Below are 57,671 nucleotides of genomic sequence, written 5' to 3'. Positions count from 1 at the left end.
CGTTAACCTATCCTTGAAAAGAAGGGGAGGTGCTTTAAAATTTTTTTTTAAAGCAAAATTTTCGTGAATTTGTGGCGGGAAAAAACTATACCGCTTTTAAAGCTTTTTTGCTTCGGCCTGCCGCTACATAAGAAGCTATTAAACCTAATATCCCGATGGTCAGGATCACAATCAGGATATTTTCCGCAGTAATCGCTACTGGATAAGGTAAACTCGGCGTGATCATTACCAGGTCGTACTGTAATTGCAAATAGATGAGCAAAAGGGAACTTCCCAGGCCAATTGCGCCGCCTACTACGCACATAAGCATGCCCTGCAGGAAGAAGATATTTTTTATCTGGTTTGGCGTTGCACCAAGGCTAAAGAGGGTTTTTATGTTGTCCCTTTTGTCGAGGATGACCATAATAATGGAACCTACCACGTTAAAAAGGGCAATTATGAGCACTAATGTAAAGATGAGGTATACCGCGAGATTTTCGGTATTAAGCATTTTATAAAGCACTTCGTTTAGCTGCGCCCGGTCTTTTATAATAACATCTTGTGGGAAGATAGCTTTAATTTTTTCTGAAACTACTTCAGGATCTGCACCCGGAGCTAGTTTTAATTCTAAAGCAGAATATTGGTTGTCGTCCAAATTCAGTAAATTCTGAGCAAAATTAATGTTGGAAAAGACAAATTTGGAATCCAGCTCTTCGTTAATCGAATAAATTCCGCTAACAATCACCTGCTTTTTATTAAAAGCATTCATGGGATTGGTGATTTGACCTTTTCCGGGTTTGGGGACAAGGATATTAAGCAGTTCGTTATAATTAAAGGTGCTTAAACCCAATAGTCTGCTAATCCCAATGCCCACAACGACCTGCGGTTCGCTTGAAACGAGCCAGGTACCATCAAAAATAGCCTCTTCAACATTACTTACCTGCTGGTAATTTTCGTCCACACCTTTAATAAAAGCGGTGTGGTTTTTTGAACGGTAGTCCAGGAAGACCCGCTCTTCAATAACTTTACTGAAGTTAGCGACCCCCTGAATTTGCCCAATATCGGCAGAGAGTTCTTCGGAAAATGAAATCGTTTTTCCCGTTGCCGGAAGCACTTTAAGATCGGGATCGAATTTATTGGTATAGGAAAGGCTGAAATTGCGCAGTCCCGAAAATCCCGAAAGGACAATAAAAAGGGAAAAAGCACCTGCAAAAACACCAATACCGGCGATAATGGTAATAATGTTGATCGCATTATTACTGCTTTTGCTAAAAAGATATCGCCTGGCGATGTAGAGTGAAAATTTCAAGTCACGACTTTTTCCTTCTGTCCAGTAGATCAGGATTAGAAATTGGGTCTTCTGTTCCCTTTATAGATTTTTCGATACCCTCTATATATTCCAAAGAATCATCGATATAATAATTGATTTCCGGCATTTTACGCAACTGATTTTTAGTGCGCTGCGCCATTTCGTGCTTAATTTTTGGCTTTACGGCATTAATCTCTTCCAAGATTTCGTTACCATGTTTAGGAGGAAAAACACTAAGATATGCCTTCGCTATAGAAAGATCTGTAGTGACTTTAACCTTGGAAACCGAAATCAAAATCCCGGTTTTTCCTGCATCCCTTAAATTATTCTGAAGGATATCGGCCAGATCTTTCTGCAGTACGCCTCCTATTTTCTTCTGTCTGTTAGTTTCTTCCATATTGCAAAAATAGCATATTTATATTTTAATATTCTTAATTTAGTAGATTCCGGTAAAGTCGGTAGAACCAATTTTTTCAGAATAAAGAAAAAAGACCGCGTTGCTGTAAGAATAGAGAAAAAGAATTTGATCGTACTAAGTGGTGAATAGTATAAAATTTTTAGTCTGTTTTCTATTCTGAAGATGATTTAAATAAAAAGGAATGATTTTGAAGATACTGAAATGAAGAAAATAGAACATATAGGCATAGCTGTGAGGAACCTGGAAGAGGCAAATAAAACCTATGAAGCCCTCCTGGGCGCAGAACATTATAAGACTGAAAATGTGGCAAGCGAAGGCGTTACTACTTCTTTTTTTAAGATTGGAGACAGTAAAATTGAACTGCTGGCGGCAACTAATGCTAAAAGTCCTATAGCAAAATTTATCGCTAAGCGAGGCGAGGGTATTCATCATATGGCTTTTGCGGTAGATGATATTGAAGCAGAAATTGAGCGGCTTAAATCTGAAGGATTTGTGCTTTTAAATGACGCTCCAAAAAAGGGTGCCGACAATAAGATGATCGCTTTTTTGCATCCCAAAAGTTCTAACGGGGTGTTGGTGGAATTGTGTCAGGAGATCATCCCGTCTCAGAACTTCGCAGAAAAGAAAGGATTGTAACAAGTTGTTTTCTACGGTAATGGAACAATGGAATCCGGAAGTTATATTGTGATATAAATTTCTTATATAAAATTAAAAAGAAATGTTTGCTGCGTAAAATAGAATTATCTAAATTTGCGCCCTCATAATACCACATGAGCCGGTCCTATAGCTCAGCTGGTTAGAGCACCTGACTCATAATCAGGTGGTCCCTGGTTCGAGTCCAGGTGGGACCACGCTAGTAAAGACAAGGCTTCCGAGGAATTGGAAGCCTTTCTTTTTTGGTTGGGTACAACATAGGTACAACAAAATAAATTCCTCTCAATTCTCTCCTAATTAGATAAATTGCTGATCTAAAACAGTTTCTTCCAGTATTCTATATAAAAAGAAAGATCCGTAATTATTTGAAGGCATTGAAAAACTTTCTTTTTTGTCTTAGTTGCTTTATTTGGATTGCAGGAGTGTTAATACTATGGTCAACTTATCCTTCAAAATTGTCAGTTTGACTTTTTGTGATTATTTCTTTCGGTTTCATAGTATTCTTAAAACGCAACTAGTGGAAAATTTGTCAATAAATTAAATTGACAAATCTGTCTTCGGACGTCATTTTAAAGAAAAAACTGAAGCACACATTTGCGACTTCAACAACATCAGGTTTTGAAATAGGATAAAAAGTTATCAATAGCAATTACTTTACCACGGAGAGGGTTTTCTGTATATTTCCATTATTAAAATATAGTTGTATATCAGTTTATAATAGATTAAGGAAAAAGGAACCTCTTTTGTTAGTTAGCTTTAGGAGATTTTTTTATTACCTTTTTAATCACCTTAAAAGATATAGTTTTCCTAATATTTTATTCTGGGTGATCATTATTTTTAAATCTGGATTATGAAAAAAATCCTATACCCACTTAAAAGTGAGACGAAGAAAACAGAATTAGTTTTATACTCTCCTAATATGATTGTGAGTAAATTGTAAATCTGCTTATTCTTAAAAATTATCATCATGAAGTTTATAATTAAACTTTTATTAATCCTTATTTTCTGCGGCCTTACTTCTTGTAGCACAAATGATAAGCGCGAAAGTTACCTAATTGGCTTTTCTCAGGCCATGACTACAGATAACTGGAGAAAGGAGATGAATAAATCTATGCTGGTGGAGACAAGCATGCATCCCGATTTAAAATTAGAAGTTAAGGATGCAAAGAATGACGTACAAAGGCAAATTGAACAAATTGATGAATTCATCAGTAAAGGGGTAGACGTTCTTATTGTTTCCCCCATACAGTCCGTGCCTATTACTCCCGTCATAGAAAAAGCTATGGACTCTGGTATTCCCACCATAATCATTGATCGCAAAATCGAAGGGCGTAATTTTACTGCTTATATCGGAGCAAATAGTACTGAAATTGGAAGAAATGCAGCTAAATACATCATTTCTCATGCCCAAGACTCCACAAAAGTTATTGAAATTACAGGTTTGCAAGGTTCTTCCCCTGCCTATGACAGGAGTGCAGGTTTTCGACAGACTCTTGATTCTATAGCCTCCATTAAAATCTCACATACGATTAATGGAGATTGGGAGAAAGCTTCTATTAAGAAGACTCTCAACAAGCTGTTGCTTTCCGGTCTAACCCCTGATTATATTTTTGCTCATAACGATCGTATGGCTCTGGGTGCGTGGGAAGTGGCAAAGTCAAAAAACCTTCAGGATAGAATTAAAATTATTGGAGTGGATGGCTTATTTGGTCCCAGTGGAGGTATTCAATTGGTAAAAGATAAAGTTCTAGATGCCACAGTTTTGTATCCATCTGGGGGAGCTGAAGCTATTAAATTGGCCAGCCTATTACTGCAGGGTAAAAATGTGAATAAGAATAATATCTTAAACACAGTTATTATAGATTCTGTAAATGTGGATATTATGCAGAATCAGTTCAATAAAATGAATGAACAGCAAAATGATATTGAACAGCAACAAAGGGTGATTGAGGAGCAGGTTGCGACTTACAAATCACAGAGGAACCTGGTGAAGATGATGATTGGATTGCTGATTCTACTTCTGATCCTAATCGTTTGGGCGGTATATCTTGTTATAAAACTCAAGAAAAGTAAAAAAGGATTGGAATCAAAAAATCAGAAGATTCTTGATCAACGAAATAAAATTGAAGAATTTGCAGAAAAACTTAAAATTTCGAACGAGGGTAAAATAAATTTTTTCACAGCACTTTCCCATGAGTTTAAAACTCCGCTAACGTTGATTACAACCTCAATCGAATCTATTTCAGAAAGTACGAATCAAAATCTAAAGGGTTTTAATTATGAAACCAAACTTATTATCAACAATTCACGGCGTTTGCTTCGGCTAATAAATGAGCTTCTTGATTTTAGAAAGCTGGAGAGCGGCTCCTTCCGCATTAAACCAGTAAAGACAAATATTTACAATTTCCTTCAGAATATTTATACCGATTTTAATCCGGAAGCCATAAAAAAATCTATTACGCTGCAACTTCATTCTCACGACAAGGATGTGGAGCTATTTATAGATCAAGACATGATGGACAAGGTATTTTTCAACATACTTTCGAATTCCTTTAAATTTACACCTAGAAATGGTCAGATATTATTGACTATGGAAGATGTGGCAGAAGATTTTGTTCTTATCAAAGTAAAAGATTCGGGTACGGGTATACCTAAAAATGAGCTAAAAAAGATTTTTGATCCATTTATACAGGCGAGTAATAACAACAAATCCAGTTCAGGTCTAGGACTTTATATCACCCGCCAGTTTGTTGAGCTTCACAAAGGAAAAATTTCGGTCTCATCTCATCAGGGCGCTGAATTTAGTGTTTTACTGCCAAAGGGGAAGGAGCACCTAAAGGAGTACAATCCTGGAGGAGTTTCTTCTGAAATGCTGTCGCAGAATTCAAATGTTCATTTCCAGGAAACGGTTTTGGAAAACGAAAGCCTTTCTCAGCTTAAACATGGTAATGCGGAGAAAATGCTGATTATAGAGGATAATCCTGATCTTTCTCATCTTTTAAAAAAGAAGTTTAGAGCAGATTATCTTGTTTATCTATCAGATGGCACTGATGGTATTGAAAAAGCCTTAGAAATTATTCCCGATGTAATAATTTGTGATATCAATCTTCCAGAAAAAAACGGCTTTGAAATTTGTGCTGCTTTAAAAAACGATTTACGCACTTCTCATATTCCCACTATTATTCTTACGGCTCTGAGCACAGGAGAATCAGAGATTAAAGCGATGAAAGCAGGGGCAGATTCCTTTGTAACCAAACCATTTAATTTGTCTATCTTGAAAGAGTCTCTGCGAGCCGTTTTGTACAATAGGGAGAAACTTCGGTACTACTATACCAACAGAATAGATAAAGTAGAAGATGAGAAATTCGATAATTCAGAGCAACAATTTTTAAGAGATTTAAATAGAATAATTGACAAAAACATTGAAAATGCGGAATTCAATGTTGAATATCTGGCTGCACAATTAAATATCTCACGCGTACAGCTTTACCGGAAAGTAAAAGGAATTTTAGGAATTACTATAAGTGAATACATTAATTCTCAACGCTTGAGTAAGGCAAAGCAATTACTTCAGGATTCTGATCTTAATATTTCCGAAATAGCATATATGGTAGGTTATTCTTCTCCCGGTTATTTTTCAACTTCTTTTAAGAATAAATACGGTTTTTCGCCAAAACAGTTTAAAAGCTGATCCTTCCATTTTTTTAAAAAATCTTGAAGATTGCTTAATCCTGTAACATTTTTATAATATCTGTAACATTTTTATAACTATTTCGATATAGTGTAGTTCTTATAATCCAGCCAAAACCCGGAGCTACTACGACTTTCACAAAGATTTTGTACTTTCTTAACAATATTATAATTTTTTGAATATTTTCTAAGATAGTATCTCTTAAATTAGATATACTTTAGTTTCCATACATATAACGTGAAGTATGAATAAAATTTTTGCCTGGTCGATAAGTGCCGCCTTAGCAGGTTTCTTATTTGGATTTGACACAGTGGTAATTTCTGGAGCCGATAAACAGCTACAGGAATTATGGGGAACTTCTGATGCCTTCCATGGATCTATAGTTATGGCGATGGCATTATGGGGGACTGTAGTAGGTGCTATTTTTGGGGGAATTCCCACCAATAAATTTGGAAGAAAAAATACCCTTATAATGATAGGTATACTTTATCTTCTTTCAGCCTTGGGGTCAGCTTTCGCTAATGATCCAATTACATTTGCAATTTTTAGGTTTATTGGAGGTTTAGGAGTTGGAGCCTCCACTATTGCCGCGCCAACCTATGTTTCTGAAATCGCTCCTCCAAAACAAAGAGGACGGTTGGTGTCCTTGTACCAATTTAATATCGTCCTCGGAATATTAATCGCATTTTTATCTAATTATCTACTGCGCAATACAGGGGAACAACCTTGGCGATGGATGGTGGGAATAGAAGCGGTGCCAGGTTTAATTTATCTTCTCTTTGTAGTATTTATTCCCAGGAGTCCACGTTGGTTAATTTCAAAATCAAAAACTGCAGAGGCTGAAAAGGTATTGCGGATAATAAATCCTGAAAGTGATATTAAAACGAAAATGGCCGAGATTCAGAATCAATCGGACAGTGAAGACACCAGCGAAAATATTTTCATGAAAAAATACCGCTTCCCGCTCATCCTGGCATTTTTAGTGGCGTTTTTTAATCAGTTGTCAGGAATTAACGCTTTTCTTTATTATGCACCAAGAATTTTTGAAGCGGCTGGCCTTGGAGAAAGCACCGCGCTTTTAAGCAGTATTGGAGTGGGAGTGGTGAACCTTCTGTTTACACTATTGGGTGTGTTTCTCATTGATCGTTTGGGCAGAAAACAGCTTATGCTTATTGGTTCTATTGGCTACATTGTCTCACTTTCTCTTGTTGCGGCTGCTTTTTTCCTAAGCTGGGGTGGATTATGGGTGCCTATTTTCCTCTTCCTTTTTATAGCAGCCCATGCGATTGGTCAGGGAGCGGTAATATGGGTGTTCATTTCTGAAATTTTTCCAAATCATTTACGGGCTTCAGGCCAGGCTTTCGGTTCTTCCACACATTGGGTGCTGGCAGCCATGGTACCGTCTGTAATTCCCGTGCTCTTTTCCACTATTGGTCCCGGCTATGTTTTTGCTTTTTTCGCTTTTATGATGCTGCTTCAGCTCTTCTTCGTCATTTTTATGATGCCGGAGACGAAAGGCAAATCTTTGGAAGAATTAAGCGTAGAACTTTCGGTAGGAAAACAAAATATAAATTTACAAAACAACTAAATAAAATTATATGAAAAAACTAATTCTAGTTTCTGCTTTTTCTTTATTCTTGGCAGCTTCAACTATATCCTGCCAGGACAGAAGAGAAAAGTCTGAAGAAAATGTTACGGTACAAAGCGATTCCGACTTTCGGCCTAATTTCCATTTTACACCTGATTCCGGTTGGATGAATGATCCCAACGGAATGTTTTATTTAGATGGAACTTATCATTTATTCTTCCAGCATAATCCCGATGATAATGTATGGGGGCCTATGCATTGGGGACATGCAACTAGTACAGATCTCATTATTTGGGAAGAACAACCCATTGCCATTGAACCCGATGAATATGGAACAATTTTTTCAGGAAGTGCAGTTGTTGACCATAAAAATACTTCCGGGCTGGGTGACGGGACTACGCCGCCGGTAATTGCCATTTTTACCTATCACGATGCTGAAGCAGCCGATGCCGGTGACGATGATTATCAGACGCAGGGGATTGCTTATAGCTTGGATAAAGGAAAAACCTGGATTAAATATAAACAAAACCCTGTCCTTCAAAATCCCGGAATAAGAGATTTTAGAGATCCAAAAGTAGGTTGGCATGAAGAAGAGCAGAAATGGATAATGGCTCTTGCCGTTCAGGACCGCATTAGCTTTTATTCCTCACCTAATTTACTTGAATGGGAGCATCAGAGCGATTTCGGAGAAAATATGGGCGGCCATGGAGGTGTTTGGGAATGCCCTGATCTTTTTAAAATGACAGTAGAAGAAACAGGTGAAGAGAAATGGGTTCTATTAGTAAGTATAAATCCCGGAGGGCCTAATGGAGGTTCGGCAACACAGTATTTTGTAGGAGATTTTGATGGAGGTACATTTACTCCGGACAAATCAATTGCCGGAATGAAAGAGGAGCACGACTATTGGATAGATTTCGGGAAAGATAATTATGCCGGCGTAACCTGGTCAAACATTCCGGAATCCGACGGGCGAGACATATTTATCGGCTGGATGTCCAACTGGCAATACGCAAACGAAGTTCCTACGGAACAGTGGCGTAGTTCGATGACAGTGCCTAGGAATCTAAGACTGAAAAAGGATGGTGATACCTATAGAATACTTTCTTCCCCTGTGAAAGAACTGGAAAAATATTTCTCAGGCAGTAAAGAGGTTGAGACAATAAAAGTTGGGGGAGAACCAGAGGTACTTGCTTCTAGTGGAGATTTCACCAGTACCGTCATTAATTTCAAAATCCCGAACCTTCAGGACCAGATCTATTTATTTACTTTTTCAAATGAAGTCGGTGACAACCTAAAGTTTGGTTATTCCCATATAGACAAAGAATTCTTTTTAGATCGGGGGGATTCTGGACTAACGGACTTTAATGATGTCTTTGGAAGGGAAACTTCCACAGCACCACGTTTAGCCGATTCTCATACATTGGACGTGGAAATTGTTATGGATAAAACTTCCATAGAAATATTCTACGATAATGGTAAAACTGTAATGACAGAAATTTTCTTCCCAAGAGAACCCTATGAAATTCTTACCGCTGATTCAAAAGAGGATTTTGAATTGCGCGATTTGCAGATTAATCAACTAAATTTTAACTAAAATAAATTTGAAGCTTCTAACCTAAATTTCTTGGCTCTCCTACTTTTAGGACTCAGGAGAGAGAGTCTAAGCGAAAATATATCAGAAGTAAACTTAAAAAGGGAAAATGAAACATTTTAAAGATTGGCTGGTGGTTTTCTCCACGATGCTCTGCAAGATAAGGATGAGGAAGAGGAAATAGGGAGATGAGGATCTCCGAGACACCATTTGACTTACAAATTATATTTGCAGCGTCAAGAGAAAAATTTACAGCTAAAAGAGAGGGAACTTTATACGGAGACCTCAATAATTCAACCATTTATTAAAAAATAAATTATGAAAACTTTCATCCGATGTAGTACGTCAATATACTTGATGCTATGTGTATTTTTTTCTGCACATGAAACCCATGCTCAAGGAAAGAGTACCGAAAACATGTCGAAAGTTCCCAAATACACTTTTGCTAAAACCCTGAAAGAGCAGGAAGAACAATTAAAGACCAATCCTTTAATGCAGCGGCTCAAGGAGTCAAGGGAGAAATTGGCCAGTGATCGATACCGACCCATCTACCATTATGTTAATCCCGAAGGAACATTGAACGATCCAAATGGACTGAGTTACTGGAATGGGAATTGGCACCTCTTTTACCAGGCATATCCGCCCGAAGATCCCCGGCAGCATTGGGGTCATGCGATCAGCAAGGATCTGGTGCACTGGAGAGATCTTCCTTACGCCATTTATCCTGGACCCGAGCGCCACGTGTTTTCGGGAGCCACCTTGGTCGAGGAAGATCGGGTGATTGCCATGTATCACGGTACCGGGGTGGGGAACATGGTCGCTGTGTCCAGCGACCCGCTACTCCTAAATTGGGAAAAGGTTACGGGAGAAGCTGTAATACCTTTGAAGAGTCCCACCGCTGCCCCTCTTCCCTATAGCGTGTTTGACCCTTCAATTTGGAAAAAAGGTAACTATTATTATTCCTTGTCGGCCGGACGCAGTGAAACAGGTCCTGGCGGCAAACCGGTGAGGGCAAATCATTTGTTCAGATCAAAAGACCTTACCAATTGGGAGTATCTGCATGAATTTGTCGAAGATGATCGCTTCACCTTAGTTGGAGATGATGGCGCCTGTCCTTATTTCTGGCCTATCGGAGAGGATAAATATATTATGAACTTCTTCAGCCATATGAGTGGCGGACAATACCTCTTGGGGGATTATGACAAAAAAAACGACAAGTTCCTGGTAACCTCCGGTGGGAAATTTAATCAGGGAGCGGTTAGTCCTTCAGGGGTACATGCCCCTTCTGCCACCCCGGACGGCGAGGGTGGAGTGATCGTTATATTTAATATGAATCCAGGAAAACCTACCGAAGGTTGGAATCAGATCATGACTCTGCCGCGCAGAATGACTTTAATTGAAGATGATGTTTTAGGCCAAGAACCTGCCGGGGATTTCAGCTCCTTACACTTTGATGGTCAGAATGTGGGGAAAATTATTCTTCCGGCAAATAAGGAGATAGTCCTGGAGAGCATCAAAGGAAATGCCATGGAAATTTCTGCGGAAATCGATCCAAAAGACTCAAAAATAATTGAACTTAATGTGCTCAGATCCCCTAACAAGGAAGAATATACCCGAATAGTCATCTATAAGGAAAAGGGGTTTTCAGACGGTTTGAATTATGCCTCCGAACCTGGGACAGCTAGAATGCCGGAAGACCTGCTCCCATTGGTCACAGGAGAAAAGAATGAACATGAAGGAGGTGACATTAGAGAAAGTTTAGTTTCTATAGAGTCTTCCTATTCTTCCATACTGCCCGATGTAGAAGTACGAGCTCCCGAAACCGCACCGTTTCTGCTAAATCCGGGGGAGAATGTGAAGTTACGGGTCTTCATCGACAAAAGTGTGGTTGAAGTTTTCGTCAATGGAGAACAGGTGGTGGCAGTACGCGTTTATCCGGGAAGAGAAGACAGTTTGGGAGTTTCTCTTAGCTCTAGAGGGAAAGATGCAGAACTTGTGTCTTTAGATGCATGGCAGATGAAAAGTATTTATGAGTCAAATGAAGATAAAGCTGCCAATTCTGATCTTAAAAAAGATAATAGTAGCAGATAAAGTTTTACAATAAATTCATAAAGGAGGCTAGAATTAAAAGTTACCGATCTTTAATTAATAGCTATTATTTAAGGACTTGAAGTATAAAGTATGAAGAATTTAAAAGCAGTCTGTTTTGGTGAAGTACTCCATGATATTTTTCCTGATGAAGAAAGGATAGGCGGAGCGCCCTTAAATGTCGCTTCTCGTCTTAGCAGCCTTGGAGTGCAAACGAGTATGATAAGTAGGATAGGAGATGATAGCAAAGGCCAGGAGATAATTTCTTACCTGCATGCAAACAATATTAATACATCCAATGTAAGTAGAGACAGCAGATATCCCACCGGCGTGGTAAATGTTTTTCTCGCCTTAAATGGTTCTGCCAGTTACGAAATTGCCTATCCTGCTGCCTGGGATAAAATTCAGTTAAAGGAGGAACAAATAGAGGCTGTTGAAAATGCTGACATTTTTATTTTTGGAACCCTTGTTTGTCGAGACAGAGTTAGCCGGAGCACCTTACTGGAACTTTTGCAGAGGGCAAACTACAGGGTCATGGATTTCAATCTAAGGGCTCCCCATTATACAGAAGGATTACTGATTGACTTGCTTCAAAAGGTAGATTTCATAAAATTTAATGATGATGAATTATTTGAAATAGCAGAAATTTTAGGTTCTCCGTACAATTCTCTCGAACAGAACCTCTATTTTATTAAAGAACGTAGTTCTGCAAAGACTGTCTGTATTACTAAAGGAAGACACGGAGCTGTTTTATGGAGAGACAATAAATTATATTATAACAGTGGTTTTAAGGTCAATGTTAAAGACACTGTAGGGGCTGGAGATTCTTTTATGGCTGCCCTTTTAGCCAATCTTTTACGGGAAGAAAAGCCGCAAGCAGCTTTAGATTATGCCTGTGCAGTAGGGGCTTTAGTAGCTGGTCAAAAAGGGGCCAATCCAATTTTGAATCCTCTCAAAGTACGTGAGTTTCTGTATCCGCCATGATTGGGCATAACGTAAAATAAATCAACAGATATATGCTACAATTTAAAACATATGTGCAACATCAGTGAAAATTGAAAATTGTCTAGCAGATTATTTAGCGACCAGAAGCCTTTATATCAGACGTTTAGCAATATTTAAGAGTCTTCTCCCCAAAAAGAAAATATGTTGCTTCATCATTAAAACACGATAGAGTTTAATGCAAATATATTAGCTGAGGATCTATAATTGAAATAAAACAACAAAAGACAAGGTGCTAATTTCTAATCAGAAAAAGCGAAATAAAAGTGACAGAAATAAAAATCAACCTTCTCAACGGAATATTTTTCTTTATCAACTACAACGTTTGCATGAACGTACGACGGAGAAAAATATCACCACAGAAATCGAAAATAAATTCTAATTTAATATCAAGTGCTAACCAAAATCAACTAATATGAAAAAAATACTATTTCTTTTTTTTAGTTCCGTTTTAATTTGTTCTGCTCAGGAATCCACGCATTCCGTAAGCGGAACAATTACAGACGGTCAAATGCCTTTACCGGGAGTAAATATTTTCGTGCAGGGTACTTCCAATGGAACAACCACAGATTTTGATGGCAATTACGTCCTCAACGAGGTTTCGGATGATGACATCCTGGTCTATAGTTTTCTTGGTTATCGTCAACAGGAGATTGTTGCAGGGAACAGGGAAATTATAGATGTGGTCATGGAGGAAGATGCTTCTGCGCTGAGTGAGGTTATCGTAACGGGATATTCTAGGGAGCGCAAAGTAGATCTAACTGGTGCTGTAAGTATAGTGGAGATGGGCCCCATACAGGAAACTGCTATGAGTTCAGGAAGTGCTCTACAGGCAATGCAAGGAAGAGTCCCTGGTCTTTTTGTTGAGAAATCCGGGGATCCCACGGGAAGTAGCAACAGGATTCTTATTCGGGGGGTAAATACATTAGGTAATAATGAGCCTTTGTTTGTGATAGATGGTGTACCTACCGTGCGACAAGAAGTTTTTTCCAGTATTAATCCCAGCACTATAGAGTCTGTACAGGTTTTAAAAGATGCATCGGCATCTTCTATTTATGGATCAAGAGCATCAAATGGTGTTATTATCGTAACCACAAAGACTTCCTTAAGCGGTGATGAGGAAATAAGTATTTCATTTAATTCCAATTTTTCTGTTTTGTCTGAAAAAAACCAGAGATACGACATGCTCAATGCCAATGAAAGAGGAAGGGTCCTATGGGAGGCCTCAGTAAATGATAATTCTGACCCAAATGAGGGCTATGGTGAGATTTATAACTTCGATTGGAATGAAGATTATGAAAATCCTGTCTTAAATAATGTAGAAGCAGAACCTTTTGTCGGAGGTGACCCTAATGTACCGGTTGGTGATACAGACTGGCAAAATGAAACATATGAGACAGGTTATGTAATAAACAATGATCTTACTATTTCCGGTGGCTCAGAGAAAGCCTTTGCTCTTATTAATCTCGGGTACCTGGACAACAGTGGAATTCTGCAACACACGGGATATGAGAGATATTCTGGAAAGCTAAATTCAAGAATTAATTTATTTAAGGATAAGGTCCGTGTTGGAGTTAATGCCCAGTTTTATACGTCTAAAGAAACGCTAGCTTCTACAGATATTGGTAATGCTCCTACTCCTGGCCTGGCGGTAAATTTAGCGCCTACCATCCCTGTCTACACGTCCACAGGTGAATTTGCGGGCCCCTTGGGATCAGGGTATTCTGACAGGAATAATCCTGTGTATATGCAGTATATAAACAGATGGGATAATACGGATAGAACTACGTTGTTTGGAAATATTTATGCCGAAATTGATTTGCTTGAAAATCTTACCTTCCGCACAAGTGTTGGTCTGGATCACTATCGCTCAAATTTTAAGGATATTGAACCTACTGTTCAAAATGGTTTTATTACGAGGTCTACAAATAGTTTATCTCACACTATTCAGGACTTTTCTAGTCTTATTTTTAGTAACACTTTGACTTATAATTTGGCAATTGATGATCATAGGTTAGAATTTTTATTAGGTACAGAATCGATAGAAAATACTTTAGAGAGTACAGTAGCTTCAGCTCAGGATTTTGCCGTGGAAAATGAATCTTATTTTGTTCTTTCTGCTGCAACGGGGCAAAGAACTAATACCGGAACTATTTCTGGAGATGCTCTTTTCTCCCAATTTGGGAAAATAAATTATGGATTTTCAGACAAATATCTGGCTTCTTTAACTTTGCGAAGAGATGGTTCTTCCAAATTTGGATCCGAAAATCGCTATGCCATTTTTCCTGCCGCTACTGTAGGGTGGAGAATTAGTAACGAAGAATTTTTGAGAAATAATAGAACTGTCAACAATCTAAAAATACGTGCTGGGTATGGGGTTGTCGGAAATCAGTTCATAGGAGACTTTGCGCGGTTCGGACTTTACGAAGCCCGATATGGGCCTGTTCAACAGCGTTATGATCAGGGAGCTCCATTTGCTCAATGGTACAATGTTGGAACCGCTTATGATCTAATAGGTAACAATAGCGGTAATCTTCCTGCCGGATTTGTGTCCATTCAAGCTGCCAATGCAGGACTAAGATGGGAGGAAACAAAAGAAGTTAACATAGGTGTAGATTTCGGCTTTATTGATAATGCGGTGACGGGATCTTTTGACTACTTCACAAGGAATACCGATGGTATTCTTATTCAACCTCCTATTGCTTCCGCAGTTGGAGAAGGAAGGGCGAAATGGTTAAATGGAGCTTCTACACGTACAAATGGATGGGAACTAAACTTGTCCTACTCAAACACGACAGACAATGCCGTCTCCTTTGCAGTTTCTACAAATTTTGGAGCTTTTAAGGATGAGATAACGGATTTGCCAGATGAAGCAATGACTGCTTATCCCGGGACTGTTGAGAATTCTATTATAGGACATTCGCAATTTTCCATTTTTGGATATAGAACCGATGGATTATTCCAGAGCCAGGAAGAAGTGCAATCTCACCCTACAGGAGGAGTTCAGATAGGGAACGCTCGTCCAGGAGGAATAAGAATCGTAGACGTAAATAATGATGGAGAGATTTCTTCTGATGATAGAGAGTGGCTGGGGACAACTTTACCGAGTTTGGAATATGGTATAAGAGTGGACTTGGGTTACCGAGATTTTGATTTCAGTGTATTTGGTTCTGGCGTGGCAGGAAGAATAGGTGTGGATCCTTATATCCTATACAATAACTTTGTTCCGGGAAGAGAAAATGCAGGTCCCGGCACTTTGGATGCTTGGAGTCCTTCCAACACAGACACTAATGTTCCTTCTTTAAGCTTAGTGAATAACTTGACGGAAAATTCTGACTACATCTTCAGGAACAATTCCTATTTTAAACTGAGAAATATGCAGTTAGGTTATTCTTTACCCAATAATTTGGTTAACAGATGGGCAGGAATGTCTGGCTTGAGGGTATATGTTCAGGGGGAAAATCTTCTTTGGGTAACACCTGATGGATACATTGGTTCCGATCCAGAACGGACAGAGATAAACTCAATTCCTGTACCCACCACCTATTCTGTTGGGTTTAATATTAATTTCTAAAGAAAGAGTAATGAAAAAGTTGAAAAAATTTGTATTTGTAATTTTCCTCGCAGCAAGTGTTGCTGGCTGTAGTGAAGACTTTTTAGAAGTGGAGCCATCTGGAGTTCTGTCCTCCAATAATGTGGCTACAGCGGAAAATGCTGAAGGATTAGTAGTGGCAGCTTATGCTGCAATTGGGAATGATAATATTGCCGGACCAATCACAAATCCATGGGTTTATGGAAGTGTACGAGCAGATGATGCATATAAAGGTGGTGGTGGTCGTACCGACATAGTTGAAGTTGATAGGTACGAATTATATAATCTTACAATTCCGGATGCTGGGGATTGGATGGCCCCTACTACTTGGGAGAACTATTACAAGGCTATCTCTCGGGCCAATTTTGCTCTAAGAGTGATAGCGGAAATTCCAGACGGAGAATACGATGAAAAAACAAAGAGAATTGCAGAGCTTCGATTCTTGAGAGGTCACTCTCATTTTATGCTGAAATTGATGTTCAAACATATTCCTTATATAGCTGAGGATATAAGTGATGAAGAGATATTAGAAGTATCAAACGATATGCCGAATGAAGACTTGTGGAATGTCATAGCTGAAGATTTTCTGTTTGCATATAACAATTTGCCTCCTTCACAGGACGAACAAGGGAGAGCAGACAGTAATGCTGCGGCCGCATATTTGGCTAAACTAAGGCTGTACCAGGCCTATGAGCAAAATGAAGAAAACCAAGTGGTTAATATAAATGAGAACCGACTACAGGAGGTAATAGATTATGCCAATGAAGTTATGGGAAGTTTAGAACCTGATTTTGCTAATAATTTCCTTCCAGGTTATGAAAGCGGACCGGAGTCAATATGGGCAGTGGAATTTTCTCTTGATGATGGTACTGATGTAGGGAGGGGTAGTTATGCTACTGCCTTAAATTCTCCCACAGGTTCACCGCTCTATGGCTGCTGCGGGTTCCATCAAGCAAGTCAAAACATGGTGAACGCATTTAAGACCGATGATGAAGGTCTTCCACTATTGGATACTTTCAATAACATGGACTTAATTGACCCGGATAGTTATGGAAGTGTTGATCCAAGGTTTGATCATACTGTTGGATTTCCAGGAAGACCTTTCAAGTATAGAAATACGGTTGTAGAACCGGGAGATATGATTTATAGCCCAAGCTGGGCAAGAGATCCTGGTGTATATGGTTTTTATGGTAACATGAAAGAACAACAAGCACCAGACTGCTCTTGTTGGATAAAACAAGGACCTTTTATTGCCACTTCAGTGAATTATAGATTTATTCGATATTCTGATGTTTTACTGTTCAAGGCTGAAGCTTTGATTCAACTAGGACGATTAGATGAAGCGTTGCCTTTAATTAACCAAGTACGGCAAAGAGCAGCAGATAGTAAAGAACGGCCATTGGCAGCGGGTGCCAGTGATATTTACAATATTTCGCTTTACGAGTCTTTTCCGTCTAAAGAATATGCTTTTAAAGCATTAATGTTTGAAAGGAGACTTGAGTTTGCCATGGAGGGATGGAGGTTTTTTGATCTTGTTCGATGGGGTTTAGCAGAGGAAGTTTTAAATGCGTATTTACTAGAAGAACAAACCAAAAGGGAATATTTGGCCAATGGGCATTTTACCGCTGGAAGAGATGAATACTTTCCTATACCCCAGAGAGAAATAGATTTTACCGGAGGTCTTTATGAACAAAATCCAGGTTATTAAAGGAAATCTGCTCCTGAAAGAAAAATTTTTAAAAGGTATAGTAACTGCCCTTTCAAGAAGATAATAAGTGGAATAATTAAAAACATTAAACATAATTAAAAAATGAAAATAAAAATATTAATTCTATGCTTCTGTATATCGCAAATAACCTTTGCCCAACAAAATACAGTTGGAATTTTTGAAAACAACGTGGATATAGGGAATCCCAAAAAAGCCGGATCTGCTTCCTATGATGAGGAGACACAAACCTATACTATTAATGGTGCTGGTTATAACATCTGGGGACAACGGGATGAACATCGATATTTATATAATAAATTGGAAGGTGATTTCATTGTGACAGCTAATTTCGAATTTGAGGGTGATAATGAAATACACCGAAAGATAGGCTGGATGGCACGAGCTTCCGAAGAAGATAATGCGGTAATGGTTGGTGGTTTCCTTCATGGGGATGGACTTACCGCCGGCCAGTGGCGTGAAAGAAAAGGTGCAGATATGCAGAACCCCCAGGATGACGTGTGGGCCGAAAAAAGATTTTATGAGATTATCCAGTTAGAACGGCGGGGGGATACTTTTATAGTACGGGCTGCTCAGCGAGGAGAACCGCTGGAAGAAATCAGCTCTAAGAAATTGGAGTACATGCCTGATGAAGTACTTGCAGGTATTGTGATTGGGTCTCATGATGAGGATGTGGTCGAGACAGCGAAAGTCTGGAATGTCCGAATAGACCAACCTGTTGCTGAGGATTACGATCCTAGTACTGAGGGATGGATCGGAGCCAGAATGGAGACTATGAATGTTTTTAATGGGAAACGAAAAGTAGTTTTTGAAAAAGATAGCCGTTTTGAAGCACCAAATTGGATGCCAGATGGTGATGAATTACTGTTCAATATGGATGGATTGCTCTATACCATTCCAGTGGAAGGAGGCCAGATTGAGCAGTTGGACACTGGTTTTGCAGATGATTTAAATAATGACCACGTTATTTCATTTAACGGTAAGAAAATAGGTATTAGCCATAACGACGGAAATGGCTCCAACGTTTTTGTCTTACCTATAGAGGGAGGAACACCAACAGCAGTGACGAGAGAAGCTCCTTCCTATCTCCATGGTTGGGCAGCAAATAACAAGGAGGTTGTTTACGTGGCGACAAGAGAAGGTAACGAAACTTATGATATATATAGGAAGTCTATAAAGGGGGGAGCCGAGGTAAAATTAACTGATACTCAAAAAAGGGAGCATGTTGATGGTCCCGAATATTCACCGGACGGAAAGTATATATACTATAATGGATCAAAGAATGGAGGTACCATGCAGCTTTGGAGAATGAAGCCGGATGGAAGTCAGAAAGAACAATTGACTTTTGATGAATATAATGATTGGTTCCCGCACATTTCGCCAGATGGAAAATGGATTGCGTTTATCTCGTTCAAACCAGATATTGAACTGAATTCACATCCTTCTTACAAGCAGGTGATGTTAAGGTTGATGCCTACTTCTGGTGGCGCTTCAAGAGTTATTGCTCATCTGTATGGGGGACAAGGAACAATTAATGTAAATTCCTGGTCCCCCGATAGTAAGAACATTGCTTTTGTAAGTAATTCCGCAAAGAAGGAATAGCATATACGTGATAGAAATCTTTTTGGTTGCTTGTTAGTTAGTTTGTTGAGTTAGTAAGAAGGAGGGGGGAGTCCTTCCTTCTTACTTTTCAATTTTCTGATTTAACAAAAAAGGTTTCTGAGCATTAACGGATAATAAATAATTAAAATCATGACTACAAGAATTTTTTTTTTTAAATCAATGTTTATTGCTGTCAGTATTTATTTCTTGGCGGTGAATTCTTTGAACGCCCAAAAGCAGTTTAAGGTTTTATTATTAACGGAGACAGCGGGGTATCATCATGAATCTATTATGAATGGCATAACTGCGATAAATACCTTGGCTGATACTCACAATTTTGAAGTAACACGACAACAGAATTCAAATAAAATTACAGAAAACACTTTACAGGAATTTGATGCTGTAATCTTTCTAAACACAACTGCTAATATCTTTGACGATGAGGAACAAGCTGCTTTTGAGAAATTTATAAGGTCGGGAAAAGGATATGTTGGGGTACATGCAGCATCAGATACTGAATATGACTGGGAATGGTATACAAAATTAGTAGGTAGAATGTTTCACATACATCCTGTTCAACAAACCGCTAAATTAAGGATTATGGATCATAACTTTCCAGGACTAGAACACTTTTCTGATTCCCTTCTTTGGACGGACGAGTGGTACGAGTTCGGCGAAGAGAAGGTTAAAGATTTGAAATATTTGGTTGAGGTAGATGAGGGTTCTTATGATCCCGATGTAATATGGGGAGATAGAGACCCAGATGAATATGGCAACCTCGTTGACCGTGTAGGAAAGGGAATGGGTGAACTTCATCCTATATCATGGTATCATGAATATGACGGGGGACGTGCCTTTTATACTGCTTTGGGTCACATTGGAAAAGTTTATGAAAATCAATGGTTTTTGGATCATTTATACGGAGGTTTATATTACGCCGCTACAGGTAAAGGAATAGAGAGAAATTAACTATTCGTACATTAGTAAAATTTTCAATGTTGGAGCGTTAGAAAAATTGTGCAATGATTTTTTAACTCCGTATAGGGACCGTGACGACAGAAATATTCTTTCCTAATTTTCCACATAAGTTCAATTTCGGAGTATCCCCGTAAATTTCTGGATAAGAAATTGGGAAAATTAGCAATTGTGGTCGGACTAGCTATCTATGTCGGCTAAATGAGATTAGATAGAAAAGAATTTTTTTCTGGTCTTGAACTAAATATACTCTAATGATAACAAGAAAAAAATTTTTGCTTTATTCAGGAGCTTTTGCAGTTGGAACAATGTTCCTTCCTTCTTTTGCACTAGAGAACAACTTTGGAATAAAGAATCTTGGTGTTCAACTATATACCTTCCGGGAAGCGATGTACACTGATCCTATAGGGACTCTAAATATAATTGCAGATCTCGGATTTAAGAAAATCGAATCAGCAAAGAGCAATAAAGGATTCTATTATGGATTGAAACCAAAGGAAATGCAGGAGGTATGTCAAAATTTGGGTATGAACCTTCTAAGTGGGCATGTTCCCTTGGATAAAGATTGGGAGAAGACGATGAATGTGGCGTCGGCAGCTGGTCAGGAGTATTTAATCTGTTCGTCGATGCCTTTCGGAGGACAAACCGTAGATAATTACAAGAAGGTTGCGGAAAAATTTAATGAAGTAGGAGAAGCATGTAAGAAAATGGGATTAAAATTCGGTTATCATAATCAGACGATGGAATTTGAAGCACAAAACGGCAAAGTTCTTTATGATGTTCTGCTGGAACATACCGATCCTGAGTTAGTACATATGGAAATTGATCTTGCTATGCTTGTGTTGGCGGGAAAAGACCCTGTAACTTATTTTGCAAAATATCCTGGACGGTTTCCTCTTTGGCATTTGAAGGATATGATCATAGATAAAGGCAGAAGTACTGAATTCGGCAAAGGAGGTGTAGACATAGCCGGAATATTAAAACATAAAAAAGAAGCGGGGCTAAAGCATATTTTTCTTGAGCAGGAGGAATATACGAGTTCTCCTTACGAGAGCATGAGGCACAATGTCACTTACCTGCAAAAATTACTTTAAAAAACAATAGCAAAAAAGAAAAATAATAATTTATAGATATGATAAAAATAAAGAATATAAACACTTTTATCAAACTCCTTTTTATTTTCCTGATAGGAGTACTTGCGGTAGAGTGCAAATCTGACACTAAGAATTCACAAGAAGTCACTGAACATAATGAACAGGCACAAGTGCTGGATACTTTTGCATTTTCTTCTAATCCTGTAAAAGTACCGGAACAGGAGGTGCATACACTGGAAATAGGAAACAAAGCACCAGATTTTAATCTCCCGGGGACTGACGGAAAATATCATTCCCTTTCCGATTATGATTCAGCTAAAGTGTTAGCGGTAATTTTTACCTGTAACCACTGTCCTACCGCCCAGGCTTACGAAGAAAGGATAAAATCTATAACCAGTGATTATAAAGATAAAAGTGTTCAGGTTATAGCAATTTCTCCTAATAGTCCGTTGGGATTATTGCCGGAAGAATTAGGATATTCAGATTTAGGAGACACTTATGAGGATATGGTTATAAGGGATAAAGATATGGACTTCAACTTCCCTTATTTATACGATGGTGACAACCAAAAGGTTTCTCTTGCCTATGGACCAGCGGCGACTCCGCATACTTTTGTATTTGATGAGGAGCGAACCTTGCAGTATGTGGGAAGGATAGACGACACAGAAAAACCAGGCACTACAAATGGAGAAGATTTGCGAAATGCTCTTGATAAAGTTCTTGCTGATGAAGAAATTGAAGAACCTGTGACGAAAACCTTTGGTTGTTCCACAAAATGGGGCTGGAAAACAAAGAATCGTGAAAAAATAGATGCAGAATGGGCAGAGAGAGAGGTGACCTTAAAGGAAAGTTCCACTGATGAAATTAAAGAATTAATTGCGAATGACAGTGAGAAGCTCCGATTAATCAACGTCTGGGCAACCTGGTGTGCCCCATGTAGAATAGAGTATCCGGAATTTGTTACTATCCAGCGGATGTTTGGAGCAAGAGATTTTGAGTTCGTATCAATTTCTGCAGATAAACTCTCAAAGAAAGAAAGTGCCCTCGATTTCCTGGAAAGTACTAATTCGGCTGTAGAAAATCATATTGCAGTTAATGATGATAAGTACGCATTAATCGAAGCAATTGATTCGGAATGGAACGGAGCACTTCCTTACACCATGCTTATAGAACCCGGAGGCAGCGTGGTATGGAGGTACCAAGGAGAAGTTGATTTTCTTGAGCTTAAGAAGACGATCGTAGAACATCCTATGATGGGGAGAGTATATTAATATTAGTAAAGTTCGCTACTGTCTAAGTTATATTTTTGATTATTGAGGTTTATTGTGGTTATTAAAGGTTACAAGCATTAGATTTTTGTGGTCGTAGAATATCAATTTGTAATTAAAGAAACATTACACAATTTTTTAAGATCATGTTTTCACCTACTATCATGAAGAACTTCATCCTCATTATACTTCTTCTTTTTTCCCTGCAGGGATTTTCCCAGATTTATGATCCTGTAGAATGGTCGGCGAGTGTAGAAAAGGCTTCAGAAGCCGAAAATGAATATCTGCTGATTTTTTCTGCGGAAATTGAAGATGGATGGCATCTTTATGCTCAGGATGTACCTGAAGATGGTCCAATTCCTACCACTTTTACGTTTGAAAATAATGAAAGCTATGAAGTTTTAGGTGAAACTGAAGAAGAAGAAGGAATAACAGTAGACGATCCTGTTTTTGGAATGCGCATCAAGTATTTCGAAAATGAAGCGACTTTTCAGCAACGGATTAGATTACTCGGGGAAGCCGCTACAATATCGGCTTCGGTTGAATTCATGGTTTGCGACGACGAACGTTGTTTACCTCCTGCCCTCGAGGAATTTACTTTAAATGTACCCGAAAATGCTGCTATAAAGACTTCCGCAGATCCTTCAATTTTTAATGATAATGTAGATACAGAGGAATCTGCTGAAATTTCCAATGAAGTTGAAACTGGAATAACCTCAGCAAAAGAGGATCAAAAAGGGTTATGGAGTATCTTCTTTATCGCTTTCCTTTCAGGTTTTGCGGCCCTTCTAACGCCCTGCGTTTTCCCAATGATCCCAATGACGGTAAGTTACTTTACCAAACAAAGCAAAAGCAGGAGTAAGGGAATTAGTAACGCCATAATTTATGGAATTTCCATTGTGGTTATATACGTGCTTCTGGGAACCGCCGTAACAGCAATTTTTGGCGCAGATTCGCTCAACGCTTTGGCCACTAACGTCTGGTTTAACCTTATTTTCTTTTCGATTCTGGTAATTTTCGCTATTTCATTTTTTGGTGCTTTTGATATTATGCTGCCCAATTCCTGGGCAAATAAAGTAGACTCCCAGGCAGATCGTGGGGGGATAATTGGTATTTTCTTTATGGCACTTGCGCTGGCAATAGTTTCTTTTTCTTGTACAGGTCCCATTGTAGGCACACTTTTGGTTCAGGCAGCTTCAAAAGGAGGAATCGCACCCATTGTGGGGATGTTAGGTTTCTCTCTGGCGATTGCGCTGCCATTTTCTCTTTTTGCAGCTTTTCCGGGTTGGATGAATACGCTACCAAAGAGCGGGGGCTGGTTGAATACAGTTAAAGTTTTTCTTGGTTTTCTGGAATTGGCACTGGCTTTTAAATTTCTTTCGCAGGCAGACCTTGTATTTCAGTTGCACCTTTTAGAGCGTGAAGTATTTATAGCGATCTGGATTGCCATTTTTGGAACGCTCGCCTTCTATTTATTCGGAAAAATACGCTTGCCACACGATTCTCCTTTGGAATCCATTTCCGTGAGCAGGTTAATGTTGGGATTGTTAGTGCTAACATTCACCATTTACCTTATTCCCGGCCTTTGGGGAGCGCCGCTTAATCTCATCAGTGCATTTCCACCGCCAATGGAATATAGTGAATCACCATACGGAGTAGGGTACACAAAAAATATCTCCTCAGGAGCGGCTGCCAATACAAAATTACCCGAGGGTGCTCACCTGATGCCTCCGCACGATATCCTGGTCTTTAACGATTATGAAAAAGGACTTTCTTATGCTGAAGAAGTCGGAAAACCGGTAATGCTGGACTTCACCGGCTGGGCTTGTGTTAACTGCAGAAAAATGGAACAGAACGTATGGCCTAAAGAGCACATTCTCGATATCCTGAAAAACGACATTGTGCTGATCTCACTTTATGTAGATGATAAGCGGGATTTACCCGAAGAAGACGTTTATACTTCAGAAGTTACAGGAAGGAAAATCACTACTGTAGGCCAAAAGTGGAGCGACTTCCAGATTAGAAGATTCGAGGCAAATGCACAGCCTTTTTATGTGCTGTTGGATCCTAACGGTGAAAAACTGAACGAACCGGCGGCCTATACTCCAGATCCCGACAAGTACTATGAATGGTTACAGGAAGGAATTTCTGCTTATAAGGAATAATCCTTCATCTGTGTTCCGTAAAAACTAAAGCCAAAATAGGACAGAAGGTCGAGTATTCGTATTTAAGGCCTACTCTTTTCTGAAATTTTCTGGTGTAAAAAAACTTCTGCTGATTCTATTTTACTACGTGCAGACTTTTCTGAAAAAGAAATACCACGTCCCTGCAATCTCCTTCTCACTCCTAGTCATTCTTTCCGCCTATAGTCATAATAGGTAAATTTTAGAAATGGGAAAAAACGTGGAAAACTTTTATGATATTCCTAAAATAAAGGAGACAGATTGTATGTAAATGCCAAATTTTATATTTAATTTGGAAAAAATTAACATTTATGCGCTATCTGTTTTATATCAGTTTTGTAATGCTCTTCGTCTTTAGTAGTTGTAAAAACGATCAGTCTGGAAAGATCCAAATTGGCTTCTCCCAATGCACAAGCAATTCCCACTGGCGCAAAAACATGAATTATTCAATGCAAGTGCAGGCCTCGGTTTTTTCTAATGTAGAACTTTCCATCTATGATAGCCAAAACAGTCCTCAAAATCAAATTAAGGATATTAAGAGTATGATCAGAAATGAGGTAGATATAATAATTGTATCTCCCTTGGAACCACATCTAATTGTGGATGTAGTGAAGGAAGCGGAAAATAGAGGAATTCCTGTCATTTTGTTAGACAGGAAAATAAATTCAAATGCTTATACAGCCTTCTTGGGAGCTGATAATTTAGAAGTGGGGAGAAAAGCAGGTGACTATATTGTATCCTCGGCTAAGGAAAAACTTAATATTATAGAAGTCAAAGGAGGAGATAAGTCCACTCCAGCAGTGGAAAGAAGTCTTGGATTTCATCAGGTTATAGATAATAATTCGAAGATCAATTTGTTGCGTAGCATCGACGGTAGTGGAGATCTGGCAGAGAGTTTTGGGCCTTTATTGGATTCTTTAGGGAACCAGGCCATAGACTTCGCATATTTCTTTAACGATGAAATGGCTATGGAAGGCTGGAAAATAGCGAAAGCTAAAGGATTAGAAAATAACATAAAATTTATTGGTGTTGATGGCTTAAATGGTCCAGACGGTGGAATTCAAATGGTACAGGACGGAGTATTAGAAGCATCTTTATTATATCCGACAGGTGGTGCTGAAGTGGTTAAGCTTGCCCTTAAGGTTTTGAATGGAGAAGAAGTGGCAAAAAATAACTTACTTAGTACTACGATCATTGATCAATTTAACGCCAGCATTTTAAAAGATCAATTAAATAGAATACATCAACAACAAATAGAGATAGAAGATCAGGTAGAGATAATAACAAAAAAAGAAGAACTTTTTGCTTCTCAAAATATGCTTGTAAAAGCTTTGGTGGTTTTTCTCCTTATCATTCTTAGTCTCACCGTTTATAGTGTCTATTCCATTCGGGCTATACGAAAAAAAAACAGACAACTGGAAATTACGAATAAAAAGATTACCGTCCAGAGAAACCAAATCGAAAAAATTGCAGAGGAGATCAAAATAACCAATGAAGCCAAAATCAATTTTTTTACAGGTTTATCGCATGAATTGAAGACTCCCCTTACCTTAATCTTAAGTTCCATAGAGTCCATAGATGAAATGGTCAGAGAACGGGGGGTAAGAATAGGGAACGAAGTGGAGCTAATTCAAACAAACTCCAATCGTCTTCTAAGACTCATCAATCAGCTACTAGACTTCAGGAAAAATGAAGAACAAAAATTTCAACTTAAAGCTTCGAGGACTAATCTTTTTGAATTTTCTTTGAATATTTTTAAAGATTTTAAAAGAGAAGCTAAAAAACGAAATATAGATTTTAAACTTGAAAGTAATAAACAAGATCTCATGCTTTTCTTAGATAGGAATCTTATGGACAAGGTTTATTTTAACCTCCTTTCCAACGCGTTTAAATTTACTCCAGACAATGGCACTATTACAATAACTATTCTTGACGACGAAGAAAAAGGATGTGTTTCTGTTCATATTAAAGATTCAGGAATTGGTATTCCTGAAAAAGAATTAAAAAATGTTTTTGAAGCTTTTTTTAAGGGATCTAATAATAGAAAAAATAGTTCAGGAGTTGGCTTGCACTTAAGCAAACAATTTATTGAACTTCATAAAGGATATATAAATGTTAATTGCTTGAAGGGAACAGAATTTATTATCACTTTGAGGAAAGGGAAAACCCATTTAAATGACGACGAAATCACTGAAGAACAGGATATAATAGCCTCCAATTTCTTAGATCTTTCACCGGAATATACTAATGATGATTTTTTTTCAGTGCAGGGAGATACTGAGAAAGAAAAACCATCCCTTCTTATTGTAGAAGATAATAAAGATCTTTTAATGTTTCTTCAGAAAAAGCTAACTGCTGAATACAAAATATATTTTTCAGATGGTACGAATGCGATAGAAAAAGCTTTTGATCTGATTCCAGATGTCATTATTTGTGATGTAAATCTTCCTGAAATGAATGGCTTTGAGATTTGTAAAATTATAAAGGAGGATTTGAGAACCTCTCATATTCCAACGGTAATTCTGACAGCATTAAGTGACAAGGACTCTTATCTGGAAGGCTTACAAGCTGGTGCTGACTTGTACTTGACAAAACCCTTCAGTTATGCTGTACTAAGCCAGTCCATCAAATCTTTATTGTATAATAGGGAAAATTTGCGTTATTACTACACGAACAACATTTACAAGGTAAGGCAGACAAATTCATCTGGCAATTTGGAGCAAATTTTTATTGGTAAGTTAAATGAGATTATCCAAAATAATATTGATAATGAAGACTTTTCCGTGGAGAACCTTGCGGATAGACTGGGCATGTCGAGATCGCAATTATACAGAAAGGTCAAAGCTATTTTGGGTATGAGTATAAGCGAGTATATAATTCAGTTTAGACTTGAAATAGCAAAAAATATGCTGTCAACTAGTACACTTTCTATTTCAGAGATAGGTTATAAGAGCGGTTTCTCTTCTCCCAATTATTTCTCGACAGCTTTTAAGAAGCAGTATGGTTCTTCTCCTTTGTCTTTTCGAAAAGTTATTTAATTTCGGAAGGTTTGGATATATTTGTTAAATGATGTCATAAAGAAAGGTATGGTCTTTTTTTAGGAAGATTATAAACCTGAGTTCGATTAAAAAATAGCCAGCTGTTGTGTCTGGCGAGTTTGATATTTGATGGATGGTTTTTTGGGCAGGAAACTGTAGGCTATCAACCCACAGATAAGGTTGGTCATAAAGTTGCCGAAGCTCCTGTGCCTTGAATGCTCGATCTGGCATATATTTTTGAGTTCATCGTTTACAGTCTCTATAATAGAACGCTTTCTCAGCAGTATTTTGTCCGAGAGTGTCATCAGTGAATTCTTCATATTGTTCCTTATTTGGGTTATCAGGTGCACCCCATCAACAAAAAGTGCCTGCATCAGTTCTTTGCCGATATAACCCTTGTCTGCAAACAGCTTACCGTATATGTGCTTGAGAAAACTTTTGTCCTTCAGTGGCTCCCGGTCGTCCACATTTGCCTGGGTTATGCTGAAGTTGATGATTTCCCCCTTGTCGTTGATAATGATATGTAGCTTGAAACCATGGAACCACCCCACGGTCGATTTTCCGGTGGCGGCGATTCCGTCGAATACCTTGTTACGCTTTATGCGCTTGTTCTTACAAACCCTTATCGGAGTGGAGTCAACAAAGGATATACCCGTGCACTGGCCAGGGCAGCAGGTTTTTAAAAAGAGGGCCATTGGCATCAGGTTGGCCTGCATGAGTTCGGTAAACCTGTTATAGGATACCGTTTGAGGAAAATCATCCTTCATATGCACCTTCACATAATACTGATAGAAATGCTTGAACGTCCTGAAACCGCTCAACTGGAAGATGATGGAAATGGTAATGACCTCGCTCCTGGACATTATCGGTGGACGTTTAGAGGGGTTACCCAAAAGGTGGTTCTCGACGATCTGGTCATATTCTTTACAAAACTCGTCCACAAGACAAAAAATTTCGGTAATTTTAGAATAGATTATCATAGGTAGTTTATTAGTTAAAATATTGATTTTAAGCACTTTAATATACTAATAATCTGCCTATTTTTATTCCTTTTTTACTCCATATTATTAATCGAACTCAGGTTATTAGTTGAGACAGATGACAAAATTATGTCTTCGACTTAACAGGTGGGCCTCTTTTCAATTTCAACACATTTGCTACTAACTAAACATCTTCGTTTGAGGTAATGGTCCGAACCTTCAACAAATAAGATGCCGTAGCAATAAAGAACATGATTACCCGTGATTGCTCACCGACTTTGGAAGTGGCACTATTAGATCGAAACAGGTGTCACCATCACGAAAATAAGGTATCATAATCTACTCTTGTAAGACCTCTCTTCTTTTGATAAGTTTTTCTTCCTTTATTTTTCTTTTGGTTATATTTAATAGGTTATAGTAGTTGTTACCATGGAAAAATTCATTCTACATGCCGGAAAGGCACTGGCCAGGTTGCGATCAGGAATAGATTATTTCCTGCAGGAAAAAGTACAGGGCAATGCTACCCATCTTATTCTTTTCATCCTTTCTGTTTTTGTTGTTTTTATTTTAAGCTTCAGCCTTGTTTTCGGTTTAGGATCTATCATTGATAGTTTCCCAGTTTTTCTGATCCTTTTCGCAGTAATGGTTCTGGTTCTGGTTTGGCTGGCCATTTTCTACGAATCAAATAAATATTTAGAAACCGAGCGTCATGATTTTCGGATAATTCCTCTTAAGAAATTGGAGGTAAGGTTCGAACTACTAAATCTTGATAAAGAATCACAAGAGCAATTCATCAGGCTGATGAAAGGATTGCGGGTCAGGAAAAAGATCAATTTTACTATGGGCAACAAAAGCGGTGACTCGGCCAACCATCGAATCCTTTTCGTTCTTTTCGATGAACTGGTCGTTGGCGGTATTCAGGATCTTTCCGGGGAGCGAAAACGCAGCTTCTTCAACTTACTTATGGATTCTTTCTTAATGAACAACGAACCGCTAAAAGAAAACACCTTAAAAACCAGTTTTTCCGCCTGGAAAAACGATCAGGAAAAAATTAATTCCCGCAATCAGCGAAAGCTCGTCCGGCAGATGCTGGGAATAGAATAATTATAGCCTAATCTTCTTTTTTCTTGAATTATCCTATTGATTTATAGGTATTTGCTTTCCTAAGTTTGTCTTGCGCAAAATGTAAAAGGCCTTTTACTCATTTCTAATTTTAATACTATAGTTATGAATGAGCAAGATCAAGTGGTGGGTTTATTAGAAGATATTAAAGTCTTACTGTCCCACACCAAAAAAGTAATGAACGTGGATGATCTGGCACAATATACCGGACTCTCCAAAAGCAAGATTTATAAGCTTACCCATTTAAAGCTTATCCCTACCGGTAATAATTCTAATATCCGTCAGAAGTTTTTTGATAAAGATAAGATTGATGCCTGGCTTTTAGGGGAACCGAACCTTTCTGATGAATTCCTGGAGCAGCAGTTTAATCAAAAGCTGCTTAAGAACCGGAAGTAGGTTTTTCCATTCACTAATCTCAAATTTTCGAAGATGAAAAATATATCCTATATCAGGGTGGGTACCTGCTACTATAAAATCGTACAGATACCAACCATTTCAGGAAGCTTTAATGAGAGCCTGGTTCCATGGAACATGGAAACCCTCCGCAATGATCACGGCAAAGCTTTTATTGGCGCCATTAAAAAATATGATGGCTTCACCTGCCTTCCCGGTCATAAAGATTTTAAAAAGGAATGTCATGGGTTTTACAATACCTATTCTCCTTTGCCTCATATCCCTCAGGAAGGGAAGGTGGATATTTCACTACGCTTTGTTAAGCATGTTTTTGGGGACCAGTTCGAGCTGGGACTTGATTATATACAGCTATTGTATTCCAGGCCGCTCCAGATCTTACCCATCCTGTGCCTGGTATCCAAAGAGAGGGTTACAGGTAAAACAACCTTTCTCAAATGGTTAAAAGCCATTTTCGACAATAACCTGACTTACCTCACCAATGACAATTTCAGCAGCCAGTTTAATGCTGATTGGGCCAACAAACTTCTTATATGTATCGATGAAGTACTGTTCAATAAAGAAGAGCTTACAGAACGGATCAAGTACTTAAGTACCACCGATTTTAATAAACTGGAGGCTAAAGGCAAAGACAAGCGTGAGGTGGAATTCTTTAGCAAGTTTATCCTTTGCAGCAACAATGAAGATAACTTCATTAAAATCGATAGTGAGGAAACGCGCTTCTGGGTATTAAAAGTTCCTTCCCTAAAAAAAGAAGAAACCCATTTTCTAGAAGACCTGAAAGCAGAAATTCCGGCATTTCTATATTACCTCGATCAGCGCCAGTTAACTACCAGGCACAGCACGAGGATGTGGTTTGCGCCAGAAGAGGTACGTACCGATGCTTTGACCAGTTTAATGCAAAATAACCGAAACCGTGTGGAAAAGGAACTGGCCAATATGATCCTAAGCATCATGGAAACTTATGAAGTGGATGAAGTAAATATTTGCCCCGTGGATGCTTTGCATGTTTTAAACCGCACCCGGATTAAAACAGACTTAACACAATTACGGCAGATATTAAAAAAGGATTGGAAACTAAGCAACCAGGACAACTCCCTTAGCTATCAGAAGATGATCATGTGGGTGGATGGCGGACTGGGGTTCATTCCTGCAAAAGGAAGATACTATACTGTTACAGCATCTTTTTTACTGCAGCGCTTTGGCCAAGAACAGCAAAGTGATGAGATGATGCGTCATTGATACGCGAGCGAAAGCCACTGTTTAAAAGGTTTTCCATTAAATAATCATCATTCCAGGTCATCCTGAGAATATACTACTAGTAAACAGCATTAGGTTATTTCTTTTTTTTTTGATGAATGATGAGAAAATATAAATAAGACTAGTGATAATATGGGTTTTCAGCCGCATCATTTCCTCATCGTTTTTTAATCAAAGAAAAATGATGAAGTAGGAATAGCAAGAATTAGTAGTACTTATTAATCAGAAGTAAAAATGAGAAGAGAAGATAATATATCCAAGAGCTGTGAAAGCCCCCGTAATATTTGCATCGTAAAAACGCTTGCAAAATTAGGGCACTTCCCCAGCAAAACATCGGAGAAAGAAGCTTGGTTTCTGAGCCCCCTTCGGTCAGAAACCCAAGCCTCTTTCAACGTTTCCTTAGTTAAGAACCTATGGTACGATTTCGGAATAGGAAAAGGAGGTTCAATTATAGACCTGATCATGGCTATAAAATCCTGTTCTATAAAGGAAGCTTTAGAATATTTACAGAGAGATACTATTTCTTTTCATTTTAATCCGCCTGTTAAAAAGATAGACCTTAGAAAAAAGATTCAGATTATTACTTTAGGGTCTCTGGAGCATTCAGCTTTACTAGGGTATTTGAAGTCCAGGAACATTCCAATTGAAATTGCCGAAAAATATTGCAAGGAAGTCTGGTATAGATGTAAGAGCAAGAAATATTTTGCCATCGGATTAGAGAACAATTTTGGCGGGTGGGAACTTCGGAACAAGTACTACAAGAATTCTTCCTCTCCAAAATCATATAGTTTTATTGATCATTCTTCAGAGCGACTGTTGGTAACAGAAGGCATCTTTGATTTTCTTTCTCTGATAGTACTGGAAGAAGATTTAGTAAACTCTTCAGATCTCATTGTACTGAATTCCCTTGCTTTCATTATAGACATCAAGAACATTGTTTCTAAATATCCTGAAGTATTGCTCTTCCTGGATAATGATACTGCAGGAGAAAAAGCTACTGCAGCATTATTGAATTTTTCAGATAATATTACTGATAGCAGTAGTTGTTACAAAGGCTATAAAGACCTGAATGAAAAATTAATGCTAGGATAAAAATGAAAGAAAGTTTTAGCCGTATTCTTCATCTGAATTTATGTTGGCTACTGAATATAGTAAAAGAATAAAATTTATGAGCAGGGTAAATCACAGTGGTTTATTCACATCTGTGAAAGCAAAGCAAGATGTGTCATTGTCATGACATTCTTGCTTTGCGCCCGGAGGTTGCATAGTTTTTAAAAGGAAAAAAATGAAAAGGGAATATATCCAGATCCGCTGCTCGATTTACGAGAAGAAGCTGCTTAAAAAAAGAGCGGTCAGGGCAGGAATTTCCCTTTCAGAATATATCCGTGCTACCGCCTTCGAAAGAAATATTGTGGAACGGATAACGCCGGAACAACTGGAAGCTTACCAGATGCTGGTCCAGTACAAGAACAACTTTACCCGCATTGGAAATATGTTTAAAAAGCGGGATCCAAAGCTGGTTCAAGCAGTAGAAGAACTTGCTAAGGAAATCAGGACACATTTAAAACATTTTCAAAAATGATTGGGAAAGGACATGCCATCTCCAGAACAAAGGCATCTATATCCTATGGCTGGAATAAGGAGAAAGAAGGAGAAATTGTTCTTAAGGAACATCTGGCCGGAGATACTCCCCAGGAGATTACAGAGGAGTTTAAAATTATTCAGTCGCAAAATGAGCGCTGCCACAAAAACACTCTGAGCTTTATAGTAAGCCCAACGGTTGAGGATGGAAAGGATCTAACTAAAAAAGACCTGGAAGAAATCGCAAAGAAGTTTTTAAAGGAAATGAACCTGCAAAACAATCAATCCATTGGCTTTGTTCACAGGGATAAGGCGCATACCCACATCCACATCTATACCAATAGGATTGGTTTTGATGGCAAGGCCTACAATGACAGCTTTATTGGTAAACTTAGCCAGGTAGCAGCAGATAATGTCGCAAAAGAATTAGGAATAACCAGGGTTCGGGAAGTACAAAAGGAAAAACTTAACGAATTAAAAGCCTTAAGACAGGAAATCAAAAATATTAACGACCGGGTGCTTCAAACCAGACCTAAGTCACTGGATGAGTATATCAGCAAGATGAAAGCCTATAAAGTAGAAGTGATTCCTACCATCAATAAATTCAATCAACTGCAGGGATTCCGTGTAGCATATAAAGGAGTAAACCTCAAAGCCAGTGAAGTGGACCGGTCGATGAGCGGGAATAGGTTAATTCCCCAGATCTCACAAAACAGGAGTTTTACCAGGCTAAAAGAAGCACCAAAAAACATCCTGGTCTTAAATAGATCGGTGCAGCTAAGCACTGACCTGGCCAGTAAAATAACCAAAGAGCTGGTAAAAGGAGCAATAAAAATAATAAGGGATACCGGGATAGGATATGGATATTAAACACTTGAGTTATGAAAAAACTAGACGAATTATGGAACTGATGGCCGATGAAATGGCTGATTTTAAAACTGCAGTGCTGGTGCTACAAAAGCTTTCGAAACAACTGATTAAGATGAGCATTCCCATTAGCACGGAGGCTTTGGATACCAACCTAAACAGATTTCTGCAAAAGCAGGAAGCGGAAAAAGAAAGAACAGATGAAATCCTAAGGGAAATTGATCGAAAATTAAAACAGGCCAGGATTATACCCAATTACCTCCTAATCCTTTTTGGAATCTCCGGAATTATTGCCATGGGATCAGTGGGTTATTTTGGGTATACCTCGAAAGAAAAAGTGGAAGAAAATTTTGAAGTCTATCGGACGATCATGGAATCTCACAATAAATCGTACGAAAATTATTTTGCAGCATACCCAAAAATCCAGGAGGTATACTGCGAGTGGCTAGAGGCTGGATACCAGGGTTTGTAATGACAAATGCCCTGGTGCGAAAACCAGTAAATTTGCGTCAAATGGCCTGAAACACCCAGTAAAACCGTTGAAATTTGCGTCAAAGTTTTGAAGAAAATTGAACTATTTTTTATAAACTGGATTGGCAATGTGGTGGTATTTCCAGTAAATGCCCTGGAACTTCCTTAAAACAGGTTGAAATTTACTGGTAATATAAATAAAGTAGGACGCGCCCTATGCTGTTTTTACTTTACGCTTAACTTCCCGTACGCTATAAAAACAGCATAGGATCCGGCGCTGATTAGTTATGGTAGATATTGGGGCATCAAAAAAATAAGGATACCCAAGAAATTAAGTTGTTTTTTCGCTCAATAATAAGAGTCCACACTATTCGAAGAATTTTGTAACAGTTCAAACGAGAGAAATAGAAAAGAACTGTAATCCGGAAATAGAAATTGACGGAACGAAATCTGGCAATTTCTAATAAAGTTCAAAGCATTTTAGATAAACGAGGTATTAAGCAAAAGGAGTTTGCCCAAATATTGGGTAAAAAAACCTTCGAGGTTTCTAAGTGGTTAACTGGTTTGCACAATCTTACATTAAAAAGCATAACTAAAATGGAAGTTGCTTTAGGTGTAGATTTAATAAACTTTAAACCAATTACGGAATTCAAATATCCTAACCTAGGATCAATAAAAGGTCATGGTTTGGAAGACATCATAAATGATTACGATGAAAACTCAAAATACCAGGAGGCGATGTAATGAGGAAAAGCGCTTCTATAATAAACCAAAAGTGTCTAGCAAATTTACCTTTTTTAAACCCGCACTAATCTCATAAGGGGTTCAAAAGAATAAAGAGCTGGGCGTCTACCAGAGGATTCTTCTTTGGTAACAATTATTCCTTTTTCCAATAACAGCCTTGTAAACCGGGCAGCTGTAGGCCCAGGAATGCCGCTGTTAGTTGTGAATTTATTATTCCGGAATACAGGGTTGGTAAACACGTAATCAAGAGCATTTACACTCCATTTAGAAGATAAAATTTCTGAAAAAATGCCTTTCATTTCTTCATACAAATCCTTGATTTTTTCAGCTACTTCAAGATTTCTCATAGCCTGAATTTCCACTGCCTTTAAAAAAAATTCACACCACCTTTCCCAATCCCCGGTTTCAGAAACATTTCTCATGGTATCGATATATAGATCTTTGTTTTCCTCCAAATATCCACTGATATAAAAATGGGGAGCTGAAATAACACCCGAAGACCAGAGAAGGAGGGTTATTAACATCCTTCCAATTCTTCCGTTTCCATCTTGAAAAGGATGTAATGCTTCAAATTCTAAATGCATCAATGCGGTTTTAATAAGAATTGGATGATCACTTTTTTCAATGTAATCGAAAAGTATTTCCAGGCCATCATCCAATTTTTCGGGGCTGATGGGCACGAAAAGTATGTTCTTTTTAAGTTTATCTGCCAAAAAATTCTGTTCCTTCTTAAACTCCCCAGGTGATTTAGTAGCACCACGTCCGAAAGATAAAAGTTGCTGATGAATTGTTCTTATCATAGATTTAGATAATCTATATCCATCTTGCATAGCCTTCTGGGCGTTTATTAGCGCTCTTTGATATAAAATTGTTTCAAAGACTTCCGAGCGGGTATACTGGTTTTGTGATGACTCTCCGTTTTCATCTGCTTCGAACTTTAATATTTCATCCATTGTACTAACTGTACCCTCCATTCTGGATGAAATTACTGCCTCTTGATTTCTTAAAGGAGCTAAAAGAATTTCGCTATTATGAATGGTTTTAAGCATTTGATCATAACGAGCTATAGCATCCGTGGCTTGGATTAATTCTTTTATAAACTTGGTGTAATTCAAGTTTTTTGGAGGAAAATTATTGTAATGGTAACTTACTGAAGAATCTAAGTTGAGATCCATTGGAATTGAGTTTTCAATACTATAAAAGCAAATATACCATTTACGACCCTTTTGTCTATCATATTTTTGAAAAAATGATTGTCAAACAGGTTTGACGTAAAAAAAAATTAGTCTAGAATTGTTGAATATCATATTTGCTATTTAATGATAGACAAAGTGGTTTGATATAAATGAATTTATATCAACTTAATTGAATATAATTTTTTACTATTTATGAATAACAAAATAGTTGAAATACTATTTTTACATTTTTTTGGAAATTAGGTTCAAACCATTGATAAAGTAGCGTATTCATTAAAACTTTCAGAAGTTTAAAGCAGAATTTCCACGGCCTCATCCAACACAGCACTATCAAGCTCCTTTAAGTAAGCTTGGGTAACAGCCAAATTCTGATGTCCCAACGATTCGCTGATGATATCGGTAGCTATGCCCTTTTGCTTTAGACAATTCGCGAAACTGTGCCGGGCAACATAACTGCTCAGAGTTTTATTGATACCACAAATTTCCGCGATTTCCTTTAATTGAAGATTATATCTTTGAAGTACTTTATGTTTTCTGTTTGCGACCTGTGAGGGGGTAAGGTTCTCGTGTAAGAGAATTGGAAAAACATATTTCGTATCCCGCTTCTGTTTTTTATAAAATTCCAGGATATTCTGAACTGGGGGAACAATTTTAATAATGAAGGTGCCTTTCGTCTTTGACCTGGTGTAGTATATTCTCTCCTCATCAACTTGTTTCCACTCCAGTTTCATCATGTCGGCGAAGTTCATTCCCCTGGTATAAAAGCTAAAGACAAAGAAATTACGGCTGTTGGTTAACCAGGGAGATTTCTCCAGGTCAAGTGAAACTATTTTCTTTACTTGCTCAATGCTTAAGGCTTTTTTTAAACCCTTACCTTTTAACTTTGAAATTTTATAGATTTTAAATGGATAAAACTCCTCTTTAACCTGGCCGCGTTCTATTGCAAAATTATAAAGTGCACGCAATGCACGCATAGGAACTCCAATGCCACCATCGGTACCACCTCTTGATCGCATGTAAACTTCATATTTGTTAAGAAAGGTTGGGGTAATATTTTTAAAGGTGAGATTTTTAGATCCATAAAACTTTAGGATTGATTTATAGGCCTCGCGGTTTATTCTGGCATTTCCCATTCTTCCTGCCTGGATCATTTCTTCTATAATCTCATTCCAAAATGTAAAAACATTATTTTGTACCGGATTTGAAATCTCGCGGTAGCTTTTCTCGAAATCTTCTAATGTGAAATCGTCGCTTTCCATTTTAAGTTCCCCAAGGATTTTCAACGCTCGATCCTGAAATTTTAGAAGAAGCCTATTGTTTTGAAGGTAATTATTATTTCGTTTGTTGAACTTTCCTGTTGCGGAATTCCACTCATCTTCGGTGGAGTTAAAAATGGTTTTAAAGTATTTTGTTTTGCGGTCTTTCGTAACCCTGAGGCAGACCGGAAACTCTCCACTGGAAAGTATCTTTTTCCGTAAAACTATCCTGACGTTTATCATATAATCCTAAAAAACGGGTACAACATAGGTACAACAAATTGCCTTTTAAAGGTAGTTTAAATGAAAATAGGTGCAAAGAAAAAAATAATAAAATACTGATAATCAATATATAAGAAAATAAATACAACTAGAAGAAAAGCAAATTTAACTTCTCATAATCAGGTGGTCCCTGGTTCGAGTCCAGGTGGGACCACAATTAAAATCCTCCTTTTCGGGAGGATTTTTTGTTTCTGATATAGTGGACGAGAAGCCTCTCCTGAGCGGAGCCTTTTCAGGCGAAGTCGAAGGGAGTCTCAGGTGGGACCACTTTTAATGCTTGAAATCCCTATGAACAGTACGTTTATAGGATTTTTTTTATTGCAGGGGCGGAGTGAGGGGCGGAAAAAATTGTCGATTCAACTCCAGTGATTAAATAATTATAGAAAAAATTATGATCATTCTACTTATTGTGTTTTTCTAATTACATTTAGTTTAAAATTTTTTTATGGATGAGAATCAATTCGAAGCAGCCAATCTAATTTTACCTATAGTAAAAGATTATATAGTTCCAAAAATTACAAATTCAGTTGTAAAATTTCAAGGACAGAAGCAAAAACAGATTGAATTAGAAAGATTATTTGACTCCTATTTGTCCAAGAAATACGAAAAGTATCTTGTAATTGATACTTTGGTGTTTCCTAATAAACAGACTCTATTAAAATTATTATATGAGCCCTTAAGTGTTCAAGGATATGATAGTCAAAATAATAGGGTGGAAATTAAAATTGACTCATATAATAATAAATTCCTTCCAGAATACCTTAGAGTTATTATTGAAGATACTGCAGGGATGGGAAAGTCAACTATAGTTAAAAAACTTTTTCTTTCTATAATTGAGGAAAGAGCTGGTATTCCCGTAATAATTGAATTAAGTCAGATTAACGACCAGAACAACATATTATCAGAAATTATATCACAACTATCCCCTTTAGGTTACCACATTGACAATAGCCTTATACTTGATATTATTGAAAGTGGAGATTTTATTTTTCTATTGGATGGATTTGATGAAATAAGTTTAAATAACAGAGACTATGTTCACAGAGAAATCAAAAGATTTATAGGGCAAGCAAATGAAAATCATTTTTTAATTACATCTAGACCAGAGGGCTCTTTGGTCTCTTTCGGAGATTTTAAAAAGTTTAAAATTAAGCCATTAACTCGACCTGAAGCTTTTAGCTTGATTAAGAGATACGATTATTACGCTCATAAATCTATTTCTGATGATCTAATAGCTCAATTAGACTTAAAGAGTACTTCGACATTTGTTGAATTTTTAAATAATCCCTTTTTAGTCTCTTTACTTTATAAATCTTTTGATTATAAGAAAGACATACCTATAAAGAAAAGTCATTTTTATCAGCAAGTCTTTGATGCCTTGTTTGAAAATCATGATTTGTCGAAGGAAGGTTATTTAAAGAGAGAAAAATATAGCAATCTTCACATTGATGATTTCGAAAGAGTATTAAGATACCTAGCTTATTTTACGAGTATCGAAAATGAAGTGAAATATGATAAAAATTCGATTAGTAAATATCTTGAAAAAATCAATAAGTTGTTACCTGAACTGGAGTTTAAATCTTCTGATTTCTTAAGTGATTTAATTGTAACAGTACCCGTTTTTAAAAGGGAAGGTATTTATTATAAATGGAGTCATAAATCTTTACAGGATTATTTTGCAGCTAAATTCTTATGGATTGATGCGAAAGAAAATCAAAAATTGATTTTAGAAAAAATATATAAGGATGATGATAATCGGAGGTTTTATAATGTTTTAGATATATTTTATGAGTTAGATACTAAAACTTTTAATAACACTATTTTATATTGGTTTTTAAATGATTTTAAATTACATACCGAAAAAAACTATTCATCGTTTGATAAGAGAGAGGAGAAAGTAAAACAAAGACTTGAAAGTACTTTTATTTATGAAAATGTTTCTGTAATAATAACAAAAGAGGAACATAATAAATATTTCGATGAAAAGGACTCTGTAAGAAAAGAAGCGATTATGGAATATTATAATAAAGATGTTCCTTTCGAAATTAGAACCACATCGTATAATTATTCTCAATTACCAAAAAATGTTGTGATAAGCCACTTTTCGAAAAAAAATAATTTAACCGTAATCTTACGATTATTGTTTGAAAAAAGATCGGGTCTTCTTAAAAGCTCTAAAGGGAAAAAATCTACACCTGAACTTAAATCAATAATACCAGGTGAATTATATATAATTAATGATGTAAAGGACAATGCGGCTAATTATGAGGGTAATTTTGAGACAATCAATTCTCTGATTGCAGATTATGAGCCAGTATTATCGTATGATAAAGCTTTTAAGGCATTAACCGAGATTAAAAATTATTTAAATAGGAACGTAAATGATGAAATGCTAAATTGGTAGAGATTTGTTCTTTTCATCTAACCTTTTGTATAACGGCAAAGTCTTCCTATTAAGATCAATCATCTTAATTTTTAAAAATGGCTGTTCTCTGTTATCCTTCACCTCAAACTCCTTCAAAACTGCATTTAAATGCTTGAATTGATCTGCTGACTATAGGTGTAGGCAAACATGGTCAATCTGCCAAATCTTCTTCTGCACCTATACCTATACCCGACCTACAAACGGATGACTGAAGAGCGCCTTAGGCATTTGGATATACAACTTACCTTGCGATGAAATGCCTATAAAAACCGTGTCACCCCTTAGCTGGATTAGGATATTTCTTTACTTAATTGTCTTGAGGGTTGGTAGTTGTACCCATAATCACTGACCCGGATTCATCTATAGCGGGCACGCTGGTATCGGTTCTTTCAACCGTCTTGAGCAGTCCATCTTCGGTATATTCAAGCTTGTCTATGCTCACAGATCTTCTGAAGACTCCGCCTGTAGGCAGTTGCGAATTATGATAAACAAAATACCAGTTGTCACGAAACTCGACGATCCCCTGGTGGTTAGTTGCAGATACAGGCAGCAGCTCGTTGAGCACTCCCTGATAGGTCCATGGACCGGTAATGCTGGTACTTGTAGCATATTCTGTCTTAGACGGATACCCAGATCCAGCATATGTCATATAGTAGGTATCTCCTTTTTTATGTACAAAAGGTGCCTCAAAGAAATTTTTTAATTCCACCGTCTGTACATCACCCTCCATCTCAACCATGTTATCCTGCAGCCTTACCATACGAGCCTCACCCCAGGATCCCCAGAATAAGTATGCCTGGCCATCATCATCTATATAGACGGCAGGATCAATGTTAAGTGGAATGACATTAGGCGTCTCGTCAGTAACGATGGCAGAGCCTTTAGCATCCTTATAAGGCCCAAGCGGATGGTCTGCCACAGCCACACCTATAGCAAAGCCTTCATTCACGCGAATATCTTTATGCGTGACTGATACATACCAATAAAACTTACCATCACGCTCTACGGCATGACTTGCAAAAGCATTGGCCGCAGCCCATTCAAAATCTTTTACGCTGAGTAAGGCTCCATGATCTGTGTAGTCGTGCATGTCTGTAGTAGAGAATACATGCCAGTCTTTCATTAAAAATCCTTCTCTGTCTGGTTGCTGCTCATCGTGGCCAGTGAAGAGGTAAAGGGTGTCATTGTGAACAAGTGGGGCAGGATCAGCGGTAAACATTCCTTCAATTACCGGATTGCCGCCATACTTCTGCGCTTGAGCAAGTTGAGGGCCAAGAAGTAAAATGCCAATTAGTGCTGTAACTACTAAGGATGTTCTGCACGTATAAACTGGTTTTCGCATGGTTGATGTGTGTGTTTGGGTATGAAATGTAAATATAGGCAATTTCTAAAACTATAAATTTCCAAAAACGTGCCAGGTTTTAATATAGAAACCATGTTCTTCCTGGCATGGGGAACTAATTGGATAAGCGTTTTATGTTTATTTGTCCTCCCCGGGATGTTTAGCCCCTATACCTGAGCAGTTTGCATCATTCTGTGTTACATAAGAAGCTATTGATAATATCACTGAAGTTGCTCACATCAAAAGCTGAAGAAGATTTAAATCTTTCTTCTCCTGTAGAGATATTGAATTCCTGCAAACAGCAAAATAGTTAAATTAATATTAAAGAGGGTTAAAGCATATTAAGATTTTTTGAAAGATCTACTTCAGTCTGTATTTTAGAAGATTAAGGCCTGCATGAATGTTCTGGAAGTAAAATATGGCTACAGGAGCTCTTTACTTCTGAAGTTTTAGAATTAAGGAAATCTTTTTCCGAAAAACCTCCTTAATATGTAAGAGAGGTTGTGCAGTCATAAGATCCTGATTTTAAAAAGTCACTAAAATCTTTTATTCCGATGAAAAAAAATAAATTTCTGCAACCTGCTTTTCAGCTGGAAGTTTTATGTATTCAGTTAAGGCATTATTTCCTGATAAGCTGTTTTTTTGTATTCTTCTTATCCCCTACAGAAAGCCATGGCCAGTTTTTTAATCCTGAAGATTCTTTTATTGAAAATGCTGGTGATGGTACTCTCTTTTTAATTCCGGTTTCAGCAATAACTACCAGTCTAATTCTTGAAGATTACAGGGGAACCTGGCAATTCACCAAAAGTTTTGCTCTTAATCTGGCCGTAACCGGTGCGGCTAAAGTTTTGATTAATAAAGAACGTCCATTGCAAGGCGGCGATTATGCCTTTCCCTCTGGACATACTTCTGTAGCTTTCCAGGGCGCCTCGTTTTTTCACCGGCGGTACGGCTTCAAGTATAGTATTCCCGCTTATGTTCTTGCAGGATATACGGGATTCAGCCGAATTCATGCTACCAGACATGATGGCTGGGATGTGCTTGCAGGAGCTGTTGTAGGAATTGGTAGTACCTGGTTCTTCACAAATCCTCGAGAAAAGGAAAACATGGAATTAACTTTCAGCAGTTCTGATGATCATTATTTACTTGGCTTCAGATATGTATTTTAATAGATACTCTTAAAAAATGTAAGATTATTCCATCATAATTTTAATCTTCCTCAAATAACTCTTTTTCCCTTCAATTAGCGCCTCAATAGTTTTTATTCATTTTTCAAATGATTAAATTAGCTAACCAATCATAAAATCAGGAAAATGAGCCAGAATACCACCCCCGGAGCCTTTAGTAAAATATGGGAAGATATGGATTTTCTTACCAACTGCTTCCGGCAGGTTCTGGACGAGTTAGGGGAACATGAATTGGTAAATTTACTTTCCCGGGATGGCCATAAAAAAGATATACCTGATGATGTAAAACTGGAAGAAAAGCAGATACAGGTTTTAAGTATTTACCTGCAGCTTATGAATCTGGTAGAGGAGAATGCTGCCGTACAGTATCGCAGAAAACTTGCAGATGGTAAAGGAATGCAGGCAATAAGGGGTTCCTGGAGCGAGACCTTTAACAGGTGGAAATCCCAGGGTCTTTCCCAAGACCAGATGCAGGAAATCCTGCAAAAGATAAGCGTGACGCCGGTGCTTACCGCTCATCCCACAGAAGCCAAACGAATTTCAATTCTGGAATTGCATAGGGAGATCTACCTCAACCTTACCAAATTGGAAAATACAACCTTTTCTTCTTCAGAAAGAAAGATTATAGGTAATGATATTATGACCCTGCTGGAAAGGTGGTGGAGAACAGGGGAGGTCTACCTGGAAAAACCAACTGTGGAAAAGGAGAGAAAGAATATAATTCATTATCTAAGCAGGGTTTTCCCGCTGGCACTCAAAAAAACAGACATTCAGTTACGGCAAAGCTGGCTGGAAATGGGTTTTGATCCCGAAAAACTCACTTATCCCCGGCTGCAGTTTGGTAGCTGGGTTGGTGGTGACAGAGATGGGCATCCATACGTTACTTCCTCCATTACCAACAGTACGTTAAAAGAGCAAAGAAAAGTTGCTTTGGAATTAATTCATGACCAGTTATTGGAACTGGTTTCCCATCTAAGCTTTTCCCAAATAAGAAATCCCATTCCCAAAACACTTTCAACAGCAATTAATGAAAAAATAACTCTTTTAGGAGAAGCAGGAAAGAAGGCTTCAGAGAGAAATCCTTATGAACCATGGAGACAGTTTTTAGCTTTAATTCTGTTACAGTTAAGGAATACGATGAAAGATCAAGGTTCTATCCAGCCAGTTTATAAAAGTCCAATTGATCTTCAGGAAGATATTCAAATTTTAAAAGATTCCTTACTGGAAATAGGTGCAAAAAGGATTGTACAAGATCTGATATTCCCAACAGAACGTGCGCTGCAAAGTTTCGGTTTCCATCTAGCGCGCCTGGATATAAGGCAAAACAGCGAGTTTCATGATAAAGCAATGGAACAAATTTTAAAAGCTACATATCCTGACCTGCCGGAATATGGTACCTGGGATGAGGAGAAGAAAATCAACTTTTTAACAGAAGAATTGAAAACCACCAGGCCATTTGCCATAGATGGTACTTCCTTTGGACCCGAGGCAGATAAAGTCCTCGATTGTTACAGGGTGGTTAGAAAACATACAGAAAAATATGGTCCGCAGGGAATAGGATCCTTCATTATAAGTATGACCCGAAGCCTAAGTGACCTCCTGCTGGTGTATGTCTTTATGCGGGAAGCTGGCCTGGATAGCAATACATTTCAGGTAGTGCCGCTATTCGAAACTATTGATGATTTGCTTGCATCCAGCGAAGTAATGGAAAGTTTCTTAAAGCACCCTGCTTACAGAAGAAGTGAAGACGGGGTACAGGAAGTAATGCTGGGCTATAGTGACAGTAATAAAGATGGAGGTATAATAGCCAGTAGATCGCATATTTACCAGGCAGAAGAGGCGCTGACAAAAACAGCAGAAGAAAATAATGTGCGCTTTAAATTCTTCCACGGCATTGGAGGTACTATCAGCAGGGGCGGGGGTAAATATCACCGTTTCCTTGAAAGTATGCCTTCCGGAAGTCTTACCGGTGAAATGAAACTTACTGTACAGGGAGAAACCATTTCCCAGCAATTTGCCAACCTGCTTACTGCGGGTTATAATCTTGAGATGTTACTCTCAGGTACAGCATTGCAAACAGGATACAGCTGTTTTCCGCAGAGCACTGCCGATTATCCGGTTGCGGCCCTTCAGAAACTTGCTCAGTTTTCAAAAGAGAAGTATCAGGATTTAATTAGTCATCCTTCCTTCCTGGAATTTTACGGAGATGCAACTCCTATAGATGTACTGGAATTAAGTAAAATAGGCTCGCGTCCCGCACGTCGTACCGGTACAAGGACGCTCGGGGATCTAAGGGCAATTCCTTGGGTATTTAGCTGGAGCCAGTCCAGATTTAATATTACCGGTTGGTTTGGAATTGGCTATGCTTTAAGTAAGCTTAAGGAAGAGGACAATAACAGCCACAAGCAATTAAAAGAATTTGCTGAAAAATGGCCTCTGCTACGTTATGTACTTATTCAGGTGGAAACCAATCTTATGAATGCATCACCTTCCATTATGAGCCTTTATGCTGATTTGGTTAAGGACGAAAATGTACGAAAGGAATTCAACAATATTATCAAAAGTGAACATACAGAAAGTCTGAACCAGATAGGAGCTATGTTTGAGACAAGCAGGGAAGAACGCCGGCAAAGCCTGCTGGATAATTTAAACCGAAGGGAAGATGCACTGCTTGCCCTGCACCGTTTACAAATCAAAAATCTGGATTTATGGAGGGACAGCAAAGACCAGGGTGAAAGTTACCTCGTGACGCTTTTACTGGAGATAACTACCGCCCTTGCAAGCGGACTAAAAAACACAGGTTGATATTAATTCAAATTTTCAGAGAAAAAATGCTTTGACTTAAAAGCTATTTCCTAAATAGAATTTTGGCCTTGTTATATTCATAGTTCATTCTGGCGATAGTAAGTACCGAAATATTCTCAGGACATTCTACCTGGCATGCTTCGGTGTTGCTGCAATGGCCAAAATCTTCCTGTTCCATTTGATTTACCATATTAAGGGTTCTGGCAGAACTCTCTTTTTCACCCTGTGGCAACCGGGCGAGATGGGTAATCTTGGCACCGGTAAATAAAGCCGCACTGGAATTTTTACAACTGGCTACACAGGCACCGCAGCCAATGCAGGCAGCAGCATCAAAAGAAGTTTCTGCTTGATGATAGGTAACGGGGATGCTGTTAGCTTCAGGCGCCTGACCGGTGTCTACAGAAATATATCCACCAGATGCGATAATACGGTCCAGTGAAGAGCGGTCCACTTTTAGGTCCCGTACAATAGGAAAAGCAGTGGCTTTAAAAGGTTCTACATAAATAGTGTCGCCGTCTTTAAATTCCCTCATATGCAACTGGCAGGTAGTGGTATTTTTAAGAGGTCCGTGGGCTATTCCATTAATCATTACCCCACATTGCCCGCAAATCCCTTCCCGGCAGTCATGGTCAAATTCTACTGCCCGCTCACCTTGTTTCACAATTTTCGAATTGAGCATGTCCAGCATTTCCAGAAAAGACATATCACGGCTCACGTCTTCCAGGAGGTAATTGCAAAATCCCCCTTTACTTTTCCTGTCTTTCTGTCTCCATATTTTTAATCTTATTCGCATCTCTTACCTGATTTTAATTTCCTCTGCTGAAGGTTTTACCTTTCTTTTACTTATAACTTCTTACACTAGGAGTAACAGTTTCAAAAACTAAATCTTCTTTATTTAGAATGGGCGCTGAAGTATTTCCGGACCATTCCCAGGCTGCAGAATAACTGAAATTTTCATCATCCCGTTTTGCCTCGCCGTCTCCTGTCTGGTGTTCTGCCCTAAAATGTGCACCGCAGGATTCTTCCCTGTGCAGGGCATCTATACACATAAGCTCTGCCAGTTCCATATAATCTGCAACCCTTCCGGCTTTTTCAAGTTCGCTATTCACTTCCTCTGCATCTCCCGGCACCATAAGATCCTCTTCAAATTCTTTTCTTAATCTTTTTATATCCTTAATAGCGCTTTCTAAACCTTCTTTTGTACGCAGCAGTCCGCATTTGTCGTATAAAATCCTCCCGAGTTCTTTATGAAAATCTTCTGCTGTCCTTTTTCCTTTACATTCCAAAAAACGTTGCATCTGGTTTCGGACATTTCGTTCTGCCTCCTCGAAGGCAGGATGATCTGTTGAAGTATTCGGGGATTTTATTTCATCTGCTAAATAATTCTGAAGGGTATAGGGAAGCACAAAATACCCATCTACACAGGCCTGCAACAGGGAATTTGCTCCCAACCGGTTTGCTCCGTGGTCAGAAAAGTTTGCTTCTCCTATAGCAAAGAGTCCGGGTATGGAAGTCATCAATTCGTAATCTACCCACAAACCTCCCATGGAAAAGTGTGCTGCAGGGGAAATTTTCATCGGTTCTTTATAGGCGTCGATTCCTGTAATTTTCCGGTACATAGTAAACAAATTCCCATACCGTTCGGCAATAACATCTTTTCCGTATTCCTTTATAGCTCTGGAAAAATCGAGGTAAACGGCATTTTTCAGTGTTCCTACCCCTTTTCCGAGGTCGATTTGTTCCTTTGCGGCTCTCGAAGCTATGTCTCTTGGAGCAAGGTTTCCGAAGGAAGGATATTTCCGCTCCAGGTAATAATCCCGGTCTTCTTCCGGAATTTCTCCCGGAGGCCGCATTTCATCTGTCGCTTTGGGCACCCATATCCTTCCGTCATTCCTAAGGGATTCACTCATCAAAGTTAGTTTCGACTGGTATTCTCCACTCTGCGGAAGGCAGGTAGGATGAATTTGCGTCCAGCTGGGATTGGCCATAAATGCTCCTTTTTTATGTGCCCGCCATATAGCTGAAGCATTGCAACCCATGGCGAGTGTAGAAAGATAATAGATCTTACCAAAGCCACCGGTGGCAAGCACTACGGTATGTGCAGCATGACGCTCAATTTCCCCGGTATCCAGGTTGCGGGCAATTATTCCGCGTGCTTTGCCCTCAATGAGTACCAAATCCAGCATTTCATGACGAGCATAAAGCTGAACTTTTCCTGCATTCTGTTGTCTCATTAGCGCCTGATATGCTCCCAGTAATAACTGCTGACCGGTTTGCCCGCGGGCGTAGAAAGTCCGCGAAACCTGGACGCCGCCAAAAGATCGGTTTCTTAAATATCCTCCGTATTCCCTTCCAAAAGGAACACCCTGTGCCACTGCCTGGTCTATAAGACTTGCAGAACATTCGGCAAGGCGGTATGTATTGGCTTCCCGGGAGCGAAAATCCCCTCCTTTAATAGTATCATAAAACATCCGGTATACGCTGTCTCCGTCATTCCGGTAGTTTTTTGCGGCATTCACGCCTCCCTGTGCTGCAACAGAATGTGCTCTTCTTGCCGAATCCTGAAAACAGAAACTTTTTACATTATACCCCATTTCTGCAAGCGAAGCAGCAGCAGAAGCACCTGCAAGACCTGTTCCTACCACAATTACCTCCAGCTTTTTCCGATTATTAGGGCTTACGAGTTTTGCTGAAGCTTTATAATGACTCCATTTTTCTGCTAGTGGGCCCGGCGGTACCTTAGTGTCTGTTATTTTGCTCATGCCTGGTGACTTATATAGATGAAAATCGGGATAATAATGTATCCTATAGTTATAGCGATTGAAAATAATATTCCCAATATTTTAATAATCCTGTTATAAACGGGATGAAATAATCCAATCGTCCTGTGAGCGCTAAAAACCCCGTGAAGTAAATGGTAGCCTAAAGCAATAATGGCTATTACATATAGAATTACGTACCATAATTGTTCAAAGGAAACCACTACTAAAGTATAGAGATCCTTTTTCCCATTCTCATCAAGCGGAAGATCCCCAAATTTGTACACATACCAGTAATCTTTAAAGTGGATTACCAGAAAGACAAATATTATAATTCCCAAAGCCATCATATGCCTGGAATACCAGGTACTTGCCCTGCCTCTCCTGTCCCTGGAATAAGAAACTCCGTTAGCTTTTTTCCTCCTAAATGCAAGATAAATAGCATCGATGGTATGTAAAAGAATACAGGCATAGAGAACAAAAGAAACAGCCAATATAAGCGGATTCCCGCCCAGAAAGTCGCTGTAGGCGTTATATTGTAATCTTGCCTCTGCCTCAGGCAGCAACAACTGAAGATTTCCCGCAAGATGAATGATCAGAAAGAAAGATAAAAAGAGACCTGTAATGGCCATTAGATTTTTCCTGGTAATTGAATTTTTAATAAACCATATCATAGGTTAATGCTGATTTAATTTTCTTCAAAATATAGTTACCATCAGAAATTATTGCTCTTATAAAGATATAAACTACGGAAAGTTTAAAAGGTGACAATTATCAGGAAACCCAGATTTCCGGATATTTCTTAGTAAAGTTGTTTCCTTATCTGAAATTTTAGCAATTCCTCCTTATTCTTTAAAGCTTTCTGATAGTAATCTCAGTAGCTTTTTTATATTAGTGAAAATTTAACAATCAACCAGAAGAAAATTAAATGAAGCCTAACAAAAACAGATGGCTAATTGCTCTATCGGCAATTGCAATCCATATTTCCATTGGTGCGGCGTATGCCTATAGCGTTTATACAATTCCATTAGGCGAGACCATGGGCTGGTCAGTCTCCTCCGTTACGATTGCCTTTACGGTAATGATGACTCTGGGAGGTGCTTCCGCAGCGGTCTTCGGAAGATTTGTGGAAAGAAACGGACCAAGGAAATCTGCACTGCTTGCTGCTGTTTTGTTTGGTCTGGGACAGGCGGGTTCAGGTTTCGCAGTCTCCATAGATTCCCTCACGCTCTTTATCCTAAGCTACGGACTCCTTAGCGGAATAGGTCTCGGAATTGGATATATTTCCCCGGTTTCTACTTTGGTAAAATGGTTTCCGGACCGCCGGGGTCTTGCAACCGGGATGGCCGTGCTTGGTTTTGGTTCCGGAGCGCTTATCACAGCTCCCGTTGCCGCCAGCTTAATGGAATCTGTTGGGATCGCCACTACTTTTTATATCCTCGGCGCAAGCTACTTTTTGCTTATGACCGCGGGCGCCCTTTATATTGCGCCGCCTCCTTCGGGTTGGCTACCAAAAGGAATGAAAGAAACTGTGGCTTCCGGTAAGAGAAAAATCAGGGATTTATCACAGCTAACCGCCAGGGAAGCGGTAAAGACAAAGCATTTCTGGATGTTATGGATCATGATGCTAATAAATACCAGCGCCGGGATTATGATGATTTCTGTTGCCTCACCAATGGCGCAAACGATTGGCGGAATGACAGCCGGAGCTGCCGCAATTATGGTTGGGATTATGGGAATCTTTAACGGCGCAGGAAGAATAGGCTGGGCAGCAGCTTCAGACTATATTTCGCGCCCCGTGGTGTTCATTATTTTCTTCTTGATACAACTGGTGGCATTTGTCACCCTTCCGGTTATTGGCAGTGCAATTTTGTTCCAGATCCTTATTTTCCTGGTAGTAAGCTGTTATGGAGGAGGATTTTCAAATCTTCCGGCCTTTATTGCCGATCTCTTCGGAATTAAAGAACTGGGTGCAATTCACGGTTACCTGCTCACCACCTGGTCACTGGGCGGGCTAATTGGTCCCACGCTGGTTTCTCAAATTTATGCAGCTACTGGAAGTTACATTCCGGTATTTTATGTTTTTATCGGGTTAATTATAGTAGCGCTTATTATTTCAATTATGCTGAAGGCAAACATTCGTGGTGTAAGAAAGGAACAGGCTGAAGAAGCGCAAAGGGTCATGTAGTTTTTTGGAAAGGTAAAATGTTCATTTTCAATAGAAAATATTTTCTCGCGGCGATTGTTTTATTTGTGGTTGAGGTTTTTATAGCAATTTATGTGCGGGACAAATTCATCAGGCCTTATGCGGGAGATTTTTTGGTGGTAATGCTGCTGTATTTTTTTCTGAAAAGTTTTCTGAAAATTTCAGTCACAACCGCTGCTATAAGTGTACTTGCGTTTGCGTATTTTATTGAAGCCCTTCAATATTTGCACATTATAGACCTGCTGGGGATTCAGAATAATAAATTTGCCGCAATCGTCCTGGGCAGTCATTTTGAATGGGAAGATATGTTAGCCTACACCCTCGGAATCTTAACAGTCTTCGGAATTGAGAAAATAAAGGAGCGATCTGAACTTTAATTTTCCAAAGCAATGCCGAAAATTGCCAATTTTCGTGCTCCACTATTTAGTAAATAGAAAACACTCTGAAGAATTCTCATAAAACGCTAAATTTTAATAATTTGCAGCTAAAAATGCTTAAAAAATCGACTTTTTCCCCTTTCTGCGGAAGAAAAATGTGTGAAACTGAGGTGGAATTGAAAAATTTTCACTTTAGAGAGGATTTTTCGCAGATTTTTATTCGATTTTGATGATATAACATTTACTACAGGTCAATAATTGCCATTTTAAGGCATCGATCCAAAATGAAAAACCGGAAGAGCAAAAATAATTTCGGAACTTGTAGCTTAAAAATGATAATTATCGGCTTCAATTGGCTGCGAGAAATGTTTTCAGAAAAAAGCATCTATGGAAATTCAACATTGTCCGCTTTGTGAGAAAAAGGGCGAACTTTTTTCTGAATCAGGAAAAAGTCCATATTACAAGTGCATTCACTGTAAAGGAATTTTTGTCCCTAATGATTTTTTGCCAAACCCACAGGAAGAAGTAGACAGGTACACCTCCCATAATAACGATGTGGAAGATCCCAGGTATCAGAAATTTGTATCTCCCATTGTGGAAGCAATTCTTCTGGATTTTGATGCTTCAGTGCACCAGGGGTTGGATTTTGGTGCAGGAACAGGTCCTGTAATTTCAAAAATGCTTCAGGATCGCGGCTTTCAAATTTTTCCTTACGATCCGTTCTTTCAGGACGACCGCGAATTACTTCAGCATAAGTACAACTACATTGTTTGCTGTGAAGTAATGGAGCATTTTCATTTTCCACGGAAAGAATTCCGCAAACTTAAAGAACTGCTGCTTCCGGGAGGAAAACTTTATTGTATGACACATCTCTATTCTCCGGAAATTGAATTTGAAAACTGGTACTACAAAAACGATCTTACGCATGTTTTTATTTATCAGCAGGAAACCCTGAAGTATATCACCAAAGAATTCGGTTTTTCAGATTTTTACGTGCATAAGCGCCTTGTTGTGTTCTCCAAGACCTGATATGTTTTTACGAATTTGCTGCAAGGTTTAAAAAACCCTGTAGGTAAAAGAGTTTTTAATTGTTGATAACAATTGAGAATAGAAATAATTTCTACTTATTTACGAAAAATAACTATAAGAAATTTTGAATAATTAGGATTATAAGTATAGTTTTAACACTATTGATAATTTTCTTAAAAACCAATAACTATAAATGAAAAAATCCACAACCGGGTTCGGGTTGACACTCTTAGCTCTTCTAACTATACCAAATATGGCAAACTCCCAGGAAAACAACGATCTACCACCTGAAGCTACCGAATTTTATGAGCCTGTTCCAAAGAAAATACAGGCAGGGCCGCAATTGGGTGATGCACCATCAGACGCGATTGTGCTTTTTGACGGTACAAATCTGGATGCATGGCAAAATGCCGAAGACGGGAGCAAGGCAAACTGGAATGTTTCAGACGGAATTTTTACTGTAAATCCGGGAGCAGGACCACTCGAAACAAAGCAGGAATTTGGTGACGTTCAATTACACATAGAGTGGCGGGCGCCTCAGGAAATTAAAGGAGAAGGCCAGGGTCGTGGCAACAGCGGAGTTTTTCTTATGAACAACTACGAAGTTCAAATCCTGGATTCCTATGAAAGCAAAACTTACACAAACGGGCAGGCTGGCAGTATTTATAAACAATCCCCACCGCTGGTTAACGCTACAAAATCTCCGGAAGAATGGAACGTTTATGACATTATCTTTAGAGCGCCGCGTTTTAATAAAGACGGTATGTTGATTAAACCGGCCACAGTAACCGTGCTGCATAATGGAGTTCTGGTTCAGGATCATTTCGAAATTAAAGGACCAACTGTTTATACCGGAATTCCGAATTACACCGCTCACGCAGATAAACTTCCCATCCAGCTTCAGGATCATGGGAATCCGGTGAGTTTCAGGAATATTTGGGTAAGGGACTTAGACTAATTTGAAAGAACAAAATTATGAATAACAAAAATACAAGAAGGAGCTTTATCAAGAAGTCATCCCTGGCGGCCGCAGGTTTAAGTTTACCTTTTTCTGCAATGCCTTTTTCATCAGATATTTTAAAAGTTGCTCCCAGTGATCAGCTAAATTTTGGTGTTATTGGCTGCAAAGGAATGGGTTGGGCAGATATGCAGAGCCATTTTAAAATACCAGGAGTGAATTGTGTGGCGCTTGCCGATATCGACCAAAGGGTATTGGACGAAAGATCTGCGGGAGTAAAAGAACTTGGAGGAAAGAGTCCGAAGCAATATAAAGATTACCGAAAGTTACTGGAGGATAAAGATATAGATGCGGTGATTATTGGAACGCCAGATCACTGGCACTGCCTTAATACTGTACATGCTTTGCAGGCAGGAAAGCATATTTATGTGGAAAAGCCGTTGGCAAATAGTATAGAAGAATGTAACGTGATGTTGGATGCGGCAAACCGGTATGATAAGATGATACAGGTGGGGCAGTGGCAAAGGAGTGGTAAACATTATGATGAAGCGGTAAAATATGTGCAGTCGGGCAAGCTTGGAAATATCAGGCTGGTAAAGTGCTGGGCTTACCAGGGCTGGATGAATCCGGTTCCTGTAAAACCAAACACTCCGCCACCACCGGGAGTAGATTACGATATGTGGTTAGGTCCTGCGCCAGATCGTCCTTTTAATGAAAATCGTTTTCATTTCGATTTCCGTTGGTTCTGGGATTATGCAGGCGGTTTGATGACAGACTGGGGCGTGCATGAAATTGATATCGCATTGTATGCGATGCAGGCAAAAGCGCCAAAGTCCATAATGGCTTCGGGAGGTAAATTTGCCTATTCAAATGATGCTTCAGAAACACCTGATACGCTACAAACCGTTTACGAATTTGAAGATTTTAACCTGTTGTGGGAACATGCCACAGGAATAGATGGTGGTAACTACGGAAGGAATGAAGGCATTGCTTTTATTGGAAATAATGGTACGCTGGTGGTTAACCGTGGCGGCTGGGAAGTGATTCCGGAAAGGGAGAACAAAGATGGTGAATGGGTGACAAAACTGGACAGGGTGGAACAGCAGGATGCACAGGATAGTGCGCTGGACAGGCACACAGAAAATTTTGTGGAAAGCATCAAAACCAACGACGCTTCCAAACTTACCTGCGGAATTAAAGCCGGACATGCGGCGGCGGTAACCGCTCACATGGGGAATATCGCCTACAAAACGGGACAAAAAATTTACTGGAATGAGCAGGATAGTTCCTTTAAAGGGAATGAAGAAGCCAATAAGCTGGTAAAGGCGAATTATCACAATGGTTGGGAAATGCCTAACGTATAGCAAAAAATAATGCAGGTCTACAAAAGCAGACCTGCATTTATTTTTTATCAGAAAAACCGGGTGTACTCCTTAAATTACCCGTGGTTTTTTATTGTTATTCCGCTTTGGCGCTCATTGGTGGGCCGAGATAGGAGTCGTTAATATCTTCAGTTTTAATAACTATTTTCTGAAGCACAATTCCAGGATCTATCGCCCATACTTCAAGCGTATGTGCGCCATCATTTTCCAGGTCAAAACTTGTTGTTACGGCAGTAGCATTATTCGCTACCGAAGAGTCCCAGTTGTCTTCTGTATCTTCTTGTAAATTCAGGATTTTTGGCTCTTTTCCATCAATGGAAACTGCAAAACGTAATCCGCCCCTGTTTAGAAAATCTAAGCTGGGAGATAATATAAATTCCACTTCAACTTCTCCTGAACTAAATGCAAAGAATTTATAAGTTAGTGACGGATTGTTTTTGCTAAATTCTCCTCCAGGTTTTATTTTTCCTGAAGACATGGCAGAACCGGTTTTTCCTAAATTCGGAATTAACTGCCATGCATTGTCACCGTTTGTTTTTTCTGAATATTTTGTTGCCGGGATAGAAACATAACCGTTGCTTTCCACAAAACCTTCAACTTCTTCAGAAGGATTTCGTACAGGAACTATAACTTCAACTTTAGTTCTTCCGGGGCCTTTAATGGTTAAAGAAACTGTGTGTTCTCCTTTTGGGGCAGCATCCCAATTCACGCTCACATAAATACGTTCTTGTTGATCTACTTTTCCCTTTTCTGAAGAAAGCTTTACCCAGTCCTTTTTATTTTTGATTTTGTACCTGAATTCTTTCTGACCTTTATTAAAAATATCTATATAATGCTTCTGGTCATTATAAGGATCAAACATGGGAAGTAAGGCTTCCTGTCCTTTTGCGGCTGTTGTGGGCCATGAATTCGAAGATCCTTCCACAGCGACGCCCATAGCTCGTTCTTCAGGTACGTCTATTCGCTTTACTTCCGGCATGCTTTGTTCTTCCGGCTGTTGCCAGTACGTATAACCAATGTGGGTTTGTGACATCATATGATTCCACTTTCCATCGGCAAGTTCGTTGTGGTAATATTCGGTTAATTCCGCATCTTTTTCATAATACTCCTCAACTTCATCGGCATAATGATTTGCAATTGCCCTGCCCTGTTTGGCATACAACCTGTTTTTTGCGGTAGCCACATAAAGCCTGTTGAGGTTTGCTGATGCCTTCACCGGAAACAATACAAGCTGATAAAATGCGTCCTCATATCTTTCCGGAAGCTCTTTGTAAATCTCTTCTGCCTGTTCTTCAATGTTAGTAAAATCCTCCAAGACCCTTTCAGCTTCGTTGTAGCTGGTAATGCTGTAAGTTTCAGGGCTTAGAAGCTCCGGTTTTCTACGGCTGTTGTATTTGGTATATTTTTCAATGATGTTAGCTGTTTCTTCAGCATACTCTTCTCCAAATTGTTTTGCTGCCCATTTTCGGGTATACTCGGGAAGATCTTCCGCATCGATTTTTTCAGGATCCCAGGCATAATCAAGGAAGAAACTGGTAGGGAATTCCATAGGCTTGATATCGCCCACGTTTACGATCCACAGCCTGTCAGCTCCAAATTCGTAAGCGAGGTTCATTTGTTCCCAAACCCTGGAGATTTGTGTGGTATTGATCCATTTATAGTTCCGGGGGCCGCCAACGTAATCAAAATGATAGTAAACTCCATAACCGCCGGCGCGTTCTTCTTCTTCAGGATCTGGCAATTTTCTGATATTACCCCAGTTATCATCGGCCAGTAATAAAGTAACATCATCTGGTACGCGCATTCCCTGGTCGTAATAGTCCTGAACTTCCTTATAAAGTGCCCATACCTGCGGAGTCGCTTCTGCAGGTTTTCCGGTTACTTCAGCAATAATACGGCGCTGGTCTTCTACTACATTTTCCAGCAGACTAATTGCAGTGCCTTCGGCCATAGGTTCGTCGCCATCGCCACGCATCCCGATCGTCACCACACTTTCGTTGTCGCCCATACGTTCCATTCCTTCCCTCCAGAATTGCTGAAGATTTTCGGGATTGGTATTATAATTCCAGTCTCCCTCACCATAGCGCCGCCACTCATCGTGTGCGCGCATTAGCGGTTCGTGGTGCGAAGTTCCTATTACCACACCATACTCATTGGCGATAATTGGGTTTTTTGGGTCATCATCATAAAATGCCCTTCCCCACATTGCCGGCCATAGATAATTTCCTTTTAGCCGGAGGATAAGCTCAAAAACATGCTCGTAAAATTCGCTGTTAAAACCGCCGAATTTCTCTGTGGCCCAGCCTGCAAGTGCGGGAGCTTCATCATTGATAAAAATTCCACGGTATTTCACTTTTGGGGAACCATCGGTATATTTTCCAGACTTTATATACAAATTTTCAGCTCTTTTAGCAGGAACATCTGCCCACCAGTACCATGGAGAAACCCCAATTTCTTCGGAAACATCATAAATCCCGAAAATTGTTCCCCTTTTGTCACTTCCGGCAATTACCAGCGCTTTTTCAACATTTGGCATTGGATTTTCCACTACCTGAATGGTAAAATTCTCCCATTGTCCGGTTAATTCTGAAACGTCTAATTTTCCGCTTCCCGCCAGCCGGTCGATTAAGCGGCTTTTTCCCAGCGTACCAATAATCACGGCAGTTTCTGAATTTATTTCTCCGGAAATATTCAGTTTCGGAAGCCTTCCGGTTACTCTTTCAATATCCTGCGTAAAGTCTTCAGCAACATGGTGTACTCCTTTAAAATCTTCAGAATCAACAAAAATATCCGGCAATTCTGAAGCTGAAGCCAGTTCAAAAGACCCTTCTGTTTCAGAATATGTCACATAAGAGTCCTGGGCAAAAGTAAAAACCGGAAAAAGGATCAGCAGTAATATATAATGCCGATAATTGCCATTTTTGATGCTGCTCTTAATCTTCATATTAATCTTCGGTTTCATCAAATTCTACTACTTCATAATAGGCTGCTTTAGGCTCATAATCTTCATCAAAAAGCAACGGATAATTTTTACGACCTTCTACTGGATAATAATCTAACCAACTGTATGCATCAGAGATATTCCAGAAAGTTAAACCGGTCATTACTTCTTTATAGTCGCGGAATACTTCAAAAAACATTTTGTATTTATCAACCTGTTTTTGCTGAAGCTCCGCAGTAAACTCATCAGATTCATCCGGTCGTCTCTCGCGTTGTTCCTTTTCCCACGGATA

Annotated in this window: 41 protein-coding genes and 1 tRNA gene (1 of these 42 only partly in view); 31 read left to right on the top strand and 11 right to left on the bottom strand. The window is 38.8% G+C overall.

What is annotated here, in order from left to right; genetic code table 11:
• Nucleotides 1–85: 85 nt before the first annotated feature.
• Nucleotides 86–1,288 (bottom strand): ABC transporter permease, encoded by a 1,203-nt coding sequence (locus RM549_RS11580; protein WP_311684947.1) that lies wholly within the window; start codon nucleotides 1,286–1,288, stop codon nucleotides 86–88.
• 1 nt (nucleotide 1,289) lies between these two features.
• A complete protein-coding gene (rbfA, locus tag RM549_RS11575; protein WP_311684945.1) occupies nucleotides 1,290–1,685 on the bottom strand; it encodes a 30S ribosome-binding factor RbfA in 396 nt (131 codons plus the stop codon).
• Nucleotides 1,686–1,907: 222 nt separating this feature from the next.
• Here rbfA and mce point away from each other — a divergent pair, with 222 nt between their 5' ends.
• From mce to RM549_RS11500, 15 genes are all read left to right on the top strand, one after another.
• On the top strand, nucleotides 1,908–2,342 hold the full coding sequence (gene mce / locus RM549_RS11570; RefSeq protein ID WP_311684944.1) for a methylmalonyl-CoA epimerase: 435 nt from the start codon (nucleotides 1,908–1,910) through the stop codon (nucleotides 2,340–2,342).
• 141 nt (nucleotides 2,343–2,483) lie between these two features.
• A tRNA-Ile gene (locus tag RM549_RS11565) sits at nucleotides 2,484–2,557 on the top strand.
• A gap of 770 nt (nucleotides 2,558–3,327) precedes the next feature.
• On the top strand, nucleotides 3,328–6,051 hold the full coding sequence (locus RM549_RS11560) for a substrate-binding domain-containing protein (RefSeq protein WP_311684943.1): 2,724 nt from the start codon (nucleotides 3,328–3,330) through the stop codon (nucleotides 6,049–6,051).
• Nucleotides 6,052–6,295: 244 nt separating this feature from the next.
• Nucleotides 6,296–7,639 (top strand): sugar porter family MFS transporter, encoded by a 1,344-nt coding sequence (locus RM549_RS11555; RefSeq protein ID WP_311684941.1) that lies wholly within the window; start codon nucleotides 6,296–6,298, stop codon nucleotides 7,637–7,639.
• A gap of 10 nt (nucleotides 7,640–7,649) precedes the next feature.
• Nucleotides 7,650–9,233 (top strand): glycoside hydrolase family 32 protein, encoded by a 1,584-nt coding sequence (locus RM549_RS11550; RefSeq protein ID WP_311684940.1) that lies wholly within the window; start codon nucleotides 7,650–7,652, stop codon nucleotides 9,231–9,233.
• A 315-nt stretch (nucleotides 9,234–9,548) separates the two neighbouring features.
• Complete coding sequence (locus RM549_RS11545) at nucleotides 9,549–11,321, top strand: glycoside hydrolase family 32 protein (RefSeq protein ID WP_311684938.1); 1,773 nt, start codon at nucleotides 9,549–9,551, stop codon at nucleotides 11,319–11,321.
• 90 nt (nucleotides 11,322–11,411) lie between these two features.
• On the top strand, nucleotides 11,412–12,302 hold the full coding sequence (locus RM549_RS11540; RefSeq protein ID WP_311684936.1) for a carbohydrate kinase family protein: 891 nt from the start codon (nucleotides 11,412–11,414) through the stop codon (nucleotides 12,300–12,302).
• A gap of 433 nt (nucleotides 12,303–12,735) precedes the next feature.
• On the top strand, nucleotides 12,736–15,894 hold the full coding sequence (locus RM549_RS11535) for a SusC/RagA family TonB-linked outer membrane protein (RefSeq protein ID WP_311684935.1): 3,159 nt from the start codon (nucleotides 12,736–12,738) through the stop codon (nucleotides 15,892–15,894).
• 10 nt (nucleotides 15,895–15,904) lie between these two features.
• Nucleotides 15,905–17,620: a RagB/SusD family nutrient uptake outer membrane protein gene (locus RM549_RS11530; protein WP_311684933.1), complete on the top strand. Its 1,716-nt coding sequence runs from the start codon at nucleotides 15,905–15,907 to the stop codon at nucleotides 17,618–17,620.
• Between the two features lie 102 nt (nucleotides 17,621–17,722).
• The gene (locus RM549_RS11525; RefSeq protein WP_311684931.1) at nucleotides 17,723–19,240 is read left to right on the top strand and encodes a TolB family protein; all 1,518 of its coding nucleotides are present in this window, start codon (nucleotides 17,723–17,725) and stop codon (nucleotides 19,238–19,240) included.
• Nucleotides 19,241–19,390: 150 nt separating this feature from the next.
• Nucleotides 19,391–20,209, top strand: coding sequence for a ThuA domain-containing protein (locus RM549_RS11520; RefSeq protein WP_311684929.1), 819 nt, complete (start codon nucleotides 19,391–19,393; stop codon nucleotides 20,207–20,209).
• Nucleotides 20,210–20,469: 260 nt separating this feature from the next.
• The gene (locus tag RM549_RS11515; protein WP_311684927.1) at nucleotides 20,470–21,309 is read left to right on the top strand and encodes a sugar phosphate isomerase/epimerase family protein; all 840 of its coding nucleotides are present in this window, start codon (nucleotides 20,470–20,472) and stop codon (nucleotides 21,307–21,309) included.
• A 38-nt stretch (nucleotides 21,310–21,347) separates the two neighbouring features.
• Entirely contained in the window at nucleotides 21,348–22,580 is a 1,233-nt protein-coding gene (locus RM549_RS11510) for a redoxin domain-containing protein (RefSeq protein ID WP_311684925.1), read from the top strand.
• Between the two features lie 161 nt (nucleotides 22,581–22,741).
• Nucleotides 22,742–24,742: a protein-disulfide reductase DsbD family protein gene (locus tag RM549_RS11505; RefSeq protein WP_311684923.1), complete on the top strand. Its 2,001-nt coding sequence runs from the start codon at nucleotides 22,742–22,744 to the stop codon at nucleotides 24,740–24,742.
• Between the two features lie 329 nt (nucleotides 24,743–25,071).
• On the top strand, nucleotides 25,072–27,798 hold the full coding sequence (locus tag RM549_RS11500; protein ID WP_311684921.1) for a substrate-binding domain-containing protein: 2,727 nt from the start codon (nucleotides 25,072–25,074) through the stop codon (nucleotides 27,796–27,798).
• An 86-nt stretch (nucleotides 27,799–27,884) separates the two neighbouring features.
• On the opposite strand, the gene RM549_RS11495 is transcribed toward RM549_RS11500, so the two are convergent.
• The gene (locus tag RM549_RS11495; RefSeq protein ID WP_311684919.1) at nucleotides 27,885–28,778 is read right to left on the bottom strand and encodes an IS982 family transposase; all 894 of its coding nucleotides are present in this window, start codon (nucleotides 28,776–28,778) and stop codon (nucleotides 27,885–27,887) included.
• A gap of 429 nt (nucleotides 28,779–29,207) precedes the next feature.
• Here RM549_RS11495 and RM549_RS11490 point away from each other — a divergent pair, with 429 nt between their 5' ends.
• From RM549_RS11490 to RM549_RS11455, 8 genes are all read left to right on the top strand, one after another.
• The gene (locus RM549_RS11490) at nucleotides 29,208–29,882 is read left to right on the top strand and encodes a hypothetical protein (RefSeq protein WP_311684917.1); all 675 of its coding nucleotides are present in this window, start codon (nucleotides 29,208–29,210) and stop codon (nucleotides 29,880–29,882) included.
• A 123-nt stretch (nucleotides 29,883–30,005) separates the two neighbouring features.
• Nucleotides 30,006–30,296 (top strand): helix-turn-helix transcriptional regulator, encoded by a 291-nt coding sequence (locus RM549_RS11485; protein ID WP_311684915.1) that lies wholly within the window; start codon nucleotides 30,006–30,008, stop codon nucleotides 30,294–30,296.
• 33 nt (nucleotides 30,297–30,329) lie between these two features.
• A complete protein-coding gene (locus RM549_RS11480) occupies nucleotides 30,330–31,553 on the top strand; it encodes a primase-helicase family protein (RefSeq protein WP_311684913.1) in 1,224 nt (407 codons plus the stop codon).
• 252 nt (nucleotides 31,554–31,805) lie between these two features.
• On the top strand, nucleotides 31,806–32,663 hold the full coding sequence (locus RM549_RS11475) for a DUF8464 domain-containing protein (protein ID WP_311684911.1): 858 nt from the start codon (nucleotides 31,806–31,808) through the stop codon (nucleotides 32,661–32,663).
• A 193-nt stretch (nucleotides 32,664–32,856) separates the two neighbouring features.
• Nucleotides 32,857–33,153, top strand: coding sequence for a mobilization protein MbpA (gene mbpA, locus RM549_RS11470; RefSeq protein WP_311684909.1), 297 nt, complete (start codon nucleotides 32,857–32,859; stop codon nucleotides 33,151–33,153).
• Nucleotides 33,150–34,022: a relaxase/mobilization nuclease domain-containing protein gene (locus RM549_RS11465; RefSeq protein ID WP_311684907.1), complete on the top strand. Its 873-nt coding sequence runs from the start codon at nucleotides 33,150–33,152 to the stop codon at nucleotides 34,020–34,022. Before mbpA ends, RM549_RS11465 begins: the two co-directional genes overlap by 4 nt.
• Nucleotides 34,012–34,491 (top strand): DUF6730 family protein, encoded by a 480-nt coding sequence (locus RM549_RS11460; RefSeq protein ID WP_311684905.1) that lies wholly within the window; start codon nucleotides 34,012–34,014, stop codon nucleotides 34,489–34,491. The genes RM549_RS11465 and RM549_RS11460 overlap by 11 nt, the downstream gene beginning before the upstream one ends.
• Before the next feature lie 434 nt (nucleotides 34,492–34,925).
• Complete coding sequence (locus RM549_RS11455; protein WP_311684903.1) at nucleotides 34,926–35,234, top strand: helix-turn-helix domain-containing protein; 309 nt, start codon at nucleotides 34,926–34,928, stop codon at nucleotides 35,232–35,234.
• A 53-nt stretch (nucleotides 35,235–35,287) separates the two neighbouring features.
• Here RM549_RS11455 and RM549_RS11450 read toward each other — a convergent pair whose 3' ends face one another.
• Both RM549_RS11450 and RM549_RS11445 read right to left on the bottom strand, forming a co-directional pair.
• A complete protein-coding gene (locus RM549_RS11450) occupies nucleotides 35,288–36,409 on the bottom strand; it encodes a Fic family protein (RefSeq protein WP_311684901.1) in 1,122 nt (373 codons plus the stop codon).
• 311 nt (nucleotides 36,410–36,720) lie between these two features.
• Nucleotides 36,721–37,929, bottom strand: coding sequence for a site-specific integrase (locus RM549_RS11445; protein ID WP_311684899.1), 1,209 nt, complete (start codon nucleotides 37,927–37,929; stop codon nucleotides 36,721–36,723).
• 484 nt (nucleotides 37,930–38,413) lie between these two features.
• On the opposite strand from RM549_RS11445, the gene RM549_RS11440 reads away from it, so the two are divergent.
• Complete coding sequence (locus RM549_RS11440) at nucleotides 38,414–40,372, top strand: NACHT domain-containing protein (protein ID WP_311684897.1); 1,959 nt, start codon at nucleotides 38,414–38,416, stop codon at nucleotides 40,370–40,372.
• Between the two features lie 328 nt (nucleotides 40,373–40,700).
• Here the strand turns inward: RM549_RS11440 and RM549_RS11435 are convergent, their stop codons facing one another.
• The gene (locus RM549_RS11435; protein WP_311684895.1) at nucleotides 40,701–41,735 is read right to left on the bottom strand and encodes a glycoside hydrolase family 43 protein; all 1,035 of its coding nucleotides are present in this window, start codon (nucleotides 41,733–41,735) and stop codon (nucleotides 40,701–40,703) included.
• Between the two features lie 554 nt (nucleotides 41,736–42,289).
• Here RM549_RS11435 and RM549_RS11430 point away from each other — a divergent pair.
• Together RM549_RS11430 and RM549_RS11425 are read left to right on the top strand one after the other, a co-directional pair.
• Nucleotides 42,290–42,904: a phosphatase PAP2 family protein gene (locus RM549_RS11430; protein WP_311684892.1), complete on the top strand. Its 615-nt coding sequence runs from the start codon at nucleotides 42,290–42,292 to the stop codon at nucleotides 42,902–42,904.
• 144 nt (nucleotides 42,905–43,048) lie between these two features.
• Entirely contained in the window at nucleotides 43,049–45,727 is a 2,679-nt protein-coding gene (locus tag RM549_RS11425; RefSeq protein WP_311684890.1) for a phosphoenolpyruvate carboxylase, read from the top strand.
• Nucleotides 45,728–45,770: 43 nt separating this feature from the next.
• Here RM549_RS11425 and RM549_RS11420 read toward each other — a convergent pair whose 3' ends face one another.
• From RM549_RS11420 to RM549_RS11410, 3 genes are read right to left on the bottom strand one after another with little or no spacing between them, the layout of a single operon-like run.
• Complete coding sequence (locus RM549_RS11420) at nucleotides 45,771–46,520, bottom strand: succinate dehydrogenase/fumarate reductase iron-sulfur subunit (RefSeq protein ID WP_311684888.1); 750 nt, start codon at nucleotides 46,518–46,520, stop codon at nucleotides 45,771–45,773.
• A gap of 46 nt (nucleotides 46,521–46,566) precedes the next feature.
• A complete protein-coding gene (locus RM549_RS11415; protein ID WP_311684887.1) occupies nucleotides 46,567–48,489 on the bottom strand; it encodes a fumarate reductase/succinate dehydrogenase flavoprotein subunit in 1,923 nt (640 codons plus the stop codon).
• Nucleotides 48,486–49,160 carry a succinate dehydrogenase cytochrome b subunit gene (locus tag RM549_RS11410; protein WP_311684885.1) on the bottom strand — a complete coding sequence of 225 codons (675 nt, stop codon included), beginning with the start codon at nucleotides 49,158–49,160 and terminating at the stop codon, nucleotides 48,486–48,488. Before RM549_RS11410 ends, RM549_RS11415 begins: the two co-directional genes overlap by 4 nt.
• A gap of 254 nt (nucleotides 49,161–49,414) precedes the next feature.
• Here RM549_RS11410 and RM549_RS11405 point away from each other — a divergent pair, with 254 nt between their 5' ends.
• The 5 genes from RM549_RS11405 (at nucleotide 49,415) to RM549_RS11385 (ending at nucleotide 54,420) form a co-directional block, all read left to right on the top strand.
• Nucleotides 49,415–50,674: an L-lactate MFS transporter gene (locus tag RM549_RS11405; protein ID WP_311684883.1), complete on the top strand. Its 1,260-nt coding sequence runs from the start codon at nucleotides 49,415–49,417 to the stop codon at nucleotides 50,672–50,674.
• Nucleotides 50,675–50,691: 17 nt separating this feature from the next.
• Nucleotides 50,692–51,069, top strand: a complete 378-nt coding sequence (locus RM549_RS11400) for a ribosomal maturation YjgA family protein (RefSeq protein WP_311684881.1) — start codon at nucleotides 50,692–50,694, stop codon at nucleotides 51,067–51,069.
• A 387-nt stretch (nucleotides 51,070–51,456) separates the two neighbouring features.
• A complete protein-coding gene (locus RM549_RS11395) occupies nucleotides 51,457–52,098 on the top strand; it encodes a class I SAM-dependent methyltransferase (protein WP_311684879.1) in 642 nt (213 codons plus the stop codon).
• Nucleotides 52,099–52,291: 193 nt separating this feature from the next.
• Nucleotides 52,292–53,056 (top strand): 3-keto-disaccharide hydrolase, encoded by a 765-nt coding sequence (locus RM549_RS11390; RefSeq protein WP_311684877.1) that lies wholly within the window; start codon nucleotides 52,292–52,294, stop codon nucleotides 53,054–53,056.
• Between the two features lie 17 nt (nucleotides 53,057–53,073).
• The gene (locus RM549_RS11385) at nucleotides 53,074–54,420 is read left to right on the top strand and encodes a Gfo/Idh/MocA family protein (RefSeq protein ID WP_311684875.1); all 1,347 of its coding nucleotides are present in this window, start codon (nucleotides 53,074–53,076) and stop codon (nucleotides 54,418–54,420) included.
• A gap of 94 nt (nucleotides 54,421–54,514) precedes the next feature.
• Here the strand turns inward: RM549_RS11385 and RM549_RS11380 are convergent, their stop codons facing one another.
• Both RM549_RS11380 and RM549_RS11375 read right to left on the bottom strand, forming a co-directional pair.
• Nucleotides 54,515–57,382, bottom strand: coding sequence for a glycosyl hydrolase 115 family protein (locus tag RM549_RS11380; RefSeq protein WP_311684873.1), 2,868 nt, complete (start codon nucleotides 57,380–57,382; stop codon nucleotides 54,515–54,517).
• 1 nt (nucleotide 57,383) lies between these two features.
• A protein-coding gene (locus tag RM549_RS11375) for an endo-1,4-beta-xylanase (RefSeq protein WP_311684871.1) crosses the window boundary here: on the bottom strand, nucleotides 57,384–57,671 show its 3' portion. It continues 852 nt past the right edge of the window; the window shows 288 of its 1,140 coding nt (coding positions 853–1,140); the start codon falls outside the window, past its right edge — the gene reads right to left on this strand; it ends in the stop codon at nucleotides 57,384–57,386.

Origin of the sequence: Autumnicola patrickiae (assembly GCF_031846525.1) — a bacterium.
GTDB classification, from domain to species: domain Bacteria; phylum Bacteroidota; class Bacteroidia; order Flavobacteriales; family Flavobacteriaceae; genus Autumnicola; species Autumnicola patrickiae.
The sequence above is the reverse complement of the archived record's forward strand: the minus strand, read 5'-3'. Positions and strand labels throughout refer to the sequence as shown.

What these genes read in the sequence shown, in the direction of transcription:
- rbfA (WP_311684945.1), bottom strand. Translation starts at nt 1,685, where the DNA reads ATGGAAGAAACTAACAGACAGAAGAAAATAGGAGGCGTACTGCAGAAA.
- mce (WP_311684944.1), top strand. Translation starts at nt 1,908, where the DNA reads ATGAAGAAAATAGAACATATAGGCATAGCTGTGAGGAACCTGGAAGAG.
- RM549_RS11560 (WP_311684943.1), top strand. Translation starts at nt 3,328, where the DNA reads ATGAAGTTTATAATTAAACTTTTATTAATCCTTATTTTCTGCGGCCTT.
- RM549_RS11555 (WP_311684941.1), top strand. Translation starts at nt 6,296, where the DNA reads ATGAATAAAATTTTTGCCTGGTCGATAAGTGCCGCCTTAGCAGGTTTC.
- RM549_RS11550 (WP_311684940.1), top strand. Translation starts at nt 7,650, where the DNA reads ATGAAAAAACTAATTCTAGTTTCTGCTTTTTCTTTATTCTTGGCAGCT.
- RM549_RS11545 (WP_311684938.1), top strand. Translation starts at nt 9,549, where the DNA reads ATGAAAACTTTCATCCGATGTAGTACGTCAATATACTTGATGCTATGT.
- RM549_RS11540 (WP_311684936.1), top strand. Translation starts at nt 11,412, where the DNA reads ATGAAGAATTTAAAAGCAGTCTGTTTTGGTGAAGTACTCCATGATATT.
- RM549_RS11535 (WP_311684935.1), top strand. Translation starts at nt 12,736, where the DNA reads ATGAAAAAAATACTATTTCTTTTTTTTAGTTCCGTTTTAATTTGTTCT.
- RM549_RS11530 (WP_311684933.1), top strand. Translation starts at nt 15,905, where the DNA reads ATGAAAAAGTTGAAAAAATTTGTATTTGTAATTTTCCTCGCAGCAAGT.
- RM549_RS11525 (WP_311684931.1), top strand. Translation starts at nt 17,723, where the DNA reads ATGAAAATAAAAATATTAATTCTATGCTTCTGTATATCGCAAATAACC.
- RM549_RS11520 (WP_311684929.1), top strand. Translation starts at nt 19,391, where the DNA reads ATGACTACAAGAATTTTTTTTTTTAAATCAATGTTTATTGCTGTCAGT.
- RM549_RS11515 (WP_311684927.1), top strand. Translation starts at nt 20,470, where the DNA reads ATGATAACAAGAAAAAAATTTTTGCTTTATTCAGGAGCTTTTGCAGTT.
- RM549_RS11510 (WP_311684925.1), top strand. Translation starts at nt 21,348, where the DNA reads ATGATAAAAATAAAGAATATAAACACTTTTATCAAACTCCTTTTTATT.
- RM549_RS11505 (WP_311684923.1), top strand. Translation starts at nt 22,742, where the DNA reads ATGAAGAACTTCATCCTCATTATACTTCTTCTTTTTTCCCTGCAGGGA.
- RM549_RS11500 (WP_311684921.1), top strand. Translation starts at nt 25,072, where the DNA reads ATGCGCTATCTGTTTTATATCAGTTTTGTAATGCTCTTCGTCTTTAGT.
- RM549_RS11495 (WP_311684919.1), bottom strand. Translation starts at nt 28,778, where the DNA reads ATGATAATCTATTCTAAAATTACCGAAATTTTTTGTCTTGTGGACGAG.
- RM549_RS11490 (WP_311684917.1), top strand. Translation starts at nt 29,208, where the DNA reads ATGGAAAAATTCATTCTACATGCCGGAAAGGCACTGGCCAGGTTGCGA.
- RM549_RS11485 (WP_311684915.1), top strand. Translation starts at nt 30,006, where the DNA reads ATGAATGAGCAAGATCAAGTGGTGGGTTTATTAGAAGATATTAAAGTC.
- RM549_RS11480 (WP_311684913.1), top strand. Translation starts at nt 30,330, where the DNA reads ATGAAAAATATATCCTATATCAGGGTGGGTACCTGCTACTATAAAATC.
- RM549_RS11475 (WP_311684911.1), top strand. Translation starts at nt 31,806, where the DNA reads ATGAGAAGAGAAGATAATATATCCAAGAGCTGTGAAAGCCCCCGTAAT.
- mbpA (WP_311684909.1), top strand. Translation starts at nt 32,857, where the DNA reads ATGAAAAGGGAATATATCCAGATCCGCTGCTCGATTTACGAGAAGAAG.
- RM549_RS11465 (WP_311684907.1), top strand. Translation starts at nt 33,150, where the DNA reads ATGATTGGGAAAGGACATGCCATCTCCAGAACAAAGGCATCTATATCC.
- RM549_RS11460 (WP_311684905.1), top strand. Translation starts at nt 34,012, where the DNA reads ATGGATATTAAACACTTGAGTTATGAAAAAACTAGACGAATTATGGAA.
- RM549_RS11450 (WP_311684901.1), bottom strand. Translation starts at nt 36,409, where the DNA reads ATGGATCTCAACTTAGATTCTTCAGTAAGTTACCATTACAATAATTTT.
- RM549_RS11445 (WP_311684899.1), bottom strand. Translation starts at nt 37,929, where the DNA reads ATGATAAACGTCAGGATAGTTTTACGGAAAAAGATACTTTCCAGTGGA.
- RM549_RS11440 (WP_311684897.1), top strand. Translation starts at nt 38,414, where the DNA reads ATGGATGAGAATCAATTCGAAGCAGCCAATCTAATTTTACCTATAGTA.
- RM549_RS11435 (WP_311684895.1), bottom strand. Translation starts at nt 41,735, where the DNA reads ATGCGAAAACCAGTTTATACGTGCAGAACATCCTTAGTAGTTACAGCA.
- RM549_RS11430 (WP_311684892.1), top strand. Translation starts at nt 42,290, where the DNA reads ATGAAAAAAAATAAATTTCTGCAACCTGCTTTTCAGCTGGAAGTTTTA.
- RM549_RS11425 (WP_311684890.1), top strand. Translation starts at nt 43,049, where the DNA reads ATGAGCCAGAATACCACCCCCGGAGCCTTTAGTAAAATATGGGAAGAT.
- RM549_RS11420 (WP_311684888.1), bottom strand. Translation starts at nt 46,520, where the DNA reads ATGCGAATAAGATTAAAAATATGGAGACAGAAAGACAGGAAAAGTAAA.
- RM549_RS11415 (WP_311684887.1), bottom strand. Translation starts at nt 48,489, where the DNA reads ATGAGCAAAATAACAGACACTAAGGTACCGCCGGGCCCACTAGCAGAA.
- RM549_RS11410 (WP_311684885.1), bottom strand. Translation starts at nt 49,160, where the DNA reads ATGATATGGTTTATTAAAAATTCAATTACCAGGAAAAATCTAATGGCC.
- RM549_RS11405 (WP_311684883.1), top strand. Translation starts at nt 49,415, where the DNA reads ATGAAGCCTAACAAAAACAGATGGCTAATTGCTCTATCGGCAATTGCA.
- RM549_RS11400 (WP_311684881.1), top strand. Translation starts at nt 50,692, where the DNA reads ATGTTCATTTTCAATAGAAAATATTTTCTCGCGGCGATTGTTTTATTT.
- RM549_RS11395 (WP_311684879.1), top strand. Translation starts at nt 51,457, where the DNA reads ATGGAAATTCAACATTGTCCGCTTTGTGAGAAAAAGGGCGAACTTTTT.
- RM549_RS11390 (WP_311684877.1), top strand. Translation starts at nt 52,292, where the DNA reads ATGAAAAAATCCACAACCGGGTTCGGGTTGACACTCTTAGCTCTTCTA.
- RM549_RS11385 (WP_311684875.1), top strand. Translation starts at nt 53,074, where the DNA reads ATGAATAACAAAAATACAAGAAGGAGCTTTATCAAGAAGTCATCCCTG.
- RM549_RS11380 (WP_311684873.1), bottom strand. Translation starts at nt 57,382, where the DNA reads ATGAAGATTAAGAGCAGCATCAAAAATGGCAATTATCGGCATTATATA.